This is a genomic window from Snodgrassella alvi, from assembly GCF_002777745.1.
GTDB lineage: Bacteria > Pseudomonadota > Gammaproteobacteria > Burkholderiales > Neisseriaceae > Snodgrassella > Snodgrassella alvi_D.
This window is the reverse complement of record NZ_MEIO01000001.1, coordinates 1-57,671: the sequence shown is the minus strand read 5'-3', so window position 1 is coordinate 57,671 and position 57,671 is coordinate 1. Positions and strand designations below refer to the sequence as shown.

Annotated in this window: 48 protein-coding genes, 1 tRNA gene and 1 pseudogene (1 of these 50 running past the window's edge); 31 read left to right on the top strand and 19 right to left on the bottom strand. The window is 41.5% G+C overall.

Annotated features, from left to right (window positions below):
• Window positions 1-488, top strand: partial view of a UDP-2,3-diacylglucosamine diphosphatase gene (locus BHC51_RS00245; RefSeq protein ID WP_100153055.1) — the 3' portion only. It extends 250 nt beyond the left edge of the window; only the last 488 of its 738 coding nucleotides appear in the window; the start codon falls outside the window, past its left edge; its stop codon occupies window positions 486-488.
• A gap of 350 nt (window positions 489-838) precedes the next feature.
• Here BHC51_RS00245 and rho read toward each other — a convergent pair whose 3' ends face one another.
• A complete protein-coding gene (gene rho / locus BHC51_RS00240; protein WP_100099040.1) occupies window positions 839-2,101 on the bottom strand; it encodes a transcription termination factor Rho in 1,263 nt (420 codons plus the stop codon).
• 889 nt (window positions 2,102-2,990) lie between these two features.
• Here rho and BHC51_RS00235 point away from each other — a divergent pair.
• Window positions 2,991-3,392: pseudogene (locus tag BHC51_RS00235) on the top strand (FKBP-type peptidyl-prolyl cis-trans isomerase); the annotation flags it as partial.
• Between the two features lie 60 nt (window positions 3,393-3,452).
• On the opposite strand, the gene BHC51_RS00230 reads toward BHC51_RS00235, so the two are convergent.
• From BHC51_RS00230 to BHC51_RS00215, 4 genes are all read right to left on the bottom strand, one after another.
• Window positions 3,453-3,528 (bottom strand) — tRNA-Asn (locus BHC51_RS00230).
• A 126-nt stretch (window positions 3,529-3,654) separates the two neighbouring features.
• On the bottom strand, window positions 3,655-4,566 hold the full coding sequence (argB, locus tag BHC51_RS00225) for an acetylglutamate kinase (protein ID WP_100153054.1): 912 nt from the start codon (window positions 4,564-4,566) through the stop codon (window positions 3,655-3,657).
• A gap of 272 nt (window positions 4,567-4,838) precedes the next feature.
• The gene (ruvX, locus tag BHC51_RS00220) at window positions 4,839-5,300 is read right to left on the bottom strand and encodes a Holliday junction resolvase RuvX (protein WP_373885645.1); all 462 of its coding nucleotides are present in this window, start codon (window positions 5,298-5,300) and stop codon (window positions 4,839-4,841) included.
• Window positions 5,293-5,871 (bottom strand): YqgE/AlgH family protein, encoded by a 579-nt coding sequence (locus BHC51_RS00215; RefSeq protein WP_100099043.1) that lies wholly within the window; start codon window positions 5,869-5,871, stop codon window positions 5,293-5,295. The genes ruvX and BHC51_RS00215 overlap by 8 nt, the downstream gene beginning before the upstream one ends.
• 216 nt (window positions 5,872-6,087) lie before the next feature.
• On the opposite strand from BHC51_RS00215, the gene gpmI reads away from it, so the two are divergent.
• The 6 genes from gpmI (at window position 6,088) to BHC51_RS00185 (ending at window position 15,842) form a co-directional block, all read left to right on the top strand.
• On the top strand, window positions 6,088-7,611 hold the full coding sequence (gene gpmI / locus BHC51_RS00210) for a 2,3-bisphosphoglycerate-independent phosphoglycerate mutase (protein WP_100153053.1): 1,524 nt from the start codon (window positions 6,088-6,090) through the stop codon (window positions 7,609-7,611).
• A gap of 56 nt (window positions 7,612-7,667) precedes the next feature.
• Window positions 7,668-8,912 carry a murein hydrolase activator EnvC family protein gene (locus BHC51_RS00205; RefSeq protein ID WP_218966345.1) on the top strand — a complete coding sequence of 415 codons (1,245 nt, stop codon included), beginning with the start codon at window positions 7,668-7,670 and terminating at the stop codon, window positions 8,910-8,912.
• Between the two features lie 141 nt (window positions 8,913-9,053).
• Window positions 9,054-10,628, top strand: coding sequence for a S41 family peptidase (locus tag BHC51_RS00200; protein ID WP_100153051.1), 1,575 nt, complete (start codon window positions 9,054-9,056; stop codon window positions 10,626-10,628).
• 1,196 nt (window positions 10,629-11,824) lie between these two features.
• Window positions 11,825-12,790, top strand: a complete 966-nt coding sequence (locus BHC51_RS00195; RefSeq protein WP_218966344.1) for an esterase/lipase family protein — start codon at window positions 11,825-11,827, stop codon at window positions 12,788-12,790.
• Window positions 12,791-13,112: 322 nt separating this feature from the next.
• On the top strand, window positions 13,113-13,361 hold the full coding sequence (locus BHC51_RS00190; RefSeq protein ID WP_100099047.1) for a hypothetical protein: 249 nt from the start codon (window positions 13,113-13,115) through the stop codon (window positions 13,359-13,361).
• A 1,347-nt stretch (window positions 13,362-14,708) separates the two neighbouring features.
• Complete coding sequence (locus BHC51_RS00185; protein WP_100153050.1) at window positions 14,709-15,842, top strand: hypothetical protein; 1,134 nt, start codon at window positions 14,709-14,711, stop codon at window positions 15,840-15,842.
• 424 nt (window positions 15,843-16,266) lie between these two features.
• Here BHC51_RS00185 and ppsA read toward each other — a convergent pair whose 3' ends face one another.
• Complete coding sequence (gene ppsA / locus BHC51_RS00180; RefSeq protein ID WP_100123037.1) at window positions 16,267-18,654, bottom strand: phosphoenolpyruvate synthase; 2,388 nt, start codon at window positions 18,652-18,654, stop codon at window positions 16,267-16,269.
• 421 nt (window positions 18,655-19,075) lie between these two features.
• On the opposite strand from ppsA, the gene ppsR reads away from it, so the two are divergent.
• The 4 genes from ppsR (at window position 19,076) to BHC51_RS00160 (ending at window position 23,758) form a co-directional block, all read left to right on the top strand.
• The gene (ppsR, locus tag BHC51_RS00175) at window positions 19,076-19,897 is read left to right on the top strand and encodes a posphoenolpyruvate synthetase regulatory kinase/phosphorylase PpsR (RefSeq protein ID WP_100153049.1); all 822 of its coding nucleotides are present in this window, start codon (window positions 19,076-19,078) and stop codon (window positions 19,895-19,897) included.
• 268 nt (window positions 19,898-20,165) lie between these two features.
• Window positions 20,166-20,939: a gamma-glutamyl-gamma-aminobutyrate hydrolase family protein gene (locus BHC51_RS00170; protein ID WP_100136263.1), complete on the top strand. Its 774-nt coding sequence runs from the start codon at window positions 20,166-20,168 to the stop codon at window positions 20,937-20,939.
• Window positions 20,940-20,947: 8 nt separating this feature from the next.
• A complete protein-coding gene (locus BHC51_RS00165; RefSeq protein WP_100123040.1) occupies window positions 20,948-22,282 on the top strand; it encodes a glutamine synthetase family protein in 1,335 nt (444 codons plus the stop codon).
• An 87-nt stretch (window positions 22,283-22,369) separates the two neighbouring features.
• A complete protein-coding gene (locus tag BHC51_RS00160) occupies window positions 22,370-23,758 on the top strand; it encodes an aspartate aminotransferase family protein (RefSeq protein ID WP_100153076.1) in 1,389 nt (462 codons plus the stop codon).
• A gap of 66 nt (window positions 23,759-23,824) precedes the next feature.
• Here BHC51_RS00160 and BHC51_RS00155 read toward each other — a convergent pair whose 3' ends face one another.
• Window positions 23,825-24,538, bottom strand: a complete 714-nt coding sequence (locus BHC51_RS00155; RefSeq protein WP_100136264.1) for a class I SAM-dependent methyltransferase — start codon at window positions 24,536-24,538, stop codon at window positions 23,825-23,827.
• Between the two features lie 159 nt (window positions 24,539-24,697).
• Between BHC51_RS00155 and BHC51_RS00150 the strand changes: the two genes are divergently transcribed.
• From BHC51_RS00150 to BHC51_RS00130, 5 genes are all read left to right on the top strand, one after another.
• Complete coding sequence (locus BHC51_RS00150) at window positions 24,698-26,635, top strand: lytic transglycosylase (RefSeq protein ID WP_100153048.1); 1,938 nt, start codon at window positions 24,698-24,700, stop codon at window positions 26,633-26,635.
• 806 nt (window positions 26,636-27,441) lie between these two features.
• Complete coding sequence (locus BHC51_RS00145; RefSeq protein WP_100099055.1) at window positions 27,442-27,768, top strand: HLGFF motif protein; 327 nt, start codon at window positions 27,442-27,444, stop codon at window positions 27,766-27,768.
• Between the two features lie 29 nt (window positions 27,769-27,797).
• Window positions 27,798-29,126, top strand: a complete 1,329-nt coding sequence (locus BHC51_RS00140; RefSeq protein WP_257381434.1) for an MFS transporter — start codon at window positions 27,798-27,800, stop codon at window positions 29,124-29,126.
• Window positions 29,127-29,245: 119 nt separating this feature from the next.
• Window positions 29,246-32,074: an excinuclease ABC subunit UvrA gene (uvrA, locus tag BHC51_RS00135; RefSeq protein WP_100099056.1), complete on the top strand. Its 2,829-nt coding sequence runs from the start codon at window positions 29,246-29,248 to the stop codon at window positions 32,072-32,074.
• A 117-nt stretch (window positions 32,075-32,191) separates the two neighbouring features.
• Window positions 32,192-33,034 (top strand): MetQ/NlpA family ABC transporter substrate-binding protein, encoded by an 843-nt coding sequence (locus tag BHC51_RS00130; protein WP_100153047.1) that lies wholly within the window; start codon window positions 32,192-32,194, stop codon window positions 33,032-33,034.
• A gap of 92 nt (window positions 33,035-33,126) precedes the next feature.
• Here BHC51_RS00130 and BHC51_RS00125 read toward each other — a convergent pair whose 3' ends face one another.
• From BHC51_RS00125 to BHC51_RS00100, 6 genes are all read right to left on the bottom strand, one after another.
• Window positions 33,127-33,696 (bottom strand): pseudouridine synthase, encoded by a 570-nt coding sequence (locus BHC51_RS00125; protein WP_100153046.1) that lies wholly within the window; start codon window positions 33,694-33,696, stop codon window positions 33,127-33,129.
• Between the two features lie 74 nt (window positions 33,697-33,770).
• Window positions 33,771-34,565, bottom strand: coding sequence for an ABC transporter ATP-binding protein (locus BHC51_RS00120; protein WP_100099059.1), 795 nt, complete (start codon window positions 34,563-34,565; stop codon window positions 33,771-33,773).
• Complete coding sequence (locus BHC51_RS00115; protein WP_100099060.1) at window positions 34,562-35,464, bottom strand: ABC transporter permease; 903 nt, start codon at window positions 35,462-35,464, stop codon at window positions 34,562-34,564. The genes BHC51_RS00120 and BHC51_RS00115 overlap by 4 nt, the downstream gene beginning before the upstream one ends.
• Before the next feature lie 99 nt (window positions 35,465-35,563).
• Window positions 35,564-36,562: an ABC transporter substrate-binding protein gene (locus BHC51_RS00110; RefSeq protein WP_100099061.1), complete on the bottom strand. Its 999-nt coding sequence runs from the start codon at window positions 36,560-36,562 to the stop codon at window positions 35,564-35,566.
• 296 nt (window positions 36,563-36,858) lie between these two features.
• The gene (locus tag BHC51_RS00105; protein WP_100099062.1) at window positions 36,859-37,662 is read right to left on the bottom strand and encodes a squalene/phytoene synthase family protein; all 804 of its coding nucleotides are present in this window, start codon (window positions 37,660-37,662) and stop codon (window positions 36,859-36,861) included.
• Window positions 37,663-37,792: 130 nt separating this feature from the next.
• Window positions 37,793-38,458, bottom strand: coding sequence for a DUF421 domain-containing protein (locus BHC51_RS00100; protein ID WP_100136269.1), 666 nt, complete (start codon window positions 38,456-38,458; stop codon window positions 37,793-37,795).
• A 379-nt stretch (window positions 38,459-38,837) separates the two neighbouring features.
• Between BHC51_RS00100 and rlmB the strand changes: the two genes are divergently transcribed.
• Genes rlmB through BHC51_RS00085 form a run of 3 tightly spaced genes read left to right on the top strand, consistent with a single transcriptional unit; the run spans window position 38,838 to window position 41,035 of the window.
• Window positions 38,838-39,587, top strand: coding sequence for a 23S rRNA (guanosine(2251)-2'-O)-methyltransferase RlmB (gene rlmB, locus BHC51_RS00095; protein ID WP_100153045.1), 750 nt, complete (start codon window positions 38,838-38,840; stop codon window positions 39,585-39,587).
• 51 nt (window positions 39,588-39,638) lie between these two features.
• Window positions 39,639-40,073 (top strand): NfeD family protein, encoded by a 435-nt coding sequence (locus BHC51_RS00090; protein ID WP_100153044.1) that lies wholly within the window; start codon window positions 39,639-39,641, stop codon window positions 40,071-40,073.
• A gap of 8 nt (window positions 40,074-40,081) precedes the next feature.
• Window positions 40,082-41,035: an SPFH domain-containing protein gene (locus BHC51_RS00085; protein ID WP_257384746.1), complete on the top strand. Its 954-nt coding sequence runs from the start codon at window positions 40,082-40,084 to the stop codon at window positions 41,033-41,035.
• A 108-nt stretch (window positions 41,036-41,143) separates the two neighbouring features.
• Here the strand turns inward: BHC51_RS00085 and BHC51_RS00080 are convergent, their stop codons facing one another.
• Entirely contained in the window at window positions 41,144-41,524 is a 381-nt protein-coding gene (locus BHC51_RS00080; RefSeq protein WP_100153042.1) for an Mth938-like domain-containing protein, read from the bottom strand.
• A 147-nt stretch (window positions 41,525-41,671) separates the two neighbouring features.
• Between BHC51_RS00080 and BHC51_RS00075 the strand changes: the two genes are divergently transcribed.
• The 3 genes from BHC51_RS00075 to BHC51_RS00065 all read left to right on the top strand — a co-directional run bounded on the left by BHC51_RS00075 (window position 41,672) and on the right by BHC51_RS00065 (window position 46,013).
• The gene (locus tag BHC51_RS00075; protein WP_100153041.1) at window positions 41,672-42,985 is read left to right on the top strand and encodes a homoserine dehydrogenase; all 1,314 of its coding nucleotides are present in this window, start codon (window positions 41,672-41,674) and stop codon (window positions 42,983-42,985) included.
• Between the two features lie 518 nt (window positions 42,986-43,503).
• On the top strand, window positions 43,504-44,016 hold the full coding sequence (locus tag BHC51_RS00070; protein WP_100153040.1) for a type IV pilin protein: 513 nt from the start codon (window positions 43,504-43,506) through the stop codon (window positions 44,014-44,016).
• Between the two features lie 92 nt (window positions 44,017-44,108).
• Window positions 44,109-46,013, top strand: coding sequence for an ATP-binding cassette domain-containing protein (locus BHC51_RS00065; protein WP_100153039.1), 1,905 nt, complete (start codon window positions 44,109-44,111; stop codon window positions 46,011-46,013).
• Window positions 46,014-46,071: 58 nt separating this feature from the next.
• Here the strand turns inward: BHC51_RS00065 and BHC51_RS00060 are convergent, their stop codons facing one another.
• The 3 genes from BHC51_RS00060 to pmbA all read right to left on the bottom strand — a co-directional run bounded on the left by BHC51_RS00060 (window position 46,072) and on the right by pmbA (window position 49,286).
• Window positions 46,072-47,313, bottom strand: a complete 1,242-nt coding sequence (locus tag BHC51_RS00060; protein ID WP_218966343.1) for a DUF1615 domain-containing protein — start codon at window positions 47,311-47,313, stop codon at window positions 46,072-46,074.
• Between the two features lie 52 nt (window positions 47,314-47,365).
• Window positions 47,366-47,866: a disulfide bond formation protein B gene (locus BHC51_RS00055; RefSeq protein ID WP_100123050.1), complete on the bottom strand. Its 501-nt coding sequence runs from the start codon at window positions 47,864-47,866 to the stop codon at window positions 47,366-47,368.
• 88 nt (window positions 47,867-47,954) lie between these two features.
• Window positions 47,955-49,286, bottom strand: a complete 1,332-nt coding sequence (pmbA, locus tag BHC51_RS00050; RefSeq protein WP_100136282.1) for a metalloprotease PmbA — start codon at window positions 49,284-49,286, stop codon at window positions 47,955-47,957.
• 141 nt (window positions 49,287-49,427) lie between these two features.
• Between pmbA and yjgA the strand changes: the two genes are divergently transcribed.
• The 6 genes from yjgA (at window position 49,428) to BHC51_RS00020 (ending at window position 55,000) form a co-directional block, all read left to right on the top strand.
• A complete protein-coding gene (gene yjgA, locus BHC51_RS00045) occupies window positions 49,428-49,952 on the top strand; it encodes a ribosome biogenesis factor YjgA (RefSeq protein ID WP_100153037.1) in 525 nt (174 codons plus the stop codon).
• A gap of 63 nt (window positions 49,953-50,015) precedes the next feature.
• On the top strand, window positions 50,016-50,804 hold the full coding sequence (gene trpC / locus BHC51_RS00040; RefSeq protein ID WP_100153036.1) for an indole-3-glycerol phosphate synthase TrpC: 789 nt from the start codon (window positions 50,016-50,018) through the stop codon (window positions 50,802-50,804).
• A gap of 49 nt (window positions 50,805-50,853) precedes the next feature.
• Window positions 50,854-51,633, top strand: a complete 780-nt coding sequence (map, locus tag BHC51_RS00035; protein WP_100099075.1) for a type I methionyl aminopeptidase — start codon at window positions 50,854-50,856, stop codon at window positions 51,631-51,633.
• A gap of 317 nt (window positions 51,634-51,950) precedes the next feature.
• Complete coding sequence (locus tag BHC51_RS00030) at window positions 51,951-52,235, top strand: helix-turn-helix domain-containing protein (protein WP_100099076.1); 285 nt, start codon at window positions 51,951-51,953, stop codon at window positions 52,233-52,235.
• 117 nt (window positions 52,236-52,352) lie between these two features.
• Window positions 52,353-53,225, top strand: a complete 873-nt coding sequence (ygfZ, locus tag BHC51_RS00025; protein ID WP_100153035.1) for a CAF17-like 4Fe-4S cluster assembly/insertion protein YgfZ — start codon at window positions 52,353-52,355, stop codon at window positions 53,223-53,225.
• Window positions 53,226-53,401: 176 nt separating this feature from the next.
• On the top strand, window positions 53,402-55,000 hold the full coding sequence (locus tag BHC51_RS00020; protein ID WP_100153034.1) for a peptide chain release factor 3: 1,599 nt from the start codon (window positions 53,402-53,404) through the stop codon (window positions 54,998-55,000).
• Between the two features lie 640 nt (window positions 55,001-55,640).
• On the opposite strand, the gene BHC51_RS00015 is transcribed toward BHC51_RS00020, so the two are convergent.
• Window positions 55,641-56,123: a hypothetical protein gene (locus tag BHC51_RS00015; protein ID WP_100153033.1), complete on the bottom strand. Its 483-nt coding sequence runs from the start codon at window positions 56,121-56,123 to the stop codon at window positions 55,641-55,643.
• Window positions 56,124-56,384: 261 nt separating this feature from the next.
• Here BHC51_RS00015 and BHC51_RS00010 point away from each other — a divergent pair, with 261 nt between their 5' ends.
• The gene (locus BHC51_RS00010) at window positions 56,385-56,930 is read left to right on the top strand and encodes an RNA 2'-phosphotransferase (RefSeq protein ID WP_100153032.1); all 546 of its coding nucleotides are present in this window, start codon (window positions 56,385-56,387) and stop codon (window positions 56,928-56,930) included.
• An 11-nt stretch (window positions 56,931-56,941) separates the two neighbouring features.
• On the opposite strand, the gene BHC51_RS00005 is transcribed toward BHC51_RS00010, so the two are convergent.
• Window positions 56,942-57,325 carry an SMI1/KNR4 family protein gene (locus BHC51_RS00005; protein WP_100153031.1) on the bottom strand — a complete coding sequence of 128 codons (384 nt, stop codon included), beginning with the start codon at window positions 57,323-57,325 and terminating at the stop codon, window positions 56,942-56,944.
• 26 nt (window positions 57,326-57,351) lie between these two features.
• On the opposite strand from BHC51_RS00005, the gene BHC51_RS12880 reads away from it, so the two are divergent.
• On the top strand, window positions 57,352-57,534 hold the full coding sequence (locus tag BHC51_RS12880; RefSeq protein ID WP_143558688.1) for a hypothetical protein: 183 nt from the start codon (window positions 57,352-57,354) through the stop codon (window positions 57,532-57,534).
• The last annotated feature ends 137 nt before the right edge of the window (window positions 57,535-57,671 follow it).

Sequence of the window (57,671 nt, the reverse complement as noted above, 5' to 3'; positions counted from 1 at the left end):
TAGGCGAAAAATTTGCAGCTGAAAGCGGTATAAAGCTACTGACAGCTCCTCAGCAAATAAATCTGTATAATCACAATTATATAATTATGCATGGTGATGAACTATGCACTGATGATGTTGCCTATCAGCAATTCCGTGCTCAATCTCGCAATCCGCTGTGGCAAATGGCTGTACTAAATAAACCCATTGCTGAACGACGTTTACTGGCCGGACAAATCCGCCAGATGAGTGAAACGCGCAAAAGCAATGAAGGTAAAAGCGAAATCTCCGACGTGACTGAAAGTGCTATTCATAACTTGATGGCTAGTCATGCTCAGGCCACTCTGCCTACACTGATTCACGGCCATACTCACCGCCCTGCCGTGCACGAATCAAAGTTAAACAACCAACCTTTCAAGCGTTACGTAATACAGGATTGGAGTGAAAACTACGGCGGCTATCTGGCTGTTGACGCAGAAGGCGTACACATACACGAGCTTAAGCTTTAATCAGATTTATTGATTTTTATGCGAAGATAATTACCGCTCAAATTTATCATTTCCGCCAACTCTACCCTGTCCATGTATACACAACAAAGCCGTACTAAATAATAGCAGTATGGTTTTGTTCAACCTTTTCTTCTTGCAGTTTGGTTCAATACTCGCAGTATCATCACGAAACTTTCTGCACGAAAGCACATCAGAAGTATTAGAAATTCATGTTTGCTGTAGATTCAGTAGTAAGTATTCCATATTTATCTGACCAGTTGAACCGGAATATTGTCTGATCACGGCAACATTGATTGAAATAAAAAAACCGTGTTTTGGAAAACACGGTTTAAGTAAGCAAGAACGTTTTACTATTTGCTTCCACGCATTAAATCAAAGAAGTCTGCGTTATTTTTAGACTGTTTTAATTTATCAATAATAAATTCCATTGCCTCGATATCATCCATTGGGTGCAGGAATTTACGCAATAGCCACATTTTCTGCAAATGCTCGTTGGAAACCAACAATTCTTCGCGGCGAGTGCCAGAACGGTTGATATTGATTGCTGGGAATAGACGTTTTTCAGCCATGCGTCGATCCAGATGCAACTCCATATTGCCTGTACCCTTGAATTCCTCATAAATCACATCATCCATACGACTACCAGTTTCAACCAGTGCAGTAGCGATAATTGTTAATGAGCCACCTTCTTCTACATTACGGGCTGCACCAAAAAAACGTTTGGGACGATGCAGGGCGTTCGCATCAATACCACCGGTAAGAATTTTGCCAGAAGCCGGAATAACAGTATTGTATGCTCGCGCCAGACGGGTAATCGAATCCAGCAGAATAATTACATCCTTTTTATGCTCCACCAGACGTTTGGCTTTTTCAATCACCATTTCTGCTACCTGTACATGACGAGTAGCTGGTTCATCAAAGGTAGAAGAAACCACTTCACCGCGAACTGAGCGGGTCATTTCAGTTACTTCTTCAGGACGTTCATCAATTAGCAGCACAAGAAGCTCTGCTTCAGGATAGTTGGCCGTAATCGCATGGGCAATGTTTTGCAACATCACTGTTTTACCAGATTTTGGCGGTGCCACGAGTAAGGCTCGCTGACCAAAACCAATCGGAGCAATCAGATCAATGGCGCGGCCAGTGAGATTTTCACCAGAACGAATATCCCGTTCCAGCACAAACTGGCGGTCTGGAAATAATGGCGTCAGATTTTCAAACAGAATTTTATGTTTACACACATCTGGATTGTCTCCATTGATCTTATCCAGACGTACCAACGCAAAATAACGTTCATTATCTTTAGGTACACGTACACTGCCCTCAATCGTGTCACCAGTATGCAGATTGAAGCGACGAATCTGGCTTGGGCTGACATAAATGTCATCTGGCCCGGCCAAATAGGATGTATCCATACTGCGCAGAAAACCAAAGCCGTCGGGAAGAATTTCCAGCGTACCGGAACAGGTAAACGCCTCTCCCTGCTTCATTTTAATGCGCACAATCGCAAAAACAAGGTCTTGTTTGCGTAAACGGTTGGCATTTTCGATGCCAAATTCTTCAGCTATGCCCAATAATTCAGACACATGTAGGTTTTGTAATTCAGAAACGTGCATAAAGATATAAATGAACTTATTTATTAGAATTTAAGATAAAATGAGTCAGAGACTCATAATAATTCCAGTTACCGAGCCTTATATACATGGTGCATGCAAAAGAATGGTAAGGTTTTTATTGAAAGTCGATTTGGTTTAAACCCGCCACAATAGACATTAAACTAAGATTTAGAATTGACCTCTTCTTATGAGATGCAATTCTATTCTGCCAGTCTGATAGTGTCAAGCCATTATCAACATTCAAACAACACTGTAACAAGCATACCCGCAAAATGAAAATCTGACATCCATCAAATATCATTTGATTAAACAAGCATAATATTTTTTTATTTCTTCATGGAAACATTCATAGAAGTAGCTCAAGTAAGCCATAATTCAGGTTAATATAATTTGTTTATTGTTATAAAATTCATTAATTTTTAACGATATACTGTTATTCAAGGAGTCTGCATACCTTATTATTAATTTTAGTATACTAGTGTAAAACAAAGATGAAGGTGTCAGAAAGACAACAGTTTTAGCCAATTTGTTCTGCTGCGACAAAACACCAAAATAACTTACTGTGATCACCCATATTTTCAAAAATGATATTAATTATTACCAACCAGTCCCCAGTAGAACTTGATGTCTGAAAACATGCCTTTTATCAGTTTTAAAAGCATTGTAGCCATATTTTTGCCTTCACTTAATTGTTTTATGTAAAGCAGAAAATTTGTTTTTTCTTGATGGCTGTTATAATTACTCCTCTTCCAACGTTTAGAAAGAAATTATGAAACACTTGCCTTTCACCATTATGGGAATCACCACTCTGCTGGCTGTATCAGCCTGTAATTCCGCTGATAATGGTTATAAAAATAACAGCAATGAGCCGGTAACTGCTTCTGTTTCAGCTACACGAAACCCACAGGTGGCAGGAGATGAGTTTCTGGCCAAAAACAAAACGGCAACAGGAGTAAAAACCACTGCTTCAGGTTTACAATACAAAGTTAATCATCAAGGATCAGGTAAAAAACCTAAGGCTACAGATATGGTTACTGTACTGTATGAAGGCCGGTTAATTGATGGCACAGTATTTGACAGCACGGCGCAACGAAATAATCAACCAGCCACATTTCCGCTTAATGCTGTTATTCCAGGCTGGACTGAAGGTCTGCAATTAATGTCCGAAGGAAGTGAATTTACTTTTTATATTCCAGCAAATTTAGCTTATGGTGAACAAAGTCCAACAAGTGCCATTCCAGCTAATAGCGTATTAATTTTCGATGTAAAACTGATTAAAGTTGGTGAATAAAGAATCGCAGAAGTTAGTAATGAAAAAAGCACTCAAATACTTGAGTGCTTTTTTCTAATCTGGCTCCCCGACCAGGGCTCGAACCTGGGACCTGCGGATTAACAGTCCGTCGCTCTACCGACTGAGCTATCAGGGAATGAGGCGAGATTATAGCGTTTGTAATTTTTCTGTCAAGCTTTTTAAACAAATTTGTTGTACAAATTTTATTAAGTATATAATTTCACAGTAGATAATTAAATATTGATAAACAAGTTAAATTGATTTATTCAGCCTGCTCCTGTCCAAGAATCATTGTTCCGACACCGTTATCAGTAAATATTTCCAGCAAAAGAGCATGTGGAACGCGCCCATCAATAATATGAGTATTGTGCACTCCATGCATAGCAGCCTGTAATGCACCATTGATTTTGGGCAGCATGCCATCTTGCAAAGTGCCATCGGCAATTAGTGCTTTGATATCATTAGGTGTTAAACGACTCAATAACCGATTGTTTTTATCAAGTACTCCGATGGTATTGGTAAGCATAATCAACTTTTCTGCCTCCAAGCTTTCTGCCAGCTTACCGGCCACTACATCAGCATTGATGTTAAACGCCTCTCCTCGCTCACCTACACCAATAGGTGCCACAACAGGAATATAACCATGTTCTACCACTTCCTTTATCAAAGCAGTGTCTATTGCTTTAACTTCCCCAACCTGCCCAATATCCTGCTGCACATTTTCAGGCGTAGTGATGAACAGTTTTTCAGCTTTGATAAAATGATTATCTCGGCCAGTAATTCCCACTGCATGACCACCATGCAGATTTAGCAAAGAAGTAATTTCCTTATTGACCCAGCCGCCCAGCACCATTTCCACTATATCCATAGTTTCACTGTCAGTGACCCGCATACCCTGAATAAAGTGATTTTCCTTGCCCATTTTGCGTAACATTTGATTAATCTGTGGACCACCACCATGTACAATAATTGGATGAATACCCACTAGCTTGAGTAATACTACATCCTTAGCAAAATTCTCTTTCAATTGTGGATCAGTCATGGCATTTCCACCATATTTAATTACCATTGTCGCCCCAGAAAAGCGACGGATATATGGCAACGCCTCAGCAAGAATATTTGCTTTGGTTTTAGCTTCGATAATATTAAGACCAATAATACTGTCTGTACACATTGTTTCTCCTAGTATGAATTAATCGTTTCTCTGCTTGGTAAAGTTAAGTTTATATCTGGTTTCGATAAAATAAAACCATATTTTTCATCAGAAGATTAATTCATGTGCTTGAAACATTTAAGAAGTGCAAGAAAACAGGCTATTTTTTTATATTAGAAAGTAAAACAGGACAAATTTCAGATAAGTGTACATTAAACAGTGGGGTTAAATTTATCTTGATTTATAACGAGAATCAGTAAAGAAAATCTGGCAAACCGCTGAAGCAGAAATAATTAATCCAGCCGTGCAAGACAGGCACCGGTACTAAAAAAAGTACTTAGAATTGCCTGTGCTGAAACCTGATCCAATACCTGCTTACGCTTTTTGCCAAATACATTGGCTTCTCTTAACAGACTATCAGCCACAACAGATGTCCATCGCTCATCTACCCAATATACAGGTAAATGAAAGCGACCATGTAACCGGTTACCAAATCGTCGACATAATGCGGTAGCATCATCATCTGCACCATCCGCATGTGTGGGTAAGCCTACAACTAAAGCCTGAGGCTGCCATTCTTTAATTAGTGCTGCAATACGGCTGAAACGTTCTTCATTACTGACAGTTGCAATGGTTTCCAGCGGATGTACAGTAGCTAGCTCAGCTTCTCCTACAGCCACACCAATTCGTGCGGTGCCAAAATCAAAGCCCAAAATGGTACCACGCTGTATGGAAGGTATAATTAACTCAGGCATGACCCATCAATCCGCTCAGATTGGTAATATCGATGTTCAATAACTGTAATGCCGCCTTATAACGTTGCTTATAAGGCATATCAAACAGAATTTGTGTGTCAGCCGGCGTCGTGATCCAGCTATTATTTGCAATCTCCTGCTCAAGTTGGCCGGCCGTCCAGCTTGAATAGCCGATGGTGGCTACAGCCTTATTTACTTCATTTTCCTGAGTAAGCCCCATAATAATATCGCGTGAAGTAGTCATGGCAATATCATCAGTGACCATTAAACTATTTTCCCATGATCCAGCAGGAGTATGCACCAAAAAACCTCTGTCTACTTGAACAGGACCACCCATCAGTACATTTTGACCATGAAAACGTTCTGGCGTAGGTGTCTTGGCAGAATCAAACAGCAAATCCATTATAATCGGCGATGGTTTATTGACAATAATACCCATGGCACCTTCTGCACTATGTTCACAAAGATAAATCACGCTTTCTTTAAAAAACGGATCCTCCATCGCAGGCATAGCAATCAGAAAGTGATTAGTCAGAGAAAAACTGGTAGAAGCGCCTTGTTGTGCAGCCATATTGAGCTTATCCATGAAAATGATATCAGACTATACAAAATTAATTTATCGTTAAATTGGGTCTGTCTGGCAGTTTCTCAAGCCAGTGCTTTTCGCTATAATCATATCTTACTCTAAATTGGATTATTTTATCCGGTTCTTAAAAGCAGATTCACACAGAGATATTAATGGCAGCTTATTCAAAGCAGCCTGCAAATCATCACAGAAAGGCCAACTGTGTCATTAACCAAACCGATTGTTCTTTTAATACTGGATGGTTTCGGCCATCGTGCCGAGGGTGATGATAATGCCATTTTGCTGGCACATACACCTCATATTGACCATTATCGTCATCATTACGCTTATGGCACTATCGATGCTTCAGAACGTATGGTTGGTTTACCTGCGGGTCAGTTTGGTAACTCCGAAGTAGGTCATCTGAATATTGGTGCCGGACGGATTGTGCCACAAGATATTACCCGCATTGATATGGCGATTGAAGAACATACACTTGAACATAATCCAGTATTGCAACAGGCATGGAATAACCCTAATCGCACTGTGCATCTGTTAGGACTGTTTTCCGACGGTGGCGTACATAGCCACATAGAGCATTTTTTTGCAGTAATGGATGCAGCAATAGCAGCAGGTATGCAGAAGATTGTTGTTCATCCGTTTTTGGATGGCCGTGACACTCCTCCTCAAAGTGCCCGCCCCTATCTGCAACGTCTGGAACATTATATGCAGCAGCATCCGCAAGTATTATGTGGTGCTGTAGTTGGGCGTTTCTTTGCCATGGACAGGGATAACCGCTGGGATCGTGTAGAAGCGGCATATAATGCATTGTTTGGCGACACCTCTTATCAGGCTGTTTCACCAGTATCTGCGCTGGAAGCGGCATATGCTCGAGGTGAACAGGATGAGTTTGTTAAACCCACAATTGTCAGTCCACAGGCAGGCATAATTGATGGCGATGCCATTTTATTTCTGAATTTCCGTGCCGACCGTGCGCGTGAATTAACACAGGCGCTTACCTTTACCGATTTTACCGGTTTTGAACGTAAACATCAGGTACAGCCCGGATATTTTGCCAGCATTACTGCTTATGGTACACAGTTTGCTCATCCGGTGATGTTTGGACGTCAATCAGTAAATAATGGTCTGGGCGAATTTCTGGCTGCACAAGGAGTTAGCCAACTTCGTATAGCCGAAACAGAAAAATACCCACATGTAACCTATTTTTTCAGTGGCGGACGGGAAGAACCTTATATTGGCGAAGAACGAATTATGATACCGTCGCCAAAAGTAACTACATACGATTTACAACCGCAGATGAGCGCCATCGGCATTACTGAGCAGATTATCGACAGCCTGCAACATCATCGTCATGACGTTATTATTTGTAATTTTGCCAATGGTGACATGGTTGGCCATACTGGTTCACTTGATGCAGCCATCAAGGCAGTGGAGACCCTGGATAGCTGTGTAGCTCATGTGGTTGAGGCGGCACTGGCTGCAGGTGGAGAAGTTATCATTACAGCAGACCATGGTAACTGTGAGCACATGTACGATGAGCAGAATCAGCAGCCTCATACTCAGCATACCATTGAACCAGTACCATTTATATACATTGGACGGAAAGCCACAATCCGCACTGGCGGTGCCCTTAAAGACGTAGCACCTTCATTATTAACTGCTCTGGGACTGGCACCACCAACAGAAATGACTGGCCAAAACCTGATTGAATTTGCAGATAAATAATGAAAGCGCCAATCAGATTCTATCTAGTCTGTTGCAGTATTGTTACATCTGTATCCATGGCAGCCAATAACCAGAAAATACAGCCAACTGGTGAACTCAAACAAATTCATCAGGCTATATCAGTAACACAGAATCAGATTAGTAAAACTACGGTAGAACAGAAAAAAATCGATGCCTCAATGGCGGCTACCAGCCAGCAGCTGGATCGTGCCAAGAATGAACTTAGCCGTATCCAGCTGCAGCACCGAGTCAGTATGCGGCAATTACAAATATTGCAAACTGATCTGGATAAAACCCGTACTCAGATTGCCGAAACTCAGACCCAGATAGCACGTTTGCTCAATGCACATTATCGCAACCGTCAACCTAACAGCGTGTATTTAATCTTAAAAAAAGATCCATCAGATCAGAAAGGCCGGTCTTTACAATACATTCGTTACTTGAATAAAGCTAATGAACAGGTTATTCAACACCTGCGTGAGCAGCAGATGCGTATGAATGCCCAGCAACAGGCAGTCAGCATTCAGCAAAAACAGCTGGCTTCATTGCAGCAAAAACAGCAGCAACTTATTAACAAATTGCAAGCCCAGCATACGAGCCAGCAAAGTAAATCCAGCATTCTTAACCAGCAATTATCCTTGCAGAATAAAAAGCTACAATCGTTAAAAGCAGATGAAAAACGATTGAACAATCTGCTCAGTCGCCTGTCTGCACAGGCAACCATGCGCCGTCTGGCTCAGGCTCCTGCCAACTCCACCAAGCCAAATAATACTCATAAATCAAAAACATCCAGTCAATCGCCTACAACCACCACTGCTAATAATATCAATGTAGATAGCACTAAATTACCTTCTACTTTAACCGCTGAAGATATGGCTTTACAGGCTACGGAAAGCATAAAATTACCAGTAAACAAAGGACTAGCACAAAAACAGGGACATCTACCACACCCAGTTAACGGTACTGTCATCGGGAAGTTTGGCGAGAGCAGACCGAATGGTGGTATCTGGAAAGGCCTGTTTTTTTCCTGCAATAATGTTGTTGTACATAGTATCACTAGTGGTTCAGTTGCCTATGCAGCATTCTTACAAGGCTATGGCAAAACCGTTATTATTGATCATGGTGAAGGCTATATCAGCATTTACACGGGCTTATCTTCTATCAATATCTCTGCCGGTAATGTGGTTGGCGCTGGTCAAAACATTGGTATAAGTGGTAAATTACCGGATGGTCAAAACGGATTGTATTTTGAAATTCGTTACCATAATCAAGCAATGAACCCATTATCATGGATACGTTGACGCAGTTTATGGCAGTATGCTATTACCTCTATAACTTTAATGGTGTACACTTTGTTCGATTTTGAATTTTTATAAATTCTCGTTATAAAAAAATATTTACTCCCTGAATTATTGTCGTTATCAGAAAGAACAATAGAAATAATGGCTAAATCTAGATTAAAAAAAGCTGCTTTATATACATTAGGTGCTTTCAGTGGCGTGATTCTTACCCTGAGTTTACAAGGCTATGCCAATGAAAAATCCGAAGCTTTACCAGTACAATCTCTGCATACTATGGCTGAAGTATATGGACAGATTAAAGCCAATTATGTCGAGAATAAAACCGATGATGCAATTCTGGAAGGTGCGATGAAAGGTATGGTCAATAATCTTGACCCGCACTCAGAATACCTGACTGTTAAAGATTATTCCGATTTGCAAGAAAGCACCACTGGTGAATTTGGTGGTTTGGGCATGGAGATCAGTTCGGAAGACGGATTGATTAAAATAGTCGCACCAATTGAGGATACCCCTGCTGATCGCGCTGGTATTAAAAGCGGAGACTACATTGTTAAAATCAACAATGAATCCACCCGCAACATGACAGCCACCGAAGCTGTGAAAAAAATGCGTGGTAAACCAGGAACCAGCATTACGCTGACATTGGCTCGCAAGGATGAGACTCAACCTATCGTAGTACACCTGACACGAGCAATTATTAAAGTTAAAAGTGTGCGCTACAAACTACTGGAGCCAGATTATGGCTATGTACGTATTACCCAGTTTCAGGAACACACAGTAAGTCTGCTGGCGGATGCCATCAGCAATCTGGAAAAACAGAACAAGCAGCACTTAAAAGGTCTGGTACTGGATTTACGTGATGACCCAGGTGGTTTATTAAACAGCGCTGTTGGCGTATCCGCAGTATTCTTGAAACCTGGAGTAAAAGTGGTCAGCACCAAAAACCGGGATAAAAAGGAAGGAATGGTTTTAAAAGCAATTCCACAGGATTATATTGTAAAAGGCAACGACCCACTGCTTAATATACCTGATGAGTTAAAAACCATCCCAATTACGGTTCTGGTTAATTCAGGTACTGCCTCGGCTTCAGAAATCGTTTCCGGTGCATTACAGGATTACAAGCGTGCCGTGATTGTGGGTACACAGAGTTTTGGTAAAGGTTCTGTGCAAACTGTTATTCCATTATCCAATGGTGGCGCAGTTAAACTCACCACAGCTTTATACTACACGCCTAATGATCGCTCTATACAGGCACAAGGCATCGTACCTGACGTAGAAGTAAAAGATAAAAACCGCAAATTTGAAAGCCGCGAGGCTGATTTGGGTGGGCATTTGAGTAACCCATTGGGAGGTAAGGAAGTTAACGGCGAGCTACTGGGCGGCCACAAAAAATCTACCTCTGCTACGGCAACAAGTGAACCTGCAACTCAGGATACAGATGGTAATACTGATAAAGAAAGCTCCAAGGACATTAAAACCAATGTACCATCAGCTGACTCAGACCCAAATGGTAAAGTTACCAATGCTGCCAGTAAAAAAGACAGCAAGAAAAAAGATGAAGAAGATTGGCTGGCACGACGTGAACCCAATCCAGCTAAAGATGTACAATTAAAAGCTGCTCTTGATTTGGTAAAAGACCCTGTTAAATGGAATCAATCACTGGGACTGGCGGCCAAAAAGCCTGTTAAAACCACTGATAAAAAAGATAAGAAATAAATAACATCGTTAAAAAAAACAGATAGCAAAGCTATCTGTTTTTTATTGTGATTACAACAAAGCATTAATGTAATCTGCAAAACCATTTAATACTGTCTGGGATTTTTATTTTATTTTCTACAGCTTTTATTACATCAATTATTTAGAGGCGTATGCTTTATTTCAGGTTTTACTGAGAAATCCTATCTAATTAAAAAATAAATATACTTTAACTTATTCTTGAGCCATCAAAACCTACTGCTTTTTTATTTTTATGTGATTAATTAAAAATCCACCACTAATCTTAAAACAGCTCTGCGATAGCTTTTACACTTTTCTACACGATACAAAGAAAAGACTGAAATACAGAAAATACGGGTATTTAATAAGGGGAAAATGTCAAAAATTTCAAATTCAGACTTGAAACTCTTTGCATATAAACTAAACTGTACAATTGTTTAAACCTTTTGAGCAAATCATAAATAAGATTTAAGCACTATTTGAATTATGGTTAAAAGTCTGTTTTATACTTTAGGTAATGAGATATTTGTATATTTGGGACGTAAATAGTTTTTTGCTTTAAATTTTAACAACAGTACCAATACTCTGAAAGGCTACGGGAAATTACATTTCCCACTATTGCAAATGATAATTTTTCTAAATATCAAAGCTAATGGAAATAGCTATAATTGTCCACGAAAGACAAAATTCAAATAACAAGCGCCAGACAGTGAAATGCAGAATTAAGCAGAATCATCACATAACATGATTTACTTTACAATATTGAAGAAAAATCTGTAATTGGTTCAACGTTAAGCAATTATTAAAATACCATTTCACTCCTTAATTATTGCTATATAATCAGACCACAATCAGGTACTAGCTTAGGAGATATCTTCCCTTGGAGTAGTTAAACTGATTACAATGTATCTATACTTAACAAAATATAGTTAAACATAATATATAATTTAGAACTTGTTATCTTTTGTAAAAAAAATTGACGAAAAATAGCAATTGTTATGAAATAATTACCGTACTTGGCATACACTTTCTAAAATAACAAATACGAAACTACCCACTGATGGATAGCCGCATCACCGGTCATGCCAAACTGTAGGTTTTTTTGAAGATATTGATTGCCGATGTACTAATCTGCTATTGAGCAGCACTACATAATAAAACTTCATCTACTGGAAAAATAGAAAGGAATTACATTAATGGATAATTCAAATAACCATAAAAAACACCGAAACAACGATAAAGTTATCACTACCTTAAAAGGTCTGGCACCTATGGAACCTAGCGAAAAACTCGTTAAAACAAAATATCCAATCGTACTTGTACATGGGTTATTTGGTTTCGACCGAATTATGGGATACCCATATTTCTTTAATATTGCTGAATCTTTAAAAAAACAAGGTACTGAAGTTTATACTGTTGCAGTTTCAGCTACTAATTCAACTGAAATACGTGGTGAACAGTTGCTGGCTGAAGTTAAAAAAATACTGAAAAAAACTCGTGCTCAAAAAGTAAATCTGATTGGTCATAGCCAAGGTGCGCCTACTTGCCGTTATGTTGCTGCGATCCATCCTGAAATAGTCGGCTCAGTAACTTCTGTAAATGGTGTAAATTTCGGTTCTGAAATTGCAGATTTAATGTTGGAAATTCTTTCTGGCAAATTGGTTGGCCCTACTGCTGATGTCATTGTTGAAACATTTATGAAGTTTATTGGTCTATTTAGTACTAAGCCATGTTTACCACAAGATTTTAGAAGCGCACTAAAAAGCTTGTCGACTAAAGGTACTAATGCGTTTAATAAAAAATATCCGCAAGGTCTGCCCGAACAATGGGGTGGCGAGGGTAAAGAGCTAGAAACTAATGGTGTTTACTACTATTCTTGGAGTGGTATCATTAAATCAAAACCACTGAATGAAGGTTTAAATCTGGCAGATCCATCTCATACTATTTTGGCTGCATTAGGTACCTTCTTCAAAAAAGAGCGTAAACAAAATGATGGTCTGGTCGGCCGTTATAGCACTCACTTGGGTAAAGTTATCTGTTCTAACTACCAGATGGATCATCTCGATGCAATCAATCAAATTGCTGGTGTGCATCCGATTAAACCAGATCCGGTAAAACTTTATTTGGAACATGCTGCACGCTTGAAATCTAAAGGCCTATAAATTATATTTATGAGCAAAAGCTGGATCCTGTGATTTTATAGGGTTCAGCTTTTTTTATTTATATTTGGCGTTTATTTGTTAGTGCTGTGTGGGAATTAAGCTGAATTTAAATAACTAAATATTAACAAGCACACTGTTGGAAATACTGAGTTGTTTATTTTTATTATTAACATACTTCTGTAAATACATTAACAACAGTTAGCAGTCGATAATAGTTTTTTCTTTTTATTGCAATATTGAATGATTTTATAAATAGAGTTAATTTTTTTAATGTTGCTGTTGATTTTAGGGGATACAGTCAGAAAAAGAAAACAAATGGGTTATGTCACCAGAAGTAGAGGCACAGAAACAGCAGCAAATAGATAATGAACGAAAGGCGAAAATTAATACATTGTTATCCGTTGCTACTGACAAACTTGCAGCGTATCAGGATATGATTGATTTTGCAGGTATCGAAGAAGAAACGATGGAAGCACAAAAGGGGCTGTTTGCTTGGCGGAAGTATCGAGCTGCCTTATTGAAGTATCAGAAAGGTTTAATTTCTGAATTACCGAGCACGCCAGAGGAGTAACAAAAAAGTACAAAACAATGCGCCAGTGATATTGCTGGGGCGATACATAAAGAATCAGCAAAAAGGTGTAAAAGTTTTCGCCGTCCAACAACCACTCAGCTCAGTAATTACAGCAGGATTTCCCTGAAATGCTACTATCTCATAAATATACTGGGTGAATATCAAATTTGTATTGCATGTATTGCAAAAATTTAGATAATTTGCATTAGAAATTTCCAGCATTAATTGGAATTGATTCACTAATAACAACCGGCATTTCAGCCGTTCGAATAGACTTATTGTGCGAAAAATTTATACATTCAGCAAGTTATAAATAAAGGCCGCTAGTTGTTAACTATCGGTCTTGGGCATCATTAGAGGAAATGATATCTTGTACATCTTTCTAAAAAAGAAAAGAACGGACTACAATACAGAAAACACGGACATTCTTAAGAGTGAAATACTGAAAAGTTCAAATTTAACTCTTAAACTATCTTACACATATAATGCGCGAACTTTTTATATCATTAGAACAAAGTTTAAACTATATTTAAATTGTGGTTAAAATCCTGCTCTATAGCTATAAATAACATGTTTTTCTTGTTATAAGCATAAAAATTTATTGCCTTAGATTTTATAAGCAATGTCAACGTCCTGAGATTTGTCAGATTCATAATATACTAATTAAATTTACCGCTATTACGGATGATGATTTTCAAAATACAAATGCAAGTGAAAACATCTGTAATAATCAGAGATAGAGAAACAAAGTACAAACAAATGTTTGATACCAAAATACATAGTTTAAAGCATAACAGCATACACCAGATATAAAGGATTTTGCGGCTAGGTGTATTGCATCTGCTGAGTTCAAGAATATTCTTGTAACTGCATAATTGGGAAAAATCATCGCACCATATAATTTAATTTTCAATATTGAAAAATCTGCAATTGGTTCAGCATAAAGTCCCCGTAAAATGCTACTTTGCCTCTTAATGTTGCCGTTGCATCACTTCACAATTCACACTGGGCTTGGATATGTTTACCATTGCAGTACAAAAAACAATCTAATCCATATAAAATATTAACAAAATATTTCTTTTAATATAATTTAATGCATATATTAAATTTTAAATTACCAATATTGACAAATAAAAACAATAATGATAATTTAAATATAGTACTAAGCATGCATTATCTAAAGTGGCCGAGATAACAATAATCCACTGGTAAATACTTGCGCCTGTATTCAACCACATGGGCTTTTTTTAAGATATTAGCTGCCAAAGTACTGACGCTGCAAATTAAGCAGCACTACATAGTAAAACTATATCTAATAAAACTATATCTAATAAAGGAGTTATATTCATGGATAATTCAAATAAAGAAAAACTGCATCGAAATAACGATAAAGTTGTCAGCCTTTTTGCCCTGTCTTCTTTAGGTTGTCGCCAATTGCCACTCTCTACATTAAAAGGGCTACCACCTATGGAACATTGTGCCCTTCATAAAGGAGAATTTATAACATTATCAGAAAGAACTGATAGATGTGTTACTGCCAGAGGCAAAGTTTTTAGCGATGACGATCCGGATTCCATCATAGCCGGTTACGATTATAATTATGAAATGGTGGGTTCTGAGGACGGTGAAATTGAGCTAACCTCAGAAACCAAAAATATTCTTCCTGCCCCGCGCTCGCGCAAAAATATTGGAGTGGGTGAAGTAGTCACCATCGAATCTAATGTTGGTGTGAAATGGCATATTGATAATAAACTTGTCAGCATCATCAAGCGTAAGGCTAAAGAATTATGTATCAAGGCCGGAGATAAAGGCGGCATTTGTACTATTACCGCCTCTTATAAACGCAAAGGCAAGACCATTACCAAAAATGTTAAATTTAGTATTGCAGAACCTAAAAGCCTGCGATATTCTCTGGGCGATTATCAGGATTATAATTTCCCAAATAAAAAAGGTTCGATGCTTTATCACCCAAAAGATACTTATCTGGGAATCGTGGGCTTAAAAATTCAACTACTTCCTACCTCAGTTAACTTTAGTGAGGTTTTGGTGCGGGAAGTGAACTGCGCTTCTGTTAATACAGGCTATTTTAAGGATATTATTAAAGGTGTTATATGTCATATAGGACCTCCTACAAATAACCAATGTTCTGGCTTCGGTGAAGCAAGCAAATTTAATGTTAAAAATAATAAAGTCAATATTGCTAATACTTTTGATACTGTGGGTGGAGGAGAGGATAGTCCCGTTGCCAATATCGGAGATGGAGGTGCTATGAAATTGACTATCCCACTTGAATGGAGTCTGGTCAATTCTGATAACTGGAAAAGTATGGGAAATGTAAAACAGGATCTAGTGCTCTCGGCCAATGGCAATATCACAGTCTCTAAAGGTAATTTTAGCCGTACATTTTATAGAGGTAATGATTATCCAGATCCTACATTTGTCAATCATAAAAAAGGCAATCTCAAACAAAAATCAAATTAATTTTTGGTCGATTGTATAAACCTTAATCAAAAGCAATGTATTAGATACATTGCTTTTGATTAAACAAAGAGGACATATACTTTTTACATTCTTGCTTTGAAACTTGCGATTTCTAAAAACATAATCACAGAATAATCATCTGTATCTCGTCCATATTCACAAAGCGTTACTTCATACTCAACCACTATAACGGCATTGTTACCAAATCAAAGTTTAAAAAGGAAACGTTTTGACGCTAGATATTTACTATAAAAAACACAGAAAGACCGAGCATGAGATTTAAGTTATCCTATTCGGTAGTTAGGTACTACAGCAATTTTAAATTGGACTATATACCATGATGTGCTAGAGTTTATATTTTTGTTTAGCAATAAATAAAGGCCGCTATTTGGATAGCGGCCTTTAATATAATTAATTGAAAAATTTATTTTTTCAATTCTTTTGCCAAATACAACCAAGTTTCAATCACGGTATCAGGATTCAGGGAAATGGTTTCAATCCCTTCTTCAATCAACCATTTGGCAAAATCAGCATGATCAGAAGGACCCTGCCCGCAAATACCGATGTATTTGTTTAATTTGCGACATGCCTGGATTGCCAGACTGAACATCACTTTAACTGCCGGATCGCGTTCATCGAAAGTGCTTGCAATCGGGCCACCGCTATCACGATCTACACCCAGAGTTAATTGAGTCATATCGTTTGAACCAATAGAGAAGCCATCAAAGTACTTAAGGAACTGTTCAGCTAATACTGCGTTCGTTGGTAATTCGCACATCATAATAAGGCGCAAGCCATTTTTACCACGTTCCAAACCATTGTCTTTCAGAGCGCGTATCACGTTTTCTGCTTCTTTTAAAGTACGTACAAATGGAATCATGATTTCAACGTTGGTCAAACCCATTTCATCGCGTACATATTTCAACGCTTTACATTCAAGTGCAAAACAGTCTTTGAAATCATCAGAAACATAGCGTGCAGCACCACGGAAACCCAACATCGGATTTTCTTCATGTGGTTCATATTTGTTACCACCAAGCAAATTGGCATATTCATTTGACTTAAAGTCAGACATACGCACAATCACTTTTTTGGGATAAACTGAAGCAGCCAGTGTAGCAACACCTTCAGCAATTTTATCAACGTAGAAATCTACCGGAGAGGTATAGCCTGCAACACGTTCTGTGATAGTAGCTTGTATCTGCTCATCCTGCTGATCAAATTCCAGCAAGGCACGAGGGTGGATACCAATCTGACGATTGATGATAAATTCCATACGTGCCAGACCAATACCATAATTAGGCAAACTGGAGAAGCTGAAAGCCAGCTCTGGATTCCCTACATTCATCATGATTTTGGCTGGTGATTCAGGCATATTATCTAAAGGTATTTCATTAACTTCAACCTTTAATAAACCTTCATAAACATAGCCTGTATCGCCTTCGGCACAAGAGACTGTTACTTCCTGACCATCCTGTAAGGCAGAAGTTGCATTTCCACATCCCACTACAGCCGGAATACCTAATTCACGGGCAATAATGGCAGCATGGCAAGTACGGCCACCACGATTGGTAATAATGGCAGAAGCACGTTTCATCACAGGTTCCCAATCTGGGTCTGTCATGTCAGTAACTAGTACATCACCTGGTAAAACTTTATCCATTTCATCAACGGTTTTAACCAGTCTCACTTTGCCCTGACCAACTTTCTGACCAATGGCGCGGCCTTCAATCAGAATGGCTGATTTATCATTTATCTGATAGCGGCGCAACACACGGCTGCTATTTTCCTGTGATTTTACTGTTTCAGGACGTGCCTGCAAAATATACAGCTTGCCATCAATACCATCACGCCCCCATTCAATATCCATCGGGCGACCATAATGTTCTTCAATCAGAAGTGCATATTGGGCTAGTTCAGTGATTTCTTCAGCGCTAATGGAGAATTTTTTTTGTTCAACAGGATCTACATCAACCGTCTGAACAGATTTTCCAGCCTGTGCTGCATCAGTGAAAACCATTTTAATCAGTTTTGAACCCATGGTTTTACGTAAAATAGCTGGACGACCCGCACGCAGGGTTGGCTTATGTACATAAAATTCATCAGGGTTTACTGCACCCTGTACCACTGTTTCGCCTAGGCCGTAAGATGAAGTAATGAATACTACCTGATCAAATCCGGATTCTGTATCCATGGTGAACATTACACCGGATGCGCCTTTATCAGAACGTACCATACGCTGTACGCCGGCAGACAGGGCTACTACATCATGAGCAAAATTCTTGTGAACACGATAAGAAATAGCACGATCATTGTACAGGGAGGCAAATACATGATGCATGGCCTCCTTGACATTATCATAACCGCTGATATTCAAAAATGTTTCTTGCTGACCAGCAAAAGAAGCATCAGGTAAATCTTCTGCAGTAGCAGAAGAGCGTACAGCTACGCAAATCTGGTCTGTACCGGCATCAGCTACCATTTTTTCCCATGCAGCCTGTAAATCTGATTCCAGTTCAGGCGGAAATGGGGTATCCATGATCCATTGACGGATTTGTTTACCTACTCTTGCCAGTTCGGCAACATTATCGACATCAAGTGCCTTGAGTTCATTATTAATACGTTCACTCAAACCTTCGTAGGCAAGAAATTTGCGATATGCTTCAGCAGTGGTAGCAAAACCACCGGGAACACGCACACCTTTTTCAGTGAGCTGAGAGATCATCTCGCCTAGAGAAGCATTTTTGCCGCCGACGCTTTCAACATCAGTCATGCGCAAATTTTCAAACCAGATTACGTTATTACCGGCCATGATGGTTATCCAGTGTGGAGTGGAAAAGTTGAAGACGGCTTATTCTAACTAGTCAGGTATAAAATGTCATGTATTTTTGGCTATTTATCTGCTTTTTGTAAATACAATTTAGCTTTGGTCAGGTTCTATTACCTCACAAATCATTGATAGCATAAGTTTTTTAACTAAAATTTCGATTTTTTAGTCAAATATACCAATTTTATTGATTTGTTAACAATTAAAATCCAAACATATGACCAAACTAGATTGGAATCTGCATTTTTATGCCAAAATATCGCAAGTTCAATGTGATTTATTTTTCCAAAATCAGTTATTGAAAAAAAGCCAACACCTAAAATATGAATTAAGGCAAAACTTCATTTACAATAGATAATCCGTTCAACTGTTGCAATTTCTTTAACTTAGGATTGTGTGATTAATTATGAACCCAGTACGCCAAGTTTTTTTCGTTTCCGACCGTACCGGAATTACAACTGAAAGTATGGGGCTGGCTTTACTGAATCAGTTTGACAGTATCGAATTCAAACGGGCTACCTACCCTTTTATAGACACGGAAATAAAAGCACGAGAAATTGTTGCTTTAATCAATAATGCTGCAAACCATTGTGAAGCACGTCCACTGGTTTTTTCGAGCATTGTTGATGAAAATGTCCGCAAACTGATTAAAACAAGTGCCGGTTTGCATATGAGTTTTTATGATGCTTTTATTGGTGAACTGGAAGATGAACTGGCCACAGAAGCTAATCACTCAATCGGCCGCACACATGGCATGCATGATACTGAACGTTACGATAAACGCATGGAGGCAATTAATTTTTCTCTTAACCATGATGATGGGATTACAGACCGAGAACTGAAAAAAGCTGATGTGATTTTAATGGGCGTATCCCGCAGTGGTAAAACCCCTACCTGCCTGTATATGGCTCTACAATATGGTATCCGTGCTGCCAATTATCCCCTTATTCCCGAAGATTTAGAAAGCAGTGAATTGCCCAGAATGCTACAGCCATTCCGGCACAAACTATATGGATTAACTATTGACGCAGACCGTCTTCATCATATTCGTTCGGAGCGCCGTCCTGATTCACGCTATGCCAGCCGTGATAATTGCCGTCGTGAGATTTTAACGGCCGAGGATATGTTTCGTCGTTTCAATATTCCCTACATCAATACTACGCATAAATCCATTGAAGAATTGGCGGCAAGTATTATTCTTGCTGCAAAGTTACAGCGCCGGTTTTGAAGTTGTTCAGATTCGTACATTTTCGCCTTGAAAATTTTCAGGGCTTTTTTATTGTTTTCAGCGCTATTAGTGTTAGTATCTAATCTAGACTGAGAAGAAAAATGCTTTTCATGGCATGACTTTAGCATTATCTTTCAGCGTCCGCCAACAAAAAATTTATCTCTTTAATACTTTAACTTAAGAAATCTTGCCATTTTTTTTACGGCATGGGATTATGCAATTCAGAATTCAGAATTTCTCTTAACTATTAAAACTTTGAGACTGATTTATGCAATTGCGTCCAGTTATTGGTATTCCATGTGATGTGAAGCAAATAGGTAAGTGGAATTTTCACGCTGTTGGTGAGAAATACATTCAAGCAGTACAGGATAGTGTTGGTGATGTAATTTTGTTACCTGCACTGGCTGATCAGAGTGTACTACAACGCTTGCTAACGCTAGTAGATGGTGTTTTTCTACCCGGTTCATACTCCAATATCGATCCAAAATGGTATGGCGGAGCTGCTGCACGTGAGGGAACATTGCAGGATGCAGCTCGCGATCATACTACTTTACCGCTTATCGTAGACCTTATTGATAAAGGTATACCGCTTCTGGGTGTTTGTCGTGGTTTACAAGAAATCAATGTTGCACTTGGCGGCACACTTCATCCGCATTTACAGGAAATACCCGGCTTTCTTGATCACCGGGAACCAGATAATCAGCCAATTGAAGTACAGTATGATGATGCACATGCAGTTAATCTGCACGCAGACAGTTTATTGATGCTGTGGCTGGCCACAGGCCAGCAACAGCATGTAGTGAATTCTTTACATCAGCAAGGAGTTAAATCGTTAGCACCAGGGCTTAGCATAGAAGCAACTGCACCAGATGGCCTGATTGAAGCATTCAGAATTGATGCTGCACCGTTATTTGGCTATGCAGTGCAGTGGCATCCTGAATGGCTATATGGGCAAAAACCGCTTTCTATCGCTATTTTTAAAGCTTTTCATGAAGCATGTATGCAATATAAATTGCATAAGCAACAAAAGGAATCATTTTAAGGTGACTTATGTATGATGGCATATTTAACTGGCTCAAAGAACATGGTATTACTGAAGTAGAATGTATTTTGCCAGACATTACAGGTGTAGCTCGCGGCAAAATTATTCCAAAAGACAAATTCATATCTGAACCAGATATGCGTTTACCCGAAGCCGTGTTACTGCAAACGGTTACCGGCGAATATCCGCAATCCAATCTGCTGGATGAAACTGATGCGGATATGGAATTAAAGGCTGACCCTACCACGCTGCGTTTTGTTCCCTGGGCACAGGAGCCAACAGCATCGCTGATATTCGACTGTTTCTCTCCAGATGGCCTACCGGTAGAGACCGCTCCGCGTAATGTTCTCAAACGCATATTAAAACTGTATGAAAATATGGGGTTGGAGCCGATTGTTGCTCCTGAAATGGAGTTTTATCTTATTTCGCCTAACCCGGATCCTGATGTACCTCTACAGCCACCGATAGGACGCACAGGGCGCAGTGAATTTGGACGCCGCTCCTATGCCGTGGATGCAGTCAATGAATTTGACCCATTATTTGAGGAAATATACGATTATTGTCATGAACAAAATCTTGAAGTAGACACCCTGATCCATGAAATTGGTGCAGCCCAGATGGAAATTAATTTTCTGCACGGCAATGCTCTGGATTTAGCTGATCAGGTATTTCTGTTTAAACGTACCGTACGGGAGTCAGCATTTCATCACAAAATGTATGCCACTTTTATGGCCAAGCCTATGGAAGGCGAACCAGGCAGTGCTATGCACATTCACCAGAGCCTGAATGAAGTAAAAAGTGGTAATAATGCTTTCAGTAATGCCGATGGCACCCCTTCCAATCTATTTTTTCATTTTATTGGCGGTCTGCAAAAATATCTGCCTCTGACCATGCCATTTTTTGCTCCGTACGTAAATTCGTTTCGTCGTCTGACTCGTTTTACTGCGGCACCAACCAATGTAGAATGGGGTAATGACAATCGTACGGTCGGCTTGCGCGTTCCTCGATCCAGCGCTAAAGGCCGGCGTATTGAAAACCGGCTGGCCGGAGTAGATGTTAATCCCTATTTGGCGATAGCCTGCTCGTTGGGCTGTGGCTATCTGGGGATTAAGGAACGGTTACAGCCACGCGCGCCCATGGTTAGTAACGCATATTCCCTGCCCTATCAATTTCCTACTACGCTGGAAGAATCTATAGAACGCCTACGCCAGTGTGAACCAATTCACGATTTATTGGGTCAGCGCTTTGTTGAGATGTATATTGCAGTAAAGGAACAAGAAGTATCTGAATATTTTCGGGTTATCAGCCCTTGGGAACGTAAATATCTGCTGTTGCATGTCTGAAACACGCCCATGGCCGGCTTTGTCGGCCGGCTGTTTACAGTCAGCTCAGCTAAAACCTGTACCATTTATAACAAAGGAGTATTTTACATGACTAAAAAAACCGATACCAAACATGCTGTAAAACATCATCTGCATCCATTTTCAGATAATGGACAGCTTAAAAAACATGGCGTACGTATGATGGTTAAAGCCAAAGGCATTTATGTCTATGACAGTGACGGTAATGAAATCATCGATGGCATGGCCGGATTATGGTGTGTAAACATTGGTTACGGACAAAAGAAACTGGCTAAAATTGCTGAGAAACAAATGGAAGTTTTGCCGTTTTATAACACTTTTTTCAAAACCACCCATCCGGCTGTGATTAAATTATCCGAAAAATTAGTGGAAATAACTCCGGCCGGATTTAATCATGTGTTCTATACCAATTCTGGTTCAGAATCAATTGATACAATGATACGCATGGTGCGTCACTACTGGACATCAGTAGGACAGCCAACCAAAAAAATCATTATCGGTCGCTGGAATGGCTACCACGGTTCAACCATTGGCGGTGCCAGCTTAGGCGGCATGAAAAGCATGCATGAACAAGGTGATTTACCTATTGCCAATATCGTCCATATCGAACAGCCTTGGTATTACGGTTTAGCCAACGACAATGAAAGTGAAGAAGAATTCGGCATCCGAGCCGCTAACTGGCTTGAAGAAAAAATCCTGTCGCTGGGTGCTGATAAGATTGCCGCTTTTGTCGGAGAACCAATTCAGGGGGCTGGAGGCGTAATTATTCCACCAGCAAACTACTGGCCACGAATTGAAGCTATCTGCAAAAAATATAACATTTTGCTGGTATCTGATGAGGTAATTTGCGGCTACGGCCGTACCGGAAAATGGTTTGGTTTCGAAACACTCGGATTTACCCCTGATATTTTGACTACAGCTAAGGGGTTGTCTTCTGGATATTTACCCATTGGTGCTGTGCTGGTAAATGACAGAGTTGCCGAAGGCTTGCTGGCGGGAGGAGAATTCAATCATGGCTTTACTTACAGCGGCCATCCGGTTGCAGCAGCAGTCGCATGTGAAAACCTCAACATCATCGATAATAAGAACATTACTGAAAAGGTACGCACCAAAATTGGACCATATTTGCGTAAACGCTGGCATGAAACATTCAGTCAGTTTAAATACGTTGCAGACATCCGTGCTGAAGGACTAATGTGTGGTTTCACTCTGGTAAAAAATCGCGAAACCCGGGAATTTTTTAAGGATTTTGGCAGCACAGGTTTGATTTGCCGGGATATCTTTTTTAAAAATAATCTGATTTTCCGCGCCTGTGGCGACCACATAGTAGCGGCTCCTCCACTGATTATCTCAAAAAAGGAAATCGATACTATGCTGGCCATTGCTGCCAACTGTATGCGTGAATTTGAAGAGCTTATGGATAAAAAGTTGAACAACCCTACTGATCAGACTTCTTGAAATCGGTCTAGTCAAGCAACAGACCTGAGTTAACTCAGGTCTTTTTAATTCTGTTATACCAAGGCTCTAATCACCCTGGTCACACTCCAAGCCTTTAAAAGCCATATTGGATATCGGATTTAGCACCAGATTTGCCTTCTGTGGCGTTAAAGTGAGCGGAACAGTTCGCTTAACCAGTACCAGACCATAAACCGCGGCCAGATGTGGCCACCAGCGATTACCCACGTACTCAATAGTCTTATAATTTTTCCCGAAACAAGCAGGAATGCCATAACCCATAAACTGACCTTCTTCCAGATACAGACCATAGCTCTGCATCCGGTTCACCACAGTACTTGCAGAGAAAAGAGTTAAAGCTGGTTGGCTGTGTATGCTGCACTGATAAAACAGGCGCCAATACCCGTGGACATTCAGCCCAGTTAGTATAATATGCCCTCCTGGCACCAATACACGAGCCATTTCTGCCATAGCAGTATCATGACTGGATATTCTATCCAGACCGTGCGGCCAGATAACTGTATCTATACTCTGTGGTGCCCAGGGCAAAGCCATGCTATCAGCAACAACGACTACATTTTCATCCGCCTGTTCGCTTTGTACAAGGTATTGCGACTCAGCAGCAAATACATTCTGGAACTGCCATTGTGAAAATCCACATTGCATAATAGTACCAAAACGCAACGCTGATAATTTATGTCGTATAAACTGATGTTCAAGCTGGCTTAGATACAAACCAAAAGCATGCTCTGCCAACCAGTTTTCCAATCGCAGATAACTCATTCACAGCACCATTGTGTATATATTAAATTACTATCATAATCATTTAAAAGATTCTATTGCATTTACATCATTACTGTAAAAATAGGGATTTATCCTTGACCGTTAAGAATTTCCTCTTTAATATTAATAGGATTTTGCATAAATTTTACGGTTATACGAATGGCTCAATTGAAGCATATGGTACTCGCGCTCACCAGCCTAGTACTTGCACCCTCTATCTCATTTGCCCAATCTTACACCAGTAATGGCATCGGATTATCAATCATGAACCTGAATACAGCCACCCTGAAGGGAAAAGCGTATTCTACTCATGATATCTGGGTGCGTATGCGTAAGGATTTTCGTATGACCGAAGTCAATCCTGAAATCGTTCGCAAACACGAGCAATATTATTCAAGCCATGGCGATTATTTCAATCGAACCATACGGCGCAGCCAGCCATATTTATATCACATTGTGAATGAGGCAGAAAAACGCCAGATGCCGGCTGAAGTAGCTTTATTGCCGTTTATTGAAAGTGCTTTTGTCAGCAAGGCACAGTCTCGCGTGGGTGCATCAGGATTATGGCAATTCATGCCTAAGAGTGGACGCCAGTATGGACTGGAACAAACCAATCTTTATGATGGGCGTCATGACGTATATGCCGCTACTGACGCTGCTTTAACCTATCTGCAATATCTGTATAGTCTGTTTGGTGACTGGTCACTGGCGATGGCTGCCTACAACTGGGGTGAGGGCAATGTGGGTAAGGCCATTAAACGCGCCCAACTGGCCGGTATTGAGCCAACTTATGAAAATCTGCGCATGCCCAACGAAACCCGCAATTATGTGCCAAAACTGCTGGCAGTGCGCAATATTATTGAAAACCCAAAAGCATTTGGCATCAATCTGGCGTCTGTACCAAATCGCCCCTATTTTGAAGCCATCAGTATTGACCAGCCGATTGACATTGATGCGGCTGCCCGTTTGGCTAATATATCTACCTCAGAATTTTTAACACTTAATCCAAGCTTCAAGAGTCCAGTATTTATTCCGAAACAAAATCGCAAAATGTTGCTGCCGATTACCGCAGTGAATACATTTGAACATAATTACCGCAACGCAGATAAAAACAACCTACTGTCTTGGAATATATTTAAAGCTTTTACACCTACAAGTGTAACAGAATTAGCTGCCCAGACTGGCATGAGCAGTGCAGAAATAAAACGGCTGAATAATTTAAGCAGCAATACCGTACCAGCCGGACGTAGTCTGCTGATTAGTAAAAACAGCTTGAATACCCAAATCCTAGATTCTTTCAGCAACAGCGATACCGATCCATTGCTGAATATAGCCATGGCACAGCCTGTGCTGCCTCCGGGTACATTTATAACTCATCCTACTGTAACTGTAGCCCAGTCAGAAAATGTAGCCAACAACAATCTGGAAGCACCAACTATTGCCCGTACAACGGCAGTTATTACTACTACACTTAATACCGAACAGCCATTACCAGCAAATACAACAGTACAAACTGTGGTTGCTACAAACACACCAGCAACGGTTAATTCACCTGTATCTGTAGTAGCAGAAAATAACGATGCACTGATGCAAATGGCGCAAAATGCACAACTACAAGCTCTTGCTGCCGCTTCAGTGCAAAAAACACTGGCACTGGCTGAACGTGAAGAAGCACAAGTTTCTCGTAAAGCAGAAAACCGTCCTGAACGTACTGCACGAAATATAATTAATGTTGCAGACCGTCGCAGTAATAGCTCACATAAAGTGAATAAAGGTGATACTTTATTTTCCATTGCCCAGCGCTATAACATAAATGTTGCCGATCTGGTAACTGCAAATAATCTGCGCGGTCACAACCTGCAAGTAGGACAAGTACTGAAAATCAACACCAATGGTAACGGCAAACGTGTGCTGGCTTCTGCACATAAGAGAAGCAACTCTAAAGCCAATATTGTTCCAGTGTCGTATACAGTTAAAAAAGGCGATACACTTAGCAGCATAGCTCAGCGTCTGAATATTCCCGTGAGTAAACTGAAAAAGGTGCATGGCAAACAAGTATTGCGCCCTGGACAGAAAATCAAACTCACTAATATGTAATATAATACTTTCTCAAAGCATTAGTACAAAAAAGGTTAGTGCTCAATACACTAACCTTTTTTACAAGTAATAGATCCGCAATAGATCTTATATTGCCGAAAGAACACTCACACTAGCTGAAATAAATTCCACTCATTTACTCCAGTACTAGATGCTACAAGATATAGCTGATACCCAGATAAATTATTGCACCTATATTCTGAATTTAATAATACATATCCCGACACTCAGCCAGCACAAGTAACAATGCTAAACAGTCTACCAGTTGACCATCTAGCTATATTTTAACGCCTTTCGCACAATATTTTTTGCGAGCAGATAATATTGCCACTCATAGTTTCCAGTTTACCTACGACCAGTAAAAGCCAGAATACCAAGCAAAGACACCAGCAGTTTTTGACGAAAAAATAAAACCTACAAGCACAATAATAAAAAGCTTATATCAGCAATTGTTACTGCTTTCACTGTAGGAACTACCTAATGATGTCTAAAATAGCGCCTGATTGAAATTAGCATTATAACAACAGCCAGCATCAAACCTTACAACTGTACTAAAAACACCAGCTCAATCAAAACATAAACCATTTAGTAACAACAAATTAGCAACATCACATAGGCACAAAACTAAAAGATAAAATATATTTATCCATTGCTGCTACAAACTCTGCACAATTAATACTAATGAATATTCTGTGCACAAAACGATGCATATTAGCATACACATTTTTTTATAAACTGCTAGAATCCTAACAGCAGGATAAAGAATCTCATTAAATCCTTTTCAGACCTCAAAGAAATTCTTAATTATGTTTTACTTTAGTATTAATAGCCTAGACAATCATCATCTTGGTTTTCTGGTATTGATGGACGAAGAGGATTCCACTTATACCAATGGCGCTACCGGTTATTATGCAATCAAGGCACAAGCGGATGAAACAGACCAGCAGGCCTGCCCGGTACAATGGCAAATATTGAAGCAGTTATCTCAATATGGCAGCCTAAGCTGGTACAGACAATCCGATTATGTGCAATTATGTAATGCTGAAAACAATATTATCGGTCGTTTACAGCAACAGCATCTTAATCTGTGTGGTCAGCATTTTCTGCTTAACGACCTCACAGGTACCCTGTAACCAACCAGTACCCTTTTGCAAAGTCATTTATGTCTACTCCTGATATGCTGCCATCTGGCAACCAGTTTGCTTTTGCTCGTACCAGACGGTTTCTGCCACTATTTGGTACTCAGTTTTTTGGTGCATTTAACGATAATCTTTTTAAAACCGCATTATTCGTGCTCATTAGCTTTTATGGTTTAGGTGCTAATTCTTGGTTACCAGCCAGCCAAATGCTGAATGCCGGAGCCTTACTGTATATCCTGCCCTATTTTCTGTTTTCTGCCTTGTCCGGAGAATTATCTAACAAACTGGATAAAGCCATACTGGCACGCTGGATCAAAACCGCAGAAATCTGCATTATGCTGGTAGCTGGCTTTGGCTTCTGGCTGCACTCAGTAACGATATTAATGCTATGCCTGTTTCTGATGGGGACACACTCCACCCTATTTGGCCCTTTGAAATATGCTATTTTGCCTGAGTATCTGCCACAATATGAATTATTGAATGGTAACAGCCTGATTGAAAGTGGCACCTTTTTATCGATACTGCTTGGGCAGATTTTCGGTACCATTCTGGCAGGCACAGATACCATATGGCTGTTTGGTATTCTGTTACTTGTGTCTATATTGGGGCAACTGATTAGCATGTTTATGCCACGCGTACCGGCACAGATTCCACAACAGTATGTTGATGCAAACATTCTGCGCAGTACCAGACAACTACTCAAACAAACCTATCAACAAAAAGACATCTGGTTAGCCATAGTCGGTATTTCTTGGTTCTGGCTGATTGGTTCGGTATACATTACTCAGCTTCCCACCTTTACTCGTCTGAATCTGGGTGGCAATGATGCAGTTTTTAATCTGATGCTAACCTTGTTTTCATTAGGTATTGGCAGTGGATCAATTGCCTGTGCGCGCCTGAGCCGTCACCAGTTACATCTGGGTTTAGTTATATTTGGCACACTTGGTATGAGTATTTTTGGCTTGCTGCTGGTATGGTTTACACAGTCACTGCATAATCTGCCCATTGAGGGCATCGGTACATTTCTGAACCGCCCTTACAGTCTGGTAATAATGCTATGCATTATTGGTATCGGCTTTTGTGGCGGTTTCTTCTCTCTGCCACTATATACATGGTTGCAGACGACCAGCAGCAATGAATTCCGTGCTCATGCAATTGCCGCCAATAACATTATTAATGGTCTGTTTATGGTCTGTGCGGCGATATTGAGCGCAGTACTTATCTGGATGTTTAACAGTATTAATGCCCTCTATCTGATTGTCGCTTTGGGAAATATACCGATTTTATTTTATTTATGGCGCAGTCAAGAATTACGCATTGATTTTAAGAGGTTTATTTTACGCAAACATTAAAACCTTTACCTGACAGCTTTAAATTAAAGTTTTGAAATGGGTATAATATCGAATGGTTTTAAAAAAACAGCAATTTGATTAAAGCCATTATCCCATTTCATTAGCTCGGGCAAGGCATTATGTCAGATAACGACACAATTCATATTCGCGGTGCACGTACACATAATCTTAAAAACATAGATCTGGACATACCTCGCCATCAGCTGGTAGTCATTACCGGCTTGTCAGGCAGTGGTAAATCTTCTCTGGCTTTTGACACCTTATATGCAGAAGGCCAACGGCGTTATGTTGAAAGCCTTTCGGCTTATGCTCGCCAGTTTCTGCAAATGATGGAAAAGCCGGATGTGGATTTAATTGAAGGCCTGTCCCCGGCTATTTCCATTGAACAAAAAGCCACCAGCCACAATCCCCGTTCCACTGTAGGCACAGTAACTGAAATTCATGATTACCTGCGCTTACTATATGCACGGGTAGGTACACCATATTGCCCCGAACACAATTTACCCCTTTCCAGTCAAACCGTTTCACAAATGGTAGACCATGTTCTGGCGCTACCAGAGGATACGAGGGTAATGATTCTGGCACCAGCGGTACGCGGCCGTAAAGGTGAATTCATAGACTACTTTGCCGATTTACAAGTGCAGGGTTTTGCCCGCGTACGGATTGATGGAGAAGTGTATGCGGTTGAAGAAGTACCTAAGCTACAGAAAAACATCAAGCATGATATCGATGTAGTCATCGACCGGGTAAAAGTACGCAGCGATATTAAGCAACGTCTGGCTGAAAGTTTTGAAACTGCACTGCGTCTTGGTAATGAACGTGCACTGGCTATAGAAATAGACAGTGAAAAAGAACACTGGTTTTCTGCCCGTTTCGCCTGCCCGGTATGCTCATACAGTCTACAGGAACTAGAACCGCGACTGTTCAGTTTCAACAACCCTGTCGGAGCCTGCCCCAATTGTGATGGATTGGGCAGCATGGATTATTTCGACCCAGAGCGCGTGGTTATGCATCCGGATCTGTCTCTGGCCGCAGGAGCAATCAAAGGTTGGGATAAACGTAATACTTTTTATTTTCAGATGATTCAATCACTGGCCAATCATTTTAATTTTGACGTTGATACACCATTTAATCAGCTTAAAGAAAAAATCCAAAACATAGTTCTGTATGGTTCTGGCAAGGAACAGATTGAATTTACCTATTTGTCAGAACGCGGCACTAAATTTACCCGCAGTCATCCATTTGAAGGCATTTTACCCAATCTGGAACGGCGTTATAGGGAAACCGATTCTGCCACAGTACGTGAAGAGTTGGCTCAATACCAAAGCCATCAAGCCTGCCCGGCATGTGGGGGAGCCCGTCTGCGTACTGAAGCACGTTACGTTTATGTAGGCGGCAAGTCATTACAAGATGTAAACGCCTGGCCACTCACAATTACATTGGACTTCTTCCAAAACCTGAATCTGGAAGGTAACAAAAAACAGATTGCCGAAAAAATTCTCAAAGAAATCAATGAACGTCTTGGTTTCCTGATTAATGTTGGCCTCAATTATCTCAGCTTGGCACGCAGCGCAGAAACATTGTCTGGCGGTGAAGCGCAACGTATCCGTCTGGCCAGCCAGATTGGTTCCGGCCTGACCGGAGTAATGTACGTGTTGGATGAACCTTCCATCGGCCTGCACCAGCGCGACAACGACCGTCTACTTGATACCCTGAAGCACCTGCGCGATTTAGGGAACAGCGTAATCGTGGTTGAGCATGATGAAGATGCCATCCGAGCTGCTGACTTTGTTGTCGATATGGGACCCGGTGCCGGTGAACACGGTGGACATGTAATCATAGCGGCGCCACCAAAGCAGATTTCCGCCTGCCAAGAATCGATCACCGGCCAATATCTCAGTGGTAAAAAAGCCATCAGTATACCGGCACAGCGTAGTCCTGTAGATAAAAAACGCTTATTGATATTAAGCGGAGCTAGAGGCAATAATCTCAAAAACGTTACTTTGACATTACCGCTTGGATTGATTACCTGTATTACCGGCGTATCTGGCAGCGGTAAATCTACTCTGATCAATGATACACTGGCGAAAATTACAGCACGTGAGCTGAACCGTGCCAGTGAAGAACCTGCACCATATGACAATATTCAGGGACTGGAACAGCTGGACAAGGTAATAAATGTCGATCAATCGCCTATAGGTCGTACCCCACGTTCCAACCCAGCCACCTATACAGGACTATTCACCCCAATCCGCGAACTGTTTGCCGGCGTGCCACTATCGCGAGAGCGTGGTTACAGTGTTGGGCGGTTTTCCTTTAACGTGAAGGGCGGACGCTGTGAGGCCTGTCAGGGTGATGGCGTAATTAAAGTCGAAATGCATTTCCTGCCCGATATCTATGTTCCTTGCGAAGTTTGTCACGGCAAGCGTTATAACCGCGAAACACTAGAAATCCAATACAAAGGTAAAAACATCAGTGAAATTCTAGAAATGACAGTTGAAGAAGCCTGCTCCTTCTTTGATGCAGTACCAACAGTAAAACGCAAATTGCAAACATTATTGGACGTTGGGCTAGGCTATGTGCGTCTGGGGCAGTCCGCTACCACCTTGTCGGGTGGCGAGGCTCAGCGTGTCAAGCTGGCACTGGAATTATCCAAACGCGATACTGGCCGCACCCTGTACATATTGGACGAACCTACCACAGGCTTGCACTTTGCTGATATTGCCTTGTTACTGGATGTAATCCAGCGTCTGAAAGGCAAAGGCAACAGCATCGTTATCATCGAACATAATCTGGATGTAATCAAAACAGCTGACTATATCGTTGACCTTGGTCCGGAAGGTGGTGATGGTGGCGGTACCATTATTGCAGAAGGCACCCCAGAAGAAGTTGCAGCCAATCGAAAAAGCTATACTGGTAAGTATCTTAAGCCAATGCTGCGCAAATAACCTTGTATTCTGACTGACTAATTACAAGGTATACCCATATGTAAAAAACACATACAACATGCATTTTGTGTTAATGTTAAACAATATGTCTTAACGCTTATCTCATCAAGGTGAAATATGAAAAAATTGTTATTTGCATTATTATCTGTGGCAGCAATCAGTACCGTACTCACTGCATGCAGCCAGAAAAATGAAACTGCATCGTCAGCCAATACCAGCAGCGCATCAGCTGCTACCAGCGAAACCGTACTTAAAGTAGCAGCCTCACCAGTACCTCATGCTGAAATTCTTCAGGTAGCCAAACCATTACTGCAAAAAGAAGGTATCGATTTACAGATTGTACAAATGACAGATTACGTGCGTCCGAATATCGCTTTGGCTGAAAAAGATATTGATGCCAACTTTACCCAGCACAAACCCTATCTGGACGATTTCGTACAAAAACATAAAATGCAGTTAACACCAGTTGTTAACATCCATGTGGAACCAATGGGTATTTACTCTAAAAAGGTTAAATCACTCAACGAAACTCCTGACGGCGGCCTGGTAACCATTCCAAATGATGCCTCTAATGGCGGTCGTGCCTTGCTATTACTGCAAAAAGCTGACTTAATCAAACTTAAAGCTGATGCAGGTATCAGTGCTACTGTACGCGATATTGTAGACAACCCGAAACATCTGAAAATTACCCCAATAGACGCACCGCAGTTACCACGTACTTTGAATGATGCCACCTTAGCCGTAATTAATACCAATTTTGCCCTGGAAGCCAAACTGGTACCGACTAAAGATGCATTGTTCATTGAAGAAAAAGATTCTCCATACGCAAACATGCTGGTTGTCCGCACCGGTGATGAAAACCGCGCAGCAATTCAAAAACTGAAACAGGCCATGACCTCGCCTGAAGTGAAAAAATTTATAGAAGAAAAATATCAGGGTGCAATTATTCCTGCATTCTGATTAACCACGCATTACTAATCAATATAAATAACCCTCAGGCCAGAAGGCCTGAGGGTTATATTTTTACATCTGGAAAGAACACCGGTAATTCATTACAAATCGCGCGGGCTAACTGCCTGCCACTGTCCTAAAGGCAAGTCCAGTGAAAAAACATTTAACCGCCCGATACCAACCCGTACCAGACGCAAACATGGCCAGCCTACTCTGGCACACATGCGCCGCACCTGCCGATTTTTACCTTCACTGATGCGGATTTGCAGCCAGAAATCTGCTACCGTCTTGCGTTCACGGATTGGCGGCACCCGTGGCCATAAGCGGGCACTATCAGCAGCACTAAGCACACTCACCTGTGCCGGAGCTGTCATAAAATCCCCCAAATCTACACCTCGTTCCAGTTGCTGCAAGCGTTCCGCATCTGGCCTACCCTCTACCTGTACCCAGTAAGTTTTCACCAGCTTATATTTTGGATGGGCAATTTTTGCCTGCAAACGTCCGTTTGCAGTCAACAATAATAACCCCTCACTATCCGTATCCAATCGGCCAGCAGGATAAATATCCGGCAAAGGCACATATTGCTTCAAGGTAGGATATTTTTCATGGGCACTAAACTGACAAATCACTCCATATGGTTTATTCAGTACAATCAATTCCGGCACAGACATTATTTATCCAATCAACAAATAAGGCTGTCAAAAATAATTTTGACAGCCTGTCCCTCCAACAATAATACAGGGACTTAACTGAGCAATAAAGCATCGTCAGTTACTTTTTCGCCCTGCGTATGTTCAAACATTTTTAACAAATCAGTAACACTCATACCGGCACGCTTATCGCCAGCTACATCCAGCACCACCCGTCCCTGATGCAACATAACAGTACGCGAACCATGATCCAAAGCCTGCTGCATCGAATGAGTTACCATCATCGCAGTCAACTTGTTTTCGCACACAATGCGGTCAGTCAGTTCGAGCACAAAAGCAGCTGTTTTCGGGTCTAAAGCAGCAGTATGTTCGTCCAGCAACAGAATTTTGGAACTCTGCAATGATGCCATTAGCAAACTGACAGCTTGCCTCTGACCACCCGAAAGCAGGCCGATCCGATCACTAAGACGATTTTCCAGCCCCAGATTAAGCATAGCCAGTTTTTCCCGAAACAGTTCACGGTACTGGCGCTTAATCGCCGCACGCAAACCGCGTCCGCTCCCGCGCCTGAGTGCCAGCGCCATATTTTCTTCTATGGTCAGAGCTTCACAGGTACCAGCCAGCGGATCCTGAAACACTCGTGCTACCAATGGCGCACGCTTATAGGCTGGTTCATAGGTCACATCCTTATTATTAATAGTAATGCTGCCAGAATCCACCAAAGTATCACCACTTATCGCGTTAAGGAAAGTGGACTTGCCAGCACCATTACTGCCGATAACCGTAACAAACTCACCTTCAGCAATACTCAAGCTCATGCCACGCAAAGCAGGATTTTCAATAGGAGTTCCTGCATTGAATGTCAGACGTAAATCATTTGCGCGCATCATGCTTTTAATTTCCTTTTAAAATAACCTTTGATTGCCGGCAAACGCAAAGCCAATACCACCAGAATGGCCGTTACCAGATTCAGATCTTGTGGGCCGAAGCCGATATGCTGCAGTGTATCGCTCCCTAATGCCAGTGCAATAAACGCACGGTACAATACCGCACCCACAATCACTGCCAGTGTAATCACTAAAAAGCGCTTACCGGGAATCAGTGTTTCACCGATAATCACCGCCGCCAGACCAACAACAATTGTACCGATACCAATAGAAATATCAGCGCCACCCTGCGTCTGCACAAATAAAGCACCGGCCAGAGCAATAAACGCATTAGAGATTGCCATGCCCAGCAACAAAATACGCGAAGTATTTACACCCTGTGCTCGTGCCATTCGTGCATTTACCCCAGTGGCACGCATTGACAGACCTATTTCAGTGGCAAAAAACCAGTCCAGAAACAATTTGGCAACCAAAACAAAACCGAATATCACCAACGGCTGTATCCAATACTGATTACTAAAATCAGCATTGAAGAATGGTGTAAATACACTGGGCTGATCCAGCAAGGGCAGATTGGGCGCTCCCATAATACGCAGATTCACCGAATACAAAGCCACCATTACCAGAATACTGGCTAAAAGTTGCATGATTTTCAGAGAAACATGTAACCATGCTGTCAACAAGCCAGCACAGGCTCCGGCAACACCACCAAGTGCCGTCGCCAGCCACGGATTAACACCATAAGTAACACAAACTGCAAACACAGCACCACCTAGTGGAAAACTGCCATCAGCAGTTAAATCGGGAAAATCCAGAATACGAAATGAAATCAGCACACCCAGAGCAACAAGGGCATATATCAGCCCGCTTTCTAAAGCACCAAATAAAGCTATAGAAGACATATTATCCAATTAATAAATTGTGGTTGAAAATAAAAACAACATCGGCAAAGCCTGAACCAGCCTGCCGATGTGACGATATTCAGCACGAAGACTGTTATCCTAATTGATTACTTTAGCCTGCTTGAGTAGCTGTGGTGATAATGTAATACCCTGTTCTGCGGCATTGGATTTACTTACCAGCAAGTCGAGTTGTTCAACAGACATACGCTGTGGCGCAATATCGCCGGCTTGTTCACCCTTAAGAATTCGACCTACAATCTTTCCTGTAGCTACACCAAGCTCATGATAATTAACGCCCATTGCCACAGCAGCACCACGTTTTACCGAACCAGTATCTGAAGCCACCAGCGGCATTTTCATGTCTTTGGCTACCTTGTACATGGATTCATAGGCTGAAACCACATTATTATCCAGCGCAGTATAAATCAGGTTTGCCTTACCTTGTAGGCTTTTTGTAGCCATAGGCACATCAGTAGTACGCTGCGCCGGAACAGCAGCCACATTAATACCATCTTTGGCCAGTAAAGTTTGCAATTGTTTCAGCACCACGGTGGAATTCACTTCACCCGGACTATACACATAGCCAACAGTTTTCAGATCAGGTACCACTTGTTTCATCAAATCAATCTGCGGTTGCAACGGCAGCTCATCAGACACACCAGTAACATTAGTTTTACTCGGCTCCCAGTTTGCCACCAGTTTGGCTGCTACAGGATCGGTTATCGCCGCAAACACGACCGGAATTTTGCGTGTTACCGCAACCATAGACTGTGCACTCGGTGTGCCAATTGCCACAATCGCATCCGGATTATTACCAGCAAATTTTTTAGCAATCTGGCTGGCTGTAGCCGTATTACCCTGTGCGCTTTGGAAATCAAGCTGTAGATTCTTGCCCTGTTCATAGCCTTCGGCACGCAATTCATCAATCACACCCTGACGTACAGCATCAAGTGCCGGATGTTCTACAATTGCCGTAATGGCTACTTTCTTCATACCATTATCACTGGTCTTGCCGCCCTGTTCGGATGGCGAACATGCTGTAAGTAAACAGGCAGCAGTTAAACCCAGAATTCGTAATGTTTTTTTCGCTCCGAGCATATTGGGTTCCTTAACACAAGGTTATTCAGAAGCAATTTAGCCATAAAATTACTTACACCCACTCAGATAAGCAGATGCTGACGTAAATTATACAAAAAAACCAGTATGAATGCGTAATCAAAATTATCAAAATAAACTATTTTATACTAGAATAAAAATTCAGAGGATTACCTTTACCAGCAATAAAATTTCAAATAATAGATTAAATTGTTAAAATAGTGCCCATAACTAGCCAACCTTGCCATATCTCACTTTTCTTTCCAGAGCAAAATATCTGTCTAGTTCCAGCCCGCCAGCTATACAGGCCGGAAACCACATAGCCAGGTTTTCCAAAACAGCCGCTGCTGACGTGGACGCGGTACAATTAACTGATACTGTAAAATATTCACCAGCCCATCCTGCTCAATCTCCCTTAGCAGAGCAGCAGCAATCGCCAGCATAGCCAGACTGGCACGCTGCCGGTATTTGTCTACGCGCGGTAACAAAGCCACAACAGATTTAAACTGCCCCTTTAATTCAGCTAGCCACGTATTTAATAAAGCCATAAATTCAGCACTACCGTGTCCATTCAGAACCACTGAAGCAGGAACATTAAATTCCTGCAACATGGCTACTGGAATATAAAGCCTACCTAGTCGCGCGTCTGCCCCAATTTGCGAAAACAGTTTTACTGTTTGGCATAATTCACCAACTTTTTCGGCAAATTCCAACGTTTGTTGCTCAGTAAATCCTAATACCCTGCTACTTAGCCGCCCCTGTACCATACCTGTTTGACATGCATATTGACGTAACTGATTCATATCCTGAAATCTAGCCAGAGTTAATTCCGTATAATGCGCATTAATTAGAGCCATTAACTCAGACTGCGGCAAAGCATACTCTGCAATGAACGATTGTAAAGCCTGCATTAAAGGATGCTCCGGCATTGCTTTATCAACATACAGCAGGCTTATCTGCTGTTGCCACCAGTTAAGAGTAGTGAGCGCCAAATTAGCTTCCGTACAGTCCTGTACTACTTCCAGCAACTCCTGTTGCAGCGCATATAACACCACCAGTGCCTGACGCTGTACACGAGAAAGAAAAGGAAAACGAAATGCCATAGCATTCTTGCTATGGCATATTTTCTGATAACAATATTCTAATGGCTGCACAGCAATGGATCAATTTTAATCTAAACGGATATTGTAACCTGTTCCAGCAATTTCTCCAGCAATTTCTGCGTGCAAAAATTTAATTTTTCAGCATATCCTTTTTCACCTCACCCGAACGCAGAATAAAATTCAGCCTGCCTTCCCAGAATTCAATCAGAAATAAATCATCTTTAGCCAAGTGCTGCTGCTGCATTTTCTGCTCCAGCCACTTTTCATCCTTATTTATTCGCTGCAATTCAGTTGTACGAACTTCACCATCCTTGAATAAAATCAATGAAGGATACTTGCCCTTATCTGTAAGCACCGTTAATGAACCACTGGGTTCAATCTGTGCATAATTCACTTCCTGAAAAGAAGTAACGCCCTGAGCATGCAAAAGCGAAGCCACATTTAAAATATCAATCTTATTTCTCTTACGCAGGATATTATCCATTAAAAAACGTCCGTCTTTCATAATCGGAATCGGTTCACCAATCGCAAACATCCTGAAAAAACTCACATGCTTACAGATCCAATTTAAGAGTGAAATCAGACTGACACCAATCAACAGCACAATAACATACTGATAAATCGGAATATCCTCATTATAAATAACGCCGCCTATAATTCCACCAAGTACAAAATTACCAATAAAATCAACCGGCGTCATCTGATTCAGCTGGGTTTTACCGGTAAAATTCAAATGCAATATCACAATTAAAAAGCCTACAAGAAACTTGGCCAGCACCCATAAATAGTATTCCATAAGAATTCCTAACTTTATTTCAAAGTCAAACTCCCGGCCAACAACTATCGGCTCAGGCTCCTTCCCTTTATACAAGCATAATTCCTACTGTGAAAACATAAACATTTCTAACATCAACCTAACGCAATAGTATTTCAAACATTTGATAAAAATAAATTTTTTACCAAAAATTTCTGAAATCACATAAGAATATGAATTTAACAACAAAATTAAAAGTTTGATTGCAATCTGATAAATTAAATTTCCTTATATACATAAAAAGTAAATAAAAGTTATAGACAACGCTTTGCCATATAAATAAAATTACATAGCAGGTATAACCAGATTGATACACCGATTTCCGCTATAATTAAATTCTTTACATATTGAATAAACATCTATGTCAAATCAGCGTCTCATCATCGGCTTTCATGCAGTTAACGCCCGTTTATGGCAAAACCCTGCCAGCATTATTGAACTTTATGTGCTTGAAGGAAAACATGACGCCCGCATGCGTGATGTATTAAGCAAAGCTGAAACAGAAAACGTGCGCGTTATCAGCGCAGATCAGGCACGTCTCGATACCCTGAGCAAACACGCACGCCATCAGGGTGTAGTCGGCTTTATCGATGCATCAAGACAGCATGTAGACATAGAGGATGTACTCGAAAACCTGAATGAACCCCCGCTATTACTAATTCTTGATGGCATTACCGACCCGCATAATCTGGGTGCCTGCCTGCGCGTAGCAGATGTTATGGGTGTTCATGCCGTTATCGCGCCCAAAGACAAAAGTGCTGGCCTCAATGCCACCGTAAGTAAAGTAGCTTGTGGTGCAGCCGAAACCGTGCCCTATATCACCGTTACCAATCTGGCACGTACCATCCGTGAATTGAAACAGCGTGGTATCTGGATTGTTGGTACCGATATGGAAGGCAGCGCGGATTTATACCATTTTACTGCCCCTGAAGCCGTAGCTTGGATAATGGGTGCCGAAGGCAACGGTATGCGCCGTTTGACACGTGATCTGTGTGACACACTGGTATCCATTCCCATGTTCGGAACTGTTGAAAGCCTGAATGTTTCCGTAAGTACCGGAATTGTCCTGAGCGAAACCCGCCGGCAAAGAATACTGGCTGCCAAAAGCTAAAACTGAAATAAACACCTATTCCTGACAACCACTACAAAATTGGAGATACAGATGATTTGGTGCATTGCTGCTCTAATACTGTTCGTACTTGAAATGTTTAGCGGTACATTTTATCTGCTGGTTATCAGCGCCTCATTAATGAGCGCTGGTTTGGCAGAATGGCTGCTGCAAACCAATAACAACATCAATATTTTAATTGCCTCTGCTTTTTCCATTATTGGCATTATCATTGTACGATTGTGGCAAAAGCAGCATCCACGCGAAAATAAAACCAAAGCAAGTGATGATCCGGATTACGGCCAGACTGTGGTGCTCACCCAGCCGCTTACCGATGACTTATGGCAGGTACACTACCGTGGCACCACTTGGCAGGCACGTTTTACTCAGCCCACTAGCGCAAAAGCCGGCGACAGTGCCCAAATCATCAGCCATAACGGCAATATCCTAAATATTATTTCTCAAGCATCCACCACTACTCAGGAATAACTATGACTATGACCATGACTTTTCTTTTTCTCACAGCCATCATTGCCTTTATCTGTATGGCGTTTAAAGTTGTACCACAACAGGAAGTTTATATTGTTGAACGTTTAGGTCGCTATCACGCTACCATGGTAGCGGGTCTTAATTTTATTATTCCAATAATCGACCGCGTAGCTTATAAACATACCTTAAAAGAAATTCCGCTAGATGTCCCCAGTCAGGTATGTATTACCCGTGATAATACACAACTAACCGTAGATGGCATCATTTATTTTCAGGTAACTGATCCCAAACTTGCTTCCTATGGTTCCAGCAACTTCGTCGTAGCGATTACCCAGCTGGCACAAACTACTCTGCGTTCCGTAATTGGCCGCATGGAACTGGACAAAACTTTTGAAGAGCGTGATGATATTAATCAAACTGTGGTTGCCTCACTGGACGAAGCAGCCGTTTCATGGGGTGTGAAAGTTCTGCGTTACGAAATCAAAGACCTAGTGCCACCACAGGAAATTTTACGTTCGATGCAGGCACAAATTACTGCCGAGCGAGAAAAACGCGCGCGTATTGCCCAGTCTGAAGGGATTAAACAGGAACAGATCAATTTAGCGGCTGGTCAGCGTGAAGCAGAAATTCAAAAATCTCAAGGTGAAGCACAGGCTTCTATCAATGAATCCCAAGGTGCTAAAATTGCCCAGATCAATCGTGCAGAAGGTGAAGCAGAAGCCCTTCGTCTCGTAGCTCAGGCTACTGCCGAAGCCATCCGACAGGTTGCCGCTGCCGTTAAAGAACCGGGTGGTACTGAAGCAGTTAATCTGAAAGTAGCTGAACAGTATGTTGATGCCTTTGCCAAACTGGCCAAAACCAATAATACCTTAATTATGCCTGCCAACGTAGCTGATATTGGTAGTCTAGTTAGTGCTGGTATGAACATAATTAAAGGCCAGAGCACCACCACTGCTAAATAATCATTAGAAACTAAAAAAGGCTACCGGATAATTTAAACCAGTAGCCTCAGTATTTCCAGCACAATTAAATTACCCCGGCTTATTTTGCTGATCTGTCCAGCACAAATACTAATATTCCTCAGTTAACGGCCACAGCCATGCCCAGACAGCGCGACCTTCGCTGCGCAAAACCATAAAAGTACGACATGCAGCCGCCGTAGTCATACTTTCAACACCTATACCTTTTGCTGCCAGTTGCGCCGTCAGACGCGGATGAATAAATACATGTTTACTGCCAGTACCAATCAGAATTACTTCCGGCTGCTCCTGCATAGCCTGCGCAAAATCTTCGATAGTTAACTCTTCAGCGGCATTTTTATCTAATGGCAATACTTCTGTCGTGGTAATACATACTGGCCTGATATATTGCTGGCCATTTACCATAATCACCCCAGTATCAATCTCTTCAATCCACAGACCCTGTTTATCTCGGATTTCATCAATCTGCATCAAATATTCCTTCTGCGTAACCACATAATCTATGTATAGCAGTAGTAGTCAAAAAAGTTGTTTTCCGCTAGCATAGTAGATTATCTACGTAAAATTGCAAGTATTAGGCAATCATACAATTAAATTCGTCTAATTAAAGGAGTAAAAATGCAGCCTCTACGCATTGGTTTGCTAGGCGTTGGCACAGTTGGTGGTGGCACCGTCAAGCTGTTACAGAATAATGCAGATGAAATCACCCGCAGACTCGGGCGAGAGCTGATTATTACTCGTGCAGCCAGCCGCAATATTGAAAGCACTCGCAAAATATGTGGTTATAACACCCTCGTCAGTGATAATGTCTTTGATGTAGTCAATGCTCCTGATGTTGACGTTGTAGTAGAACTGATTGGCGGTACAACTATTGCTAAAGACGCCGTAGTACAGGCAATTAAAAACGGCAAACATATCGTTACCGCTAATAAGAAACTACTGGCCGAATACGGAAACGAAATCTTCCGTCAGGCAGCAGAACATAATGTTATGGTGATGTATGAGGCAGCAGTTGCCGGCGGCATTCCCATTATCAAAGCACTACGCGAGGGATTGGCGGCCAACCACATCGAATCTATCGCAGGTATCATCAATGGTACCAGCAACTTCATTCTAAGTGAAATGCGAGCCAATGGCAGCACCTTTCCAGAAGCATTAAAGCAGGCACAAGCATTGGGTTATGCAGAAGCCGACCCTACCTTCGACATTGAGGGACACGATGCCGGCCATAAATTAAGCATTATTTCTGCACTAGCATTTGGCACACCGATTAATTTCAGCCACTGTTATCTGGAAGGCATCAGCCAACTGGAAAGTCTGGATATCTGCTATGCAGAAGAACTTGGCTATCGCATCAAATTACTTGGCATCACCCGTAAAACCCCTGATGGCATTGAGCTGCGCGTACACCCTACCCTGATACCGGAAAGTCGCCTACTAGCCAAAGTAGAAGGCGTCATGAATGCAGTATCAGTTCAAGCTGATATGATTGGCCAGACACTTTACTATGGCGCCGGCGCCGGCGCCGGCCCTACCGCCAGCGCAGTAATGGCTGATATTATTGATGTTACCCGCTTGCAAAATGCAGAAGCCAGCTACCGTGTTCCTTATCTGGCCTTTCAGTCCAATTCACTGCAAAACATTTCCATTCTTCCAATGGATGAGATAACCAGCAGCTACTATCTAAGAGTATCTGCCTGCGATGAGCCAGGAGTATTAGGTGAAATTGCCAACGTTCTGGCCGCAGAAAACATATCCATTGAAGCACTGATTCAAAAAGGCATTATCAATAAAGAATCAGCTGAAATCGTTATCCTCACTCACTCTACCAAAGAACGCTTTATCAAACAATCAATGGCTCGCATTCAGGCACTGCCACGGGTACTGTCACCGGTAACCATGATTCGAATGGAAAGTTTGCACCCACGCTAATCACTTTTGCTAAATCATGATTTAAAAAACGGGCAATATTGCCCGTTTTTTAATTACTTTTAATTTACGCCGATAAGCCTCATCTGAAATAATACAATCTGCCAGCATTTCAGATAATACAATTACGCATAAATACTGAATTATTAACCCAATCAACTTGTATACTTTAAATAATAGAAGCAAACAACAAAAATATATTCAACCCCAAATGACCACTAATAATCATCAACATCACCTATTTGGAGCTTTACAAGTATCTAATAAAAACAACTTATTTATATTAACAAATCAACCTGATTTCCAAAGCTTGGTATAGAAACACAACAAATTAATACCCCAAGCTTACGAAAAAACATGCCAAATTGTACAACCCAACCAAAAATTCCTTTCCTGCCAGATATATCAAACTACACAAGACCCAAAACAATTAAATCCCTAATAACAAAATATAAAACATATATGACAAAGAGATACTAAATGTACTATAATGCTATGGGTATAAATATATTCAACTCCACATGGCACACTTATTTCATCAACAACCAAATAAGTATCAATTTCAGTCCACGCCGCATACCATTCATGGATATAGCCTACTTCAATTATTAATTACGTTAGCTATTATTCTGACACTCATAGCCATCGCCTTCCCTTACTACCGCCAGCATGTGCAACAGGCAAAACTTCATCAGGCTCAGGCTGTCTTACTCACCAACAGCCAATATCTAGCCAAACATTACCAGCAACACATCAGTTACAAAAAAAACAAAAATAGCTGGCCACATTTACCCATTAGCCAAAACCAGCATTTCTGTTTCCGCTTTCAGGGTAATCCACGCTTTACTAGGAAAGAACATTACACACTCAAAGCAGTAGCACTGGATACAAATACCGAACCGCGTATCCTCAAACTTAATCAGGATGGCAGAGTATTTCTTTGCCAGAGCAGTACCAGCCGCTGTAATGAAAAAAACAACTTTTTCAGCGGTGGCAGCCAAACCGACAAGAACTGCCAAATCTTTAATCACTAACTGTTTCAGGACAGCTGCAACATTTCAATAATGAAACTGTTACAATACGCACTCTTTCCCTAACACACATCTGAACTTAGTCTGGTTGAATCATGAGTATTCTATCGTTGGATAACGCCTGTTTCGCAGTTGGCCACCATCCCCTACTAGATCACGCTTCCCTGCAAATGGACACTGGAGAAAAAATCGGCTTTATTGGGCGTAACGGTGCCGGAAAATCCACATTACTGAAAATTCTTGCTGGCGTACAGAAACTGGATGATGGCCTGTTAACCATTCAGAACAATCAAAAAGTAGTATATGTCCCACAAGAATCCTTCTTCGACCCAGAGGCAACAATTTTTGACACCATTGCACAAGGATTAGGTGAACTGCAAAGCCTGCTGCAGGAATATCATGAGCTTAGCCAGAATGTCAGTGACGACACCAGCCTGAACCGTTTAACTAAGCTCCAGAATGAGCTGGAAAGCCATAACGGCTGGCAATTTGACGCCCTGATTGCACAAACCCTGAGTGAATTAAAACTGCCGGAAAACGAACTTATTGGCAATCTTAGTGGCGGTCAGAAAAAACGAGTTGCTCTGGCACAAGCATGGGTACAGAAACCTGATATCCTATTACTGGATGAACCCACCAATCATCTGGATATCGAAGCAATTGAATGGATGGAAAATCTACTTGCTAATTTCGCCGGCAGCCTGATCGTTGTCACACACGACAGGCGTTTTCTAGACCGTGTAGCCACACGTATTGTTGAATTAGACCGTGGACACTTGCGTAGTTATCCGGGTAGTTTTAGCGCCTACAGTGAAAAAAAAGCACAGGAACTAGCCGTAGAAGCCGAACACAATCGCTTGTTTGATAAATTTCATGCTCAGGAAGAGGCATGGATTCGCAAAGGTATTGAAGCACGCCGAACCCGCAATCAGGGGCGAGTAAAACGGCTGGAGCAATTGCGGCGCGAGCGCGCAGCGCGACGTGAAGTTCAAGGACAAGTTAGCTTTAACCTGAACCGTGGCGAAACCAGCGGCAAAATCGTAGCTGAAATCGAACATGCAGGATTCGCCTATGATGAGCACATCATCATGCGCGATTTCTCCAGCGTTATTCAGCGTGGCGATAAAATTGGGCTTATCGGACCAAACGGAGTGGGTAAAACCACATTTTTAAAATTGATTTTAGGAGAGTTGCAACCCACATCAGGTAAAATCCGTCTGGGATCACGTCAGGAAGTAGCCTATTTTGACCAGTTCCGCAGTGCACTGAATGAAAACGATACTGTTTTCGATACTATTGGTCACGGCAACGACTATGTAGAAATCGGCGGCCAGCGCAAACATGTTATCGGTTATCTTGAAGAATTCTTATTCCCTCCAGCCAGAGTTCGCAGTGAAGTCAGATCACTTTCCGGTGGTGAACGCAACCGGCTGTTACTGGCCAAACTATTTACTCGCCCAGCTAATATTCTGGTTCTAGACGAACCCACCAACGATCTGGATATAGATACACAGGAATTATTGGAAGAATTATTACGCGATTATAGCGGTACCGTATTTCTAGTCAGCCACGACCGTACATTTCTGGATAATGTCGTTACCCAATCCATCGTCTTCAATGGCAATGGTCAGTTAAAAGAATACATCGGTGGTTATCAGGATTACATCGATGCCATGAAACGTGAACAAAGCTTACAGGCACCAGCACATACAGCAAGCAAAAACACCAGCAACAGCGATAAAAATCGCACCAGAAACCGACGCAGCGATAAACTTTCCTATAATGAACAGCGTGAGCTAGCCAGCTTACCGGACGCACTTGCTGCACTTGAAGCTGAGCAGACTGAATTGAATGAAAATCTTTCCAATCCCGAAATTTTCAAAAATGATTATAAACTGGCTGCCTCATGGCAGGCACGAATTGCTGAAATTGAAGAACTACTGCTAGAAAAACTTGAACGCTGGGAAAACCTTGAAGCAAAACAAAAGTCTCAGAACTGATATGTAGAAAAAACAGCTAGCGATTTAATCATTCTGGCTGTTTTTTTCAAAAATCGATTTATCTTTTATGGAAACGTCCACCACTACGCCGCATACAGGTATCATAGCGGCGAGTAACATTACTTGCATACCAGTTAGTATTGTAATCCTTACTTAATTTCGGCCCACTGATCACCACTTGCGGCATAATCGCATATGGAGGATTTTTACCAAACTGACGCTTATATAAAGTAATTACATTATGATATGTAGGCGTATTTTCAAATTCCGCCTGCTTCTCCTTTAACAAGTCTCCCCTTATCTGTTCTGGCTTCATCGCCATACCATGATCTGCGAATAGCTGATTCAGCGCTGTTTCAGTCTGGCTGGGCATTGACTGAGCATTATCATCCTTATCATACAGTAACAGATCCCCATCCAGAGGCATATTCAGACTGAGCAATTTATTAATATCCTGCTGGAATGCTGCATTGCGACTCGAATACATGCCTGAATTATAATCAGCAAAACGATATTGTGCATTATCATAATTAGCAGGATATTTCATCAGCCTATGAATACCATAATACAAACCGCCCTCACGAGTATACATATAATCACGCAACTCATTTACTGAGGCACGATCACGCTGGTACTGACGCGCATATTTTACCGATACCTGCATTGAGCCAATGGTCGTGATCGGATTATTCTCCTCCCCTAAATCCTTGCCCATAAATTTGGCCGCCGCATTGGCAATAGAATCAGCATAAAACTGCTTAGCAACATAAGCAAAAATCTGCCGGTAAATCAAATCCAATTGCTGTTCGGTTTTCACCGAGCGCATCTGCACTAAAAAACTGTTTTCCTTGCTTGGTTCATTAAGTAATACGTAAGTAAAATAACGAGACACTGCCGGCCCTAATGCCGAACCAAACTGCTTAACAAATTTCTGAGGCACTTCAGTCTGAAACGCTTTAATTGCCTTATTGCCCAAATCAGGGACAGCTGGATTAGCAACAAAGTTAGACTCCTGATCCACCACAGCAATAACACTGCACACATTTTCCCGAGTCTTACTGATTTTCAGCTCATCCATAATCTGGCTGATATCCACCGCCCATGCATCTCGTTGTGCTACCCGTGCCGGTATCAGCCGGCTTATTTGAGCCGGCTGAGTCAAAACTTTACCATTGTCATCTGCCGTATTTTTGTCTGCGCCAGACCAGCTTTCCTGTTCCTTGCAAGCAGATAACCCCCACAACATTAATCCTGCCAACGTTATCCGGCCAGTTGCCCTCAGTAAAAATTTAGCATTCATACCATCCACATTCATTCAAGCGAATCAGTTCACCAGCATATACAGCACAACCTTATTTTCTAACACCCTTGCAGCGGCTACGCCATAACCATACCCAGACCCACAACAGCACAAAACTAAAAAACAATACACTCCATACCGGCAAAGGTATCCAAAGAATACGCTGTACTTCGCCACAATTGCCGCTACCACGAATAATCGGTTCATACAATTCAAACAGTGGAGCATCCCGCAGACGGAATGTCCACGGTGCGCCACAAGAAGGCTGATCAACTAAAGGCAGATGCTGAATATATATCTGATAAATCGCCACAACCAATCCGGCAACAGGAGCCATACTCATCACAACAGCATTAATCACCCGTTCAATACAACTACGATTAGGGCAGCAGGCACACACAAAAGCCAGCAGTGTAGTAACAATTACCGCAACCCGTTGTTCAATACAACGCACACAGGGATTCATGCCCAGAACATATTGGCCGATAAATGATCCTGCTGCACAAAACACACCCAGAAAAAAGACACACCACAATGCTTTACGAAAGCTCATTTGTAATCCTTTCAAGCTGACGACTACCAAAACCACGCTTAGCACTCACAGACTGACTACAGCAAAACAAGCTATAGTCAGACATAGCTCATACCCCAGCAACCGTCATATTATCAACCAGAATAGAACCCACCTTATGTGTACTGCGCCGTAGCGCATCGTCTGCCGCACCAACCATAGACATAAACATATCCTGTAAACGCGAAGCAATCGTAATACCCTCCACCGGATAGACAATTACCCCGTTTTCCACCCAGAAACCAGCCGCTCCACGTGAATAATCGCCAGTAATACCATTCACACCCTGTCCCATCAGTTCTGTAACCAGTAAACCAGTACCCATCGTCTGCAACAGCTCTGCCTGAGTAGCATGCGTATGATTAAGGTATAAATTATGCACCCCGCCCGCATTACCAGTTGTCACCATACCTAATTTGCGCGCACTGTAGCTACTTAAAAAATAGCCAGCCACATAGCCACCATCAATAATCGTACGCTCATGAGTAGCCACGCCTTCAGCATCAAAATAAGTACTGGCCAGCGCTTTCTTAACATGCGGTTTTTCAGTAAGACATACCCATGGTGCCAGAATTTGCCTGCCCAAACTATCCACCAGAAAACTGGTTTGCCGGTAAAGAGCCCCCCCACTAAGCGCCCCCACCAGATGACCGATCAAACTACCAGCTACCGTAGTATCAAAAACCACCGGATATTTACCAGTAGCAACAGACTGACCATTCAGGCGCCGTACCGTACGTGCAGCAGCCGTCTGACCAATTGCTTCGGCTGTAGCCAGATCGCGCGCATCACGTGCCAGATCATACCAGTAATCACGCTGCATACCGGAAGCATCAGCAGCCACCACACTACAGGAAATACTGTGCCGGCTACCACGCTGATAGGCACAGAAATCATTACTGTTGGCATATACATACTGATAGTGGTCAGTCTGTACCTCAGCACCTTCCGAATTACTGATACGTTCATCCGTATCCAGAGCAGCCCGTTCAGCACGTTTACCAATCATAATTGCTTCATCCGCAGATAAGGACCACGGGAAAAATGCTTCTGTATCGCCTTGTTCCGTTGCCAGCAATGAAACATCAGCTAATCCTGCACAATCATCCTGAGCAGTATAACGCGCAATATTCAGGGCTGCCGTTACCACTTCTCCGATAGCTCTGGCACTAAAATCAGCAGTACTGGCACGCCCTTTGGCCTGTCCCAGATAAACCGTAACATCCAGAGATTTATCCTGCTGATATTCAATATGTTCAACATCCTGCTGGCGCACCTGCACATTCTGTCCAACAGATTCACTGATATCAATTTCAGCTGCACTTGCCCCTTGCTCTCTGGCCTTCTGCAAAGCCTGCTGACTCAACTGTTGTAACTGATCGGCACCGTGATGAAACATAATTAACCTCTTGCAAAGAAGCCTGCATTCTAACATGCCGATTTAGGCTCTGGCTGCAATACTACATACATGCAAACTGAAATAATACGGATTTTTTGCTAAAATAGACACTTGAAATTTAGACATACATGTGGCACCTAATATATGAACACTAACCCTGATAGCCAAACCATTGCAGAAAAAGAATGGATAAGCAAAACCCAGATGAAAAAGCAAATGAATGATTTACAACAACTGGGCATGGAACTAACCAAACTTTCTGCTGATACCCTAAAAAAAATGAATCTGCCTGAAGATTTATTACAGGCAGTACAAAGCTATCAAAAGATCAGCTCCAACAGTGCCCTGAAGCGGCAAGCACAGTTTATCGGTCGCCTGATGCGTGAAATCGATACCGCACCCATCAACGATTATCTGTCACGCCTCAAAGGTGAAAACAGCGCACATAACGCCTATCTGCAAAGACTGGAAAATCTTCGTCAGCGGCTAATTGCCGACGATAACAGTCTTACTGAAATCATCAACAAATACCCGCATATCGACATCAACAACCTGCGTACACTAATTCGCAATGCCCGCAAAGAACAGAATGCCGGTAAGCCACCAAAAGCATTTAGAGCAATTTTTCAATTACTGAAAACCGAAATCAGCGAAAATACCCAATCCTGAAATCAACGGTCATTTCCCCTGTCTGATAAAGTAAATTTCAGCGCCAGAATCCGGACAACCACCATGAGCGACATCTTAAATAAAATCATTGCTACCAAAAAAAACGAAATGGTTGCAGCGAAAACTACTGAATCGCTGGCCGAAGTACGTGCACAGGCCTACGACCAGATACCGGCGCGACCATTTCTCGATGCCATCCACACCAAGCATCATCAGGGTAAAGCTGCCATTATTGCAGAAGTCAAAAAAGCCAGCCCATCCAAAGGACTGATTCGCCCCGACTTTTCCCCTGCTGACATTGCTCGTGCCTATCAGCAAGGTGGCGCTGCCTGCATGTCTGTCCTCACCGACAGCAACTATTTTCAAGGCAGCCTCGCCTATCTGAACATAGCCCGAAACGCCTGCAATCTACCCGTATTACGCAAAGATTTCATCATTGATATCTATCAGATTTATCAGTCACGGGCACACAATGTCGATGCAATTCTGCTTATTGCCGCAGCACTAACCCGTAGCCAGCTAAATGAATATGAAGCCATTGCCCACGAACTGGGCATGACAGTACTGCTCGAAATTCACAATGAAGATGAGCTGGAAAAATGCATCGATATGCGCACGCCACTATGGGGAATAAACAACCGTAATCTGCGGACATTCGAAGTGGATCTACAACAGACCATCAAACTTCTACCAGCACTGACCGGCAAAACCATCGTTACAGAAAGCGGCATTTTTACCACAGACGACATTCACATGATGCAGCAACATCAGGTTAATACTTTTCTCATCGGTGAAAGCCTGATGCGCAAACAGAACATTGCTGAAGAATTGAGTATACTGGTCAATGCCTAAAGCATGAATACACATCACCTAAACTGTCTTAATCACCGTAAAAGGAAAAATCATGGCCGTGATTATTAAAAATGCAGAAGAAATTGCTGCAATGCGCGTTGCAGGCCGACTGGCAGCCGAAGCACTTGACTATATAGGCCAGTTTATCAAGCCGGGTATCACCACCAACGAAATCGACAAACTGATACATGATTACCACATCAACGTTCAGGGTGGCTATCCGGCACCATTAGGATATGGTAACCCACCATTTCCCAAATCCTGCTGTACTTCTGTTAACCACGTTATCTGTCACGGCATCCCCGATGACAAACCATTAAAAAACGGCGACATCTTAAATATTGACGTCACCATTATCAAAGACGGTTTTCATGGCGACTCCAGCCGCATGTATGCAGTGGGAGAAATCAGCCCGCAGGCACGCCGCCTGATCAACATCACCCATGAAAGTATGATGGCTGGTATCTCAGCAGTTAAACCGGGTGCCACTCTGGGAGACATAGGCTATGCATGTCAGCAGGTTGCCGAAAATGCCGGATACTCCATGGTACAGGAATTTTGCGGACATGGTATTGGCCGCGGCTTCCACGAAGAACCGCAAGTGTTGCATTATGGCCGCCGCCATACCGGTTTAAAATTGCAACCAGGTATGATATTCACCATCGAACCAATGGTTAATCAAGGTAAACGGCAACTACGCATCCTCAGCGATGGGTGGACAGTCGTAACTAAAGACCACAAGCTTTCCGCACAATGGGAACACGAAGTACTCGTTACCGAAAATGGTTGCGAAATTCTCACAATCAGCCCTTTAACAGGCAAACCTTAAAAAAAAGCATAAAATTGCAAAATCTTAAATCAAAACAACACTTATCACCGATTTTTAGCAATAAATATCAATTTATTTTAATCAATATAAATTTATATTATTTAGAAATACCACCTTTTTATAAACCAGCAGCAATATTGTATTGAATGTAAAAATTATTGTGATAATATTGAAGTCCATAGATAATTATGCATATTGGTAAAACATCAGTCATTACATAAAATGACCAAACTTACCAAAATAATTAAATGTTTATGAATGATCATATTAATTAATTCTACTAACACATAGACAACTTGTTTTTAAGGTATAACAATATGAAAGCTTTTAAACCTATCAGCAATGTGCGCGAAATCCGTAAAAAACTCGGTCTGAACCAAATTGAGTTCTGGAGTCAGGTTGGCGTTACCCAATCTGGTGGTTCCCGTTATGAAGCTGGTCGCAACATTCCCAAACCAGTTCGCGAGCTCGTTCGTCTGGTACATGTTGAACAGCTGGAATTAAGCAAGCTCAATCGCGTAAACATGGAAGTAGCTGAACTGCTTAAAAACGAGCACCCTGATATGTATCAACAACTGAAAGCAAAAATAGAAGCAAAATAACTTTCTCTGTCAGTCTCCCTGCTAAAGCTCCGATCTGAATCCTGGACGGAGCTTTTATCTTGTTTATTAAAAATTCAGCATTATAATAAGAACCACCAAATTAACTAGGATTTATCCATGACACACACCGCATCTACCCTGATGCCTTTTTTTGGTCTAATTCGAGTAAGCGGCGAAGACCGCGCCTCATTTCTGCATAACCAGCTGTCCAATGACATCAACCACCTACCCGCTGGCCAAGCGTGTCTGGCAACCTATAACACAGCCAAAGGGCGTGTAATAGCCAATATAGTGTTACTCAATCGAGGAGAAGACATCATCCTGATTGCAGCCGCCGACCTGTGCGAGACATTACAAAAAAAGCTACAAATTTACATCATGCGCAGCAAAGTAAAACTGGAATGCATGGAAGAATGGGGAGCAGCCGTCAGCGTCCCTGCCAGCACAACCACACCAACAGAACCGCAATATGTATTGCCAACCGTCCAGACAAAACAAATCTGGTACATAACCCTGCCAGATAATTCCACCATACAAATTGGCAAAATCAACCAACTACCACCATTAAACACAGAAACAGCCAAAGCATGGCAGACACATGAAATCAATAGCGGCAACCCATGGATTAGCGCAGCTACCACAGAAACATGTGTAGCACAAATGCTCAACCAGCAACTAATTGGTGCAGTCCATTTCAAAAAAGGCTGTTATCCTGGTCAGGAAATTATTGCCCGCGCTCAATACCGTGGACAGGTAAAACGCGGACTGGCACTGCTTGAAACCACTGACACACTTTCCACTGGTGCTACCATAACCGATAGTAACAACGAAGAAGTCGGCCTAATTATCAATCAAGTGCAACAAGAAACAACAACCTTAGCTCTGGCAGTAATCAAACACAGCGCTGCCGAAACACAATTACAGAGTGGAAATAATCCCATTGCAATAAAAAATTGCTTTTTTACCACAGTTCATGCTAAAAATGCATGAAACAGCAAATAACAAACCACCAGCAGATATCTCTTCATACCACATAGCAAACTTACACCAGATTTATATCAACAAACCACACAAGTAACAGATTTTATATCAACCTGTGCTACAATATATTCCTTTACAAGACGGCCATAGCCGTCTTGTTTTTATTGCTTGCAGAATACAAAATCATGAGTCAGATTGCCCAGGAAGCGGCACGTCGCCGCACATTCGCGATTATTTCCCACCCGGACGCCGGTAAAACCACCCTCACCGAAAAACTATTATTGTTTTCCGGTGCCATACTGTCCGCAGGTACCGTAAAAGGTAAAAAATCCGGCAAATTTGCCACCTCCGACTGGATGGAAATCGAAAAACAGCGCGGTATTTCCGTAGCCTCATCCGTAATGCAGTTCGATTATCGCCAGCATGTCGTCAACCTACTCGACACCCCCGGCCATGAAGACTTTTCCGAAGACACCTATCGAGTACTCACAGCAGTAGACAGTGCCCTAATGGTAATTGATGCAGCCAAAGGCGTAGAAGCACAAACCATCAAGCTCTTAAACGTCTGTCGCTTGCGTGATACACCGATTGTCACCTTCATGAACAAATACGACCGCGAAGTTCGAGACTCACTCGAATTACTTGATGAAGTAGAAAATATCCTGCATATCCGCTGTGCACCAATTACCTGGCCGATTGGCATGGGCAAAAACTTCAAAGGTGTATACCACATCCTCAACGATGAAATTTACCTGTTTGAAGCCGGCGGAGAAAAACTTCCACATGAATTTGATGTAATCAAAGGCATCAGCAATGCCCGTCTGGATGAACTCTTTCCCATAGAAATACAGCAACTGCGTGAAGAAATAGAGCTAGTAAAGGCAGCCTCAAACGAATTTGATTTAGACGCCTTTCTGCGCGGTGAGCTTACCCCCGTCTTTTTTGGATCAGCCATCAATAACTTTGGCATTCAGGAAATCCTCAATGCCCTGATCGACTGGGCACCAGCACCACAACCACGCGAGACCCTCGAACGAGTGGTCGAGCCCACCGAAACCAAATTCTCCGGTTTTGTATTCAAAATTCAGGCAAACATGGATGCCAAACACCGCGACCGCATAGCATTCCTGCGCGTATGCTCTGGCGAATTCACCCGTGGCATGAAAATCAAGCACCTGCGCTTAAATCGCGATATCTCGGCTTCCAGCGTCGTCACCTTCATGTCTCACACCCGAGAACTCGTCGAAGAGGCCTTCGCTGGCGACATTATCGGCATTCCCAATCACGGTAATATCCAGATCGGCGACAGCTTCACCGAAGGCGAACGTCTTACCTTCACTGGAATACCATTTTTTGCTCCTGAGCTTTTCCGCGCCGTACGGATTAAAAATCCACTAAAAATGAAGCAGCTACAAAAAGGATTACAGCAACTAGGTGAAGAAGGTGCCGTACAGGTATTCAGACCACACAATGGCGGCGATCTCATACTCGGCGCCGTAGGCGTATTGCAGTTTGAAGTAGTCACTGCCCGTCTGGCTAATGAATATGGCGTCGATGCCGTATTTGAATCTGTCAGCATCTGGTCAGCACGCTGGGTATCCTGTCCCGACCGGAAAAAACTGGCTGAATTTGAAAAAGCCAACGTACTTAACCTCGCAACCGATGCCGGAGGCAACCTCACCTACCTCGCCCCCAATCGCGTTAACCTCTCCCTTACCGAAGAACGCTGGCCAGATATCCGTTTCCATGAAACACGAGAATTAACCGCCCAGATTAACGAATAAACACATTCATGCAAATAAAATAAAAGCAGCTACTCCCTTACCGGAGAAGCTGCTTTTATTCTTTAAGCCACAAAAACAATAAAGTTGTTTAAACACAACAAAAACCATAAATTCAAGATACAGTAATTAATAAAGAATGGAATATGATAAAAGATCCAAAAATTACAGGGTAAGTTAGAGATTTGATGCTTAACATAACCACAGAACTAAACCAATCACTGTTTAAAGTACAAGATTGCTGTCCCAAAGACGAATTTATTGCGTATAGAAGAATTGTTGGAAAAGTAATGGGAGAAATATTTTCTTTTTAGCCCCATTATTCCGCGAACATCCAGAACTCAAACCAAAAGACTGGGATTAATATATAACTACTTCCTAAAATAGCACAGTCCACTCCCTGATACTCTATTCATTATTGTGAATCTAGTACTTGTAATTTGGTTTCGGTCTGTTTTACTAAGGCTTTCTTTGTCATGTTGGCACTGAGAGAGTGTGCGCTGTTGAAGATGGTTACCGCTAAGTTGATTTGGCCACCGAGGATGCTGGTAACGGTATTCAACGACAATAGGAAAGAAAATATATATTAACATAAATCCCAATTAATTCAACTAGGATTTTCATTTACTTATATAAAAAATTTTTATTTACAAGGTTCAAGTGAAACAGCCATCTCTAATGCAGTCTGAGAATAATTTACACTTCCATCAAAATCCGGTTGTGCTTTCATTTCATCAAGTGCATAAACAATACAAGCTTTATGCCCAACTTTAAAAAGACTAACATCATCATCATTATTAACATATATTCCAACTGACTCTATTGAACCATTATTGAGTACAATATCAATTGTATTATTAAATTTTGAAGGATCTTGACCTGCAATATATGCACTCGTAATAACACCAGAAATATACTTTAATGGCATTTTCCCTTGTTTAATACTATTCCACCATTCTTGAGAAGCAAAAAGACCATGACTCCCCTTAAGCCCCATTTTTGGCTTTAAGGTGTTTAGTGTCAAAGCTTGTGTTAGAGCAACTCTTTCAGGATCATTTTTGAGTTCCTCAGATAGTAAAAAAACTATTTTCATAGGTGCCTTTTCTTCGTTTAATTTTAATAACATTAAAATGTCCCTTTATCTAACTCTCTTGAAATCTACAATATTGTGATTAAATATTTCTATCCCTTTGCCCTGTCCAAGTTGTCATGAATATAATTAATATTAGTATCAGATTTTATGCTATTGGGTATGTTACTAGACATCAAATTCCCCCCCCCCCAATTAACCATTAAAGTGCGCTGGCTGAAGTAGCTTAAATTGCGAATTTTGAATGTAATAGGTAAGATATGCAATGGTTGATAGGAAGAAGAAAGGACATAAATCTTGAACAAACAATTGAATAAAATTAGTAAATTCTTAAGCTATATTTTGAGACATCAACCAGAAGCTATTGGAATCACATTAGATTCTGATGGCTGGGTTAATATTGATAGCCTGATCATGCAAGCTAATCAACATGGAGAATCTCTTACTAGAGAGTTGCTTGAGCAAGTTGTTAAAACAAGTGATAAAAAACGTTTTACGATTTCAGATGATGATCTAAAAATACGTGCAGCGCAAGGACATTCAACTCAACAAGTAAAAATTAGCCATGTAGAACAAATACCTCCAGATTTTTTATATCATGGCACAGCAACTCGATTTATTGATTCCATTAAAAAACAAGGATTAGTTGCTGGTAGTCGCCATTATGTCCATTTATCTGATAATGAGAAGACTGCTAATATAGTAGGAAAAAGGCATGGTAAACCGGTAGTATTAAAGGTAAAAGCCTTGTTAATGCATCAACAAGGCTTTAAGTTTTATCTAGCTGATAATGGAGTTTGGTTAACCAATACTGTTCATACTAACTTTTTGATATTTGACTAAACCTAACCTAATTAAATTCTCTCGGCTTTATATCGTGCTGATTCTTCTTTGGCTTGTTTTAACCATTCATCAAAGCTATAGACATTACCCCTGTCCTCCCATCCAGGGGAAGCAAAAGTATGAACAAAGTATACTTTCGGATTACCTGATTTATCAAAACCATCAAAACAAACGATATCATCAGTATTAGAAGCTTTGGCAAATGGTATCAGTTTTCTAGTTGGGTATTGTTTTTTTATCTCGAATAACCATTGTTTAGCAAAATTTTCAAATTCATACAAAAACCACCATGGTTCTAAATCTAGAATATCTTTCTTAGAAACAATTTTCAAAAAAGATAGCGGATATTTGAATCCTTCGGGTAATTCTTCTTTTGAATATAAGTAATGAGCCATATTCTTAATCCTTAGGTTTGTCACTAATGCGAGGCGGAGTACTTGAACCATATGGATTATTTTTACTAAATCCACTTGACTGTTTATTAATTCTTCCTGTTATTGCCTCTCCCCAAGTTGTAGGTACAAATCCTTTTCTAGGATCAGAAAACCTATTTACTTCAGCAGGTGAAAGCTTATCATCAAAATTTCTAACATTAGCTTTGTAACTATCCCCTAAAATAGTACAGCATAAAAGTAGAAAATTCTCTTTATTAATCCATTGAGGATTTAAGCATGAAAAAAATGACTGAACATCAAATCGTATCTATTTTAAAAGAAGCCGAAGCCGGTATCCCCGTCAAAG

Excerpts from the sequence above, each read along its gene's own strand:
- rho (WP_100099040.1), bottom strand. The coding sequence starts at position 2,101 with ATGCACGTTTCTGAATTACAAAACCTACATGTGTCTGAATTATTGGGC.
- argB (WP_100153054.1), bottom strand. The coding sequence starts at position 4,566 with ATGTGTACAGACAGTATTATTGGTCTTAATATTATCGAAGCTAAAACC.
- ruvX (WP_373885645.1), bottom strand. The coding sequence starts at position 5,300 with ATGCCTGAGTTAATTATACCTTCCATACAGCGTGGTACCATTTTGGGC.
- BHC51_RS00215 (WP_100099043.1), bottom strand. The coding sequence starts at position 5,871 with ATGGCTGCACAACAAGGCGCTTCTACCAGTTTTTCTCTGACTAATCAC.
- BHC51_RS00205 (WP_218966345.1), top strand. The coding sequence starts at position 7,668 with ATGGCAGCCAATAACCAGAAAATACAGCCAACTGGTGAACTCAAACAA.
- BHC51_RS00200 (WP_100153051.1), top strand. The coding sequence starts at position 9,054 with ATGGCTAAATCTAGATTAAAAAAAGCTGCTTTATATACATTAGGTGCT.
- BHC51_RS00195 (WP_218966344.1), top strand. The coding sequence starts at position 11,825 with ATGGATAATTCAAATAACCATAAAAAACACCGAAACAACGATAAAGTT.
- BHC51_RS00190 (WP_100099047.1), top strand. The coding sequence starts at position 13,113 with ATGTCACCAGAAGTAGAGGCACAGAAACAGCAGCAAATAGATAATGAA.
- BHC51_RS00185 (WP_100153050.1), top strand. The coding sequence starts at position 14,709 with ATGGATAATTCAAATAAAGAAAAACTGCATCGAAATAACGATAAAGTT.
- ppsA (WP_100123037.1), bottom strand. The coding sequence starts at position 18,654 with ATGGCCGGTAATAACGTAATCTGGTTTGAAAATTTGCGCATGACTGAT.
- ppsR (WP_100153049.1), top strand. The coding sequence starts at position 19,076 with ATGAACCCAGTACGCCAAGTTTTTTTCGTTTCCGACCGTACCGGAATT.
- BHC51_RS00170 (WP_100136263.1), top strand. The coding sequence starts at position 20,166 with ATGCAATTGCGTCCAGTTATTGGTATTCCATGTGATGTGAAGCAAATA.
- BHC51_RS00165 (WP_100123040.1), top strand. The coding sequence starts at position 20,948 with ATGTATGATGGCATATTTAACTGGCTCAAAGAACATGGTATTACTGAA.
- BHC51_RS00160 (WP_100153076.1), top strand. The coding sequence starts at position 22,370 with ATGACTAAAAAAACCGATACCAAACATGCTGTAAAACATCATCTGCAT.
- BHC51_RS00155 (WP_100136264.1), bottom strand. The coding sequence starts at position 24,538 with ATGAGTTATCTGCGATTGGAAAACTGGTTGGCAGAGCATGCTTTTGGT.
- BHC51_RS00150 (WP_100153048.1), top strand. The coding sequence starts at position 24,698 with ATGGCTCAATTGAAGCATATGGTACTCGCGCTCACCAGCCTAGTACTT.
- BHC51_RS00145 (WP_100099055.1), top strand. The coding sequence starts at position 27,442 with ATGTTTTACTTTAGTATTAATAGCCTAGACAATCATCATCTTGGTTTT.
- BHC51_RS00140 (WP_257381434.1), top strand. The coding sequence starts at position 27,798 with ATGTCTACTCCTGATATGCTGCCATCTGGCAACCAGTTTGCTTTTGCT.
- uvrA (WP_100099056.1), top strand. The coding sequence starts at position 29,246 with ATGTCAGATAACGACACAATTCATATTCGCGGTGCACGTACACATAAT.
- BHC51_RS00130 (WP_100153047.1), top strand. The coding sequence starts at position 32,192 with ATGAAAAAATTGTTATTTGCATTATTATCTGTGGCAGCAATCAGTACC.
- BHC51_RS00125 (WP_100153046.1), bottom strand. The coding sequence starts at position 33,696 with ATGTCTGTGCCGGAATTGATTGTACTGAATAAACCATATGGAGTGATT.
- BHC51_RS00120 (WP_100099059.1), bottom strand. The coding sequence starts at position 34,565 with ATGATGCGCGCAAATGATTTACGTCTGACATTCAATGCAGGAACTCCT.
- BHC51_RS00115 (WP_100099060.1), bottom strand. The coding sequence starts at position 35,464 with ATGTCTTCTATAGCTTTATTTGGTGCTTTAGAAAGCGGGCTGATATAT.
- BHC51_RS00110 (WP_100099061.1), bottom strand. The coding sequence starts at position 36,562 with ATGCTCGGAGCGAAAAAAACATTACGAATTCTGGGTTTAACTGCTGCC.
- BHC51_RS00105 (WP_100099062.1), bottom strand. The coding sequence starts at position 37,662 with ATGGCATTTCGTTTTCCTTTTCTTTCTCGTGTACAGCGTCAGGCACTG.
- BHC51_RS00100 (WP_100136269.1), bottom strand. The coding sequence starts at position 38,458 with ATGGAATACTATTTATGGGTGCTGGCCAAGTTTCTTGTAGGCTTTTTA.
- rlmB (WP_100153045.1), top strand. The coding sequence starts at position 38,838 with ATGTCAAATCAGCGTCTCATCATCGGCTTTCATGCAGTTAACGCCCGT.
- BHC51_RS00090 (WP_100153044.1), top strand. The coding sequence starts at position 39,639 with ATGATTTGGTGCATTGCTGCTCTAATACTGTTCGTACTTGAAATGTTT.
- BHC51_RS00085 (WP_257384746.1), top strand. The coding sequence starts at position 40,082 with ATGACCATGACTTTTCTTTTTCTCACAGCCATCATTGCCTTTATCTGT.
- BHC51_RS00080 (WP_100153042.1), bottom strand. The coding sequence starts at position 41,524 with ATGCAGATTGATGAAATCCGAGATAAACAGGGTCTGTGGATTGAAGAG.
- BHC51_RS00075 (WP_100153041.1), top strand. The coding sequence starts at position 41,672 with ATGCAGCCTCTACGCATTGGTTTGCTAGGCGTTGGCACAGTTGGTGGT.
- BHC51_RS00070 (WP_100153040.1), top strand. The coding sequence starts at position 43,504 with ATGGCACACTTATTTCATCAACAACCAAATAAGTATCAATTTCAGTCC.
- BHC51_RS00065 (WP_100153039.1), top strand. The coding sequence starts at position 44,109 with ATGAGTATTCTATCGTTGGATAACGCCTGTTTCGCAGTTGGCCACCAT.
- BHC51_RS00060 (WP_218966343.1), bottom strand. The coding sequence starts at position 47,313 with ATGAATGCTAAATTTTTACTGAGGGCAACTGGCCGGATAACGTTGGCA.
- BHC51_RS00055 (WP_100123050.1), bottom strand. The coding sequence starts at position 47,866 with ATGAGCTTTCGTAAAGCATTGTGGTGTGTCTTTTTTCTGGGTGTGTTT.
- yjgA (WP_100153037.1), top strand. The coding sequence starts at position 49,428 with ATGAACACTAACCCTGATAGCCAAACCATTGCAGAAAAAGAATGGATA.
- trpC (WP_100153036.1), top strand. The coding sequence starts at position 50,016 with ATGAGCGACATCTTAAATAAAATCATTGCTACCAAAAAAAACGAAATG.
- BHC51_RS00030 (WP_100099076.1), top strand. The coding sequence starts at position 51,951 with ATGAAAGCTTTTAAACCTATCAGCAATGTGCGCGAAATCCGTAAAAAA.
- ygfZ (WP_100153035.1), top strand. The coding sequence starts at position 52,353 with ATGACACACACCGCATCTACCCTGATGCCTTTTTTTGGTCTAATTCGA.
- BHC51_RS00020 (WP_100153034.1), top strand. The coding sequence starts at position 53,402 with ATGAGTCAGATTGCCCAGGAAGCGGCACGTCGCCGCACATTCGCGATT.
- BHC51_RS00015 (WP_100153033.1), bottom strand. The coding sequence starts at position 56,123 with ATGTTATTAAAATTAAACGAAGAAAAGGCACCTATGAAAATAGTTTTT.
- BHC51_RS00005 (WP_100153031.1), bottom strand. The coding sequence starts at position 57,325 with ATGGCTCATTACTTATATTCAAAAGAAGAATTACCCGAAGGATTCAAA.
- BHC51_RS12880 (WP_143558688.1), top strand. The coding sequence starts at position 57,352 with ATGCGAGGCGGAGTACTTGAACCATATGGATTATTTTTACTAAATCCA.